52 protein-coding genes and 3 pseudogenes (2 of these 55 running past the window's edge) are annotated in these 56,390 nt (G+C 63.5%); 20 read left to right on the forward strand and 35 right to left on the reverse strand.

The features are described 5' to 3' along the window. From ACFJIU_RS18420 to ACFJIU_RS18430, 3 genes are all read left to right on the forward strand, one after another. Positions 1–284: the 3' end of an MBL fold metallo-hydrolase gene (locus ACFJIU_RS18420; RefSeq protein WP_379062286.1), read on the forward strand. The gene continues 472 nt to the left of window position 1, outside the view; 284 of the gene's 756 nt are visible here — the last part of the coding sequence; the start codon falls outside the window, past its left edge; the stop codon is at positions 282–284. A 291-nt stretch (positions 285–575) separates the two neighbouring features. Continuing rightward, complete coding sequence (locus tag ACFJIU_RS18425) at positions 576–1,964, forward strand: pyridoxal-phosphate dependent enzyme (protein ID WP_379073154.1); 1,389 nt, start codon at positions 576–578, stop codon at positions 1,962–1,964. After that, on the forward strand, positions 1,961–3,130 hold the full coding sequence (locus ACFJIU_RS18430) for a trans-sulfuration enzyme family protein (protein WP_379062288.1): 1,170 nt from the start codon (positions 1,961–1,963) through the stop codon (positions 3,128–3,130). The genes ACFJIU_RS18425 and ACFJIU_RS18430 overlap by 4 nt, the downstream gene beginning before the upstream one ends. A 57-nt stretch (positions 3,131–3,187) precedes the next feature. Here the strand turns inward: ACFJIU_RS18430 and ACFJIU_RS18435 are convergent, their stop codons facing one another. From ACFJIU_RS18435 to ccoN, 14 genes and pseudogenes are all read right to left on the reverse strand, one after another. Next, positions 3,188–3,661, reverse strand: coding sequence for a GNAT family N-acetyltransferase (locus tag ACFJIU_RS18435; protein WP_379062290.1), 474 nt, complete (start codon positions 3,659–3,661; stop codon positions 3,188–3,190). A 33-nt stretch (positions 3,662–3,694) separates the two neighbouring features. After that, entirely contained in the window at positions 3,695–4,774 is a 1,080-nt protein-coding gene (locus ACFJIU_RS18440) for an amino acid ABC transporter permease (RefSeq protein WP_379062292.1), read from the reverse strand. Continuing rightward, entirely contained in the window at positions 4,771–5,961 is a 1,191-nt protein-coding gene (locus tag ACFJIU_RS18445) for an amino acid ABC transporter permease (protein WP_379062294.1), read from the reverse strand. The genes ACFJIU_RS18440 and ACFJIU_RS18445 overlap by 4 nt, the downstream gene beginning before the upstream one ends. Positions 5,962–5,972: 11 nt before the next feature. Next, positions 5,973–7,006 (reverse strand): annotated as a pseudogene (locus ACFJIU_RS18450) (amino acid ABC transporter substrate-binding protein). A 247-nt stretch (positions 7,007–7,253) separates the two neighbouring features. Continuing rightward, positions 7,254–8,279 (reverse strand): isopenicillin N synthase family dioxygenase, encoded by a 1,026-nt coding sequence (locus ACFJIU_RS18455; protein ID WP_379062296.1) that lies wholly within the window; start codon positions 8,277–8,279, stop codon positions 7,254–7,256. A gap of 86 nt (positions 8,280–8,365) precedes the next feature. Then, positions 8,366–9,409: an isopenicillin N synthase family dioxygenase gene (locus tag ACFJIU_RS18460; protein WP_379062298.1), complete on the reverse strand. Its 1,044-nt coding sequence runs from the start codon at positions 9,407–9,409 to the stop codon at positions 8,366–8,368. A 197-nt stretch (positions 9,410–9,606) separates the two neighbouring features. Next, entirely contained in the window at positions 9,607–9,762 is a 156-nt protein-coding gene (gene ccoS / locus ACFJIU_RS18465; RefSeq protein WP_379062300.1) for a cbb3-type cytochrome oxidase assembly protein CcoS, read from the reverse strand. Further along, positions 9,759–12,020, reverse strand: coding sequence for a heavy metal translocating P-type ATPase (locus tag ACFJIU_RS18470; RefSeq protein WP_379062302.1), 2,262 nt, complete (start codon positions 12,018–12,020; stop codon positions 9,759–9,761). The genes ccoS and ACFJIU_RS18470 overlap by 4 nt, the downstream gene beginning before the upstream one ends. Further along, entirely contained in the window at positions 12,017–12,514 is a 498-nt protein-coding gene (locus ACFJIU_RS18475) for a FixH family protein (RefSeq protein WP_379062304.1), read from the reverse strand. The genes ACFJIU_RS18470 and ACFJIU_RS18475 overlap by 4 nt, the downstream gene beginning before the upstream one ends. Continuing rightward, on the reverse strand, positions 12,511–14,070 hold the full coding sequence (gene ccoG, locus ACFJIU_RS18480; protein WP_379062306.1) for a cytochrome c oxidase accessory protein CcoG: 1,560 nt from the start codon (positions 14,068–14,070) through the stop codon (positions 12,511–12,513). The genes ACFJIU_RS18475 and ccoG overlap by 4 nt, the downstream gene beginning before the upstream one ends. Before the next feature lie 144 nt (positions 14,071–14,214). After that, positions 14,215–15,078: a cytochrome-c oxidase, cbb3-type subunit III gene (gene ccoP / locus ACFJIU_RS18485; protein ID WP_379062308.1), complete on the reverse strand. Its 864-nt coding sequence runs from the start codon at positions 15,076–15,078 to the stop codon at positions 14,215–14,217. Next, complete coding sequence (locus ACFJIU_RS18490) at positions 15,075–15,233, reverse strand: cbb3-type cytochrome c oxidase subunit 3 (protein WP_379062310.1); 159 nt, start codon at positions 15,231–15,233, stop codon at positions 15,075–15,077. The genes ccoP and ACFJIU_RS18490 overlap by 4 nt, the downstream gene beginning before the upstream one ends. Positions 15,234–15,245: 12 nt before the next feature. Next, on the reverse strand, positions 15,246–15,977 hold the full coding sequence (gene ccoO, locus ACFJIU_RS18495; RefSeq protein WP_379062312.1) for a cytochrome-c oxidase, cbb3-type subunit II: 732 nt from the start codon (positions 15,975–15,977) through the stop codon (positions 15,246–15,248). Positions 15,978–15,987: 10 nt separating this feature from the next. Next, entirely contained in the window at positions 15,988–17,598 is a 1,611-nt protein-coding gene (gene ccoN / locus ACFJIU_RS18500; RefSeq protein ID WP_379062314.1) for a cytochrome-c oxidase, cbb3-type subunit I, read from the reverse strand. An 89-nt stretch (positions 17,599–17,687) separates the two neighbouring features. Here ccoN and ACFJIU_RS18505 point away from each other — a divergent pair, with 89 nt between their 5' ends. Further along, positions 17,688–18,269 (forward strand): hemerythrin domain-containing protein, encoded by a 582-nt coding sequence (locus ACFJIU_RS18505; RefSeq protein ID WP_379062316.1) that lies wholly within the window; start codon positions 17,688–17,690, stop codon positions 18,267–18,269. 11 nt (positions 18,270–18,280) lie between these two features. Here ACFJIU_RS18505 and ACFJIU_RS18510 read toward each other — a convergent pair whose 3' ends face one another. After that, the gene (locus tag ACFJIU_RS18510; RefSeq protein ID WP_379062318.1) at positions 18,281–19,009 is read right to left on the reverse strand and encodes a Crp/Fnr family transcriptional regulator; all 729 of its coding nucleotides are present in this window, start codon (positions 19,007–19,009) and stop codon (positions 18,281–18,283) included. Positions 19,010–19,173: 164 nt separating this feature from the next. Between ACFJIU_RS18510 and hemN the strand changes: the two genes are divergently transcribed. The 3 genes from hemN to uppP all read left to right on the forward strand — a co-directional run bounded on the left by hemN (position 19,174) and on the right by uppP (position 22,105). Continuing rightward, positions 19,174–20,520 carry an oxygen-independent coproporphyrinogen III oxidase gene (gene hemN / locus ACFJIU_RS18515; protein ID WP_379073155.1) on the forward strand — a complete coding sequence of 449 codons (1,347 nt, stop codon included), beginning with the start codon at positions 19,174–19,176 and terminating at the stop codon, positions 20,518–20,520. 67 nt (positions 20,521–20,587) lie between these two features. Further along, a complete protein-coding gene (locus ACFJIU_RS18520) occupies positions 20,588–21,115 on the forward strand; it encodes a DedA family protein (RefSeq protein ID WP_379062320.1) in 528 nt (175 codons plus the stop codon). 117 nt (positions 21,116–21,232) lie between these two features. Continuing rightward, a complete protein-coding gene (uppP, locus tag ACFJIU_RS18525) occupies positions 21,233–22,105 on the forward strand; it encodes an undecaprenyl-diphosphatase UppP (RefSeq protein WP_379062322.1) in 873 nt (290 codons plus the stop codon). 15 nt (positions 22,106–22,120) lie between these two features. Here uppP and ACFJIU_RS18530 read toward each other — a convergent pair whose 3' ends face one another. From ACFJIU_RS18530 to ACFJIU_RS18550, 5 genes are all read right to left on the reverse strand, one after another. After that, positions 22,121–23,431: an AAA-associated domain-containing protein gene (locus ACFJIU_RS18530; protein WP_379062324.1), complete on the reverse strand. Its 1,311-nt coding sequence runs from the start codon at positions 23,429–23,431 to the stop codon at positions 22,121–22,123. A 23-nt stretch (positions 23,432–23,454) separates the two neighbouring features. Next, positions 23,455–25,194 (reverse strand): ABC transporter permease, encoded by a 1,740-nt coding sequence (locus tag ACFJIU_RS18535; RefSeq protein ID WP_379062326.1) that lies wholly within the window; start codon positions 25,192–25,194, stop codon positions 23,455–23,457. A 196-nt stretch (positions 25,195–25,390) separates the two neighbouring features. Next, positions 25,391–26,260 carry a carbohydrate ABC transporter permease gene (locus ACFJIU_RS18540; protein ID WP_379062328.1) on the reverse strand — a complete coding sequence of 290 codons (870 nt, stop codon included), beginning with the start codon at positions 26,258–26,260 and terminating at the stop codon, positions 25,391–25,393. Then, positions 26,257–27,147, reverse strand: coding sequence for a carbohydrate ABC transporter permease (locus tag ACFJIU_RS18545; protein ID WP_379062330.1), 891 nt, complete (start codon positions 27,145–27,147; stop codon positions 26,257–26,259). The genes ACFJIU_RS18540 and ACFJIU_RS18545 overlap by 4 nt, the downstream gene beginning before the upstream one ends. A gap of 43 nt (positions 27,148–27,190) precedes the next feature. Continuing rightward, the gene (locus ACFJIU_RS18550) at positions 27,191–28,483 is read right to left on the reverse strand and encodes an ABC transporter substrate-binding protein (RefSeq protein WP_379062332.1); all 1,293 of its coding nucleotides are present in this window, start codon (positions 28,481–28,483) and stop codon (positions 27,191–27,193) included. Between the two features lie 375 nt (positions 28,484–28,858). On the opposite strand from ACFJIU_RS18550, the gene ACFJIU_RS18555 reads away from it, so the two are divergent. Genes ACFJIU_RS18555 through ACFJIU_RS18565 form a run of 3 tightly spaced genes read left to right on the forward strand, consistent with a single transcriptional unit; the run spans position 28,859 to position 31,313 of the window. Then, positions 28,859–29,734 (forward strand): ROK family protein, encoded by an 876-nt coding sequence (locus tag ACFJIU_RS18555; RefSeq protein WP_379062334.1) that lies wholly within the window; start codon positions 28,859–28,861, stop codon positions 29,732–29,734. Then, a complete protein-coding gene (locus ACFJIU_RS18560; protein WP_379062336.1) occupies positions 29,731–30,501 on the forward strand; it encodes a GntR family transcriptional regulator in 771 nt (256 codons plus the stop codon). The genes ACFJIU_RS18555 and ACFJIU_RS18560 overlap by 4 nt, the downstream gene beginning before the upstream one ends. A gap of 20 nt (positions 30,502–30,521) precedes the next feature. Next, entirely contained in the window at positions 30,522–31,313 is a 792-nt protein-coding gene (locus ACFJIU_RS18565) for a sugar isomerase domain-containing protein (RefSeq protein ID WP_379062338.1), read from the forward strand. A 42-nt stretch (positions 31,314–31,355) separates the two neighbouring features. On the opposite strand, the gene ACFJIU_RS18570 is transcribed toward ACFJIU_RS18565, so the two are convergent. Next, positions 31,356–32,516 (reverse strand): M20 aminoacylase family protein, encoded by a 1,161-nt coding sequence (locus ACFJIU_RS18570; RefSeq protein WP_379062340.1) that lies wholly within the window; start codon positions 32,514–32,516, stop codon positions 31,356–31,358. After that, positions 32,513–33,718, reverse strand: coding sequence for a diaminopropionate ammonia-lyase (locus ACFJIU_RS18575; RefSeq protein ID WP_379062342.1), 1,206 nt, complete (start codon positions 33,716–33,718; stop codon positions 32,513–32,515). The genes ACFJIU_RS18570 and ACFJIU_RS18575 overlap by 4 nt, the downstream gene beginning before the upstream one ends. A gap of 100 nt (positions 33,719–33,818) precedes the next feature. Between ACFJIU_RS18575 and ACFJIU_RS18580 the strand changes: the two genes are divergently transcribed. The 4 genes and pseudogenes from ACFJIU_RS18580 to ACFJIU_RS18595 all read left to right on the forward strand — a co-directional run bounded on the left by ACFJIU_RS18580 (position 33,819) and on the right by ACFJIU_RS18595 (position 36,999). Then, positions 33,819–34,313: an Lrp/AsnC family transcriptional regulator gene (locus ACFJIU_RS18580; protein ID WP_379062344.1), complete on the forward strand. Its 495-nt coding sequence runs from the start codon at positions 33,819–33,821 to the stop codon at positions 34,311–34,313. A gap of 194 nt (positions 34,314–34,507) precedes the next feature. Further along, a pseudogene (gene exbB, locus ACFJIU_RS18585) lies at positions 34,508–35,610 on the forward strand (tonB-system energizer ExbB). Between the two features lie 10 nt (positions 35,611–35,620). Then, positions 35,621–36,076 (forward strand): TonB system transport protein ExbD, encoded by a 456-nt coding sequence (gene exbD / locus ACFJIU_RS18590; protein ID WP_379062346.1) that lies wholly within the window; start codon positions 35,621–35,623, stop codon positions 36,074–36,076. Next, positions 36,073–36,999, forward strand: coding sequence for an energy transducer TonB (locus ACFJIU_RS18595; protein WP_379062348.1), 927 nt, complete (start codon positions 36,073–36,075; stop codon positions 36,997–36,999). Before exbD ends, ACFJIU_RS18595 begins: the two co-directional genes overlap by 4 nt. Positions 37,000–37,101: 102 nt before the next feature. Here ACFJIU_RS18595 and ACFJIU_RS18600 read toward each other — a convergent pair whose 3' ends face one another. Beyond that, complete coding sequence (locus tag ACFJIU_RS18600) at positions 37,102–38,313, reverse strand: MFS transporter (protein ID WP_379062350.1); 1,212 nt, start codon at positions 38,311–38,313, stop codon at positions 37,102–37,104. A gap of 74 nt (positions 38,314–38,387) precedes the next feature. Here ACFJIU_RS18600 and ACFJIU_RS18605 point away from each other — a divergent pair, with 74 nt between their 5' ends. After that, complete coding sequence (locus tag ACFJIU_RS18605) at positions 38,388–39,383, forward strand: AraC family transcriptional regulator (protein ID WP_379062352.1); 996 nt, start codon at positions 38,388–38,390, stop codon at positions 39,381–39,383. A 28-nt stretch (positions 39,384–39,411) separates the two neighbouring features. Here ACFJIU_RS18605 and ACFJIU_RS18610 read toward each other — a convergent pair whose 3' ends face one another. Further along, on the reverse strand, positions 39,412–40,434 hold the full coding sequence (locus ACFJIU_RS18610) for a sugar-binding transcriptional regulator (RefSeq protein ID WP_379062354.1): 1,023 nt from the start codon (positions 40,432–40,434) through the stop codon (positions 39,412–39,414). Between the two features lie 149 nt (positions 40,435–40,583). Between ACFJIU_RS18610 and ACFJIU_RS18615 the strand changes: the two genes are divergently transcribed. Beyond that, positions 40,584–41,378 (forward strand): hypothetical protein, encoded by a 795-nt coding sequence (locus tag ACFJIU_RS18615; RefSeq protein ID WP_379062356.1) that lies wholly within the window; start codon positions 40,584–40,586, stop codon positions 41,376–41,378. A gap of 39 nt (positions 41,379–41,417) precedes the next feature. Here ACFJIU_RS18615 and ptsP read toward each other — a convergent pair whose 3' ends face one another. The 5 genes from ptsP to ACFJIU_RS18640 form a co-directional block, all read right to left on the reverse strand. Then, complete coding sequence (gene ptsP, locus ACFJIU_RS18620; protein WP_379062358.1) at positions 41,418–43,388, reverse strand: phosphoenolpyruvate--protein phosphotransferase; 1,971 nt, start codon at positions 43,386–43,388, stop codon at positions 41,418–41,420. A 98-nt stretch (positions 43,389–43,486) separates the two neighbouring features. Next, complete coding sequence (locus tag ACFJIU_RS18625) at positions 43,487–43,867, reverse strand: PTS glucitol/sorbitol transporter subunit IIA (RefSeq protein WP_326895529.1); 381 nt, start codon at positions 43,865–43,867, stop codon at positions 43,487–43,489. 25 nt (positions 43,868–43,892) lie between these two features. Then, complete coding sequence (locus ACFJIU_RS18630) at positions 43,893–44,900, reverse strand: PTS glucitol/sorbitol transporter subunit IIB (RefSeq protein ID WP_379062360.1); 1,008 nt, start codon at positions 44,898–44,900, stop codon at positions 43,893–43,895. Positions 44,901–44,915: 15 nt separating this feature from the next. Then, positions 44,916–45,677, reverse strand: coding sequence for a PTS glucitol/sorbitol transporter subunit IIC (locus ACFJIU_RS18635; protein ID WP_101937913.1), 762 nt, complete (start codon positions 45,675–45,677; stop codon positions 44,916–44,918). Positions 45,678–45,831: 154 nt separating this feature from the next. Then, positions 45,832–46,269, reverse strand: a complete 438-nt coding sequence (locus ACFJIU_RS18640) for a transcriptional regulator GutM (RefSeq protein WP_379062362.1) — start codon at positions 46,267–46,269, stop codon at positions 45,832–45,834. A gap of 282 nt (positions 46,270–46,551) precedes the next feature. Here ACFJIU_RS18640 and ACFJIU_RS18645 point away from each other — a divergent pair. Together ACFJIU_RS18645 and ACFJIU_RS18650 are read left to right on the forward strand one after the other, a co-directional pair. Further along, positions 46,552–47,192 (forward strand): annotated as a pseudogene (locus ACFJIU_RS18645) (hypothetical protein). A gap of 70 nt (positions 47,193–47,262) precedes the next feature. Continuing rightward, positions 47,263–47,937, forward strand: a complete 675-nt coding sequence (locus tag ACFJIU_RS18650) for an HAD family hydrolase (RefSeq protein WP_379062364.1) — start codon at positions 47,263–47,265, stop codon at positions 47,935–47,937. 131 nt (positions 47,938–48,068) lie between these two features. Here ACFJIU_RS18650 and ACFJIU_RS18655 read toward each other — a convergent pair whose 3' ends face one another. The 6 genes from ACFJIU_RS18655 to ACFJIU_RS18680 all read right to left on the reverse strand — a co-directional run bounded on the left by ACFJIU_RS18655 (position 48,069) and on the right by ACFJIU_RS18680 (position 54,528). Next, positions 48,069–48,407 (reverse strand): hypothetical protein, encoded by a 339-nt coding sequence (locus ACFJIU_RS18655; protein WP_379062366.1) that lies wholly within the window; start codon positions 48,405–48,407, stop codon positions 48,069–48,071. Positions 48,408–48,556: 149 nt separating this feature from the next. Next, positions 48,557–49,906 (reverse strand): pyruvate dehydrogenase complex dihydrolipoamide acetyltransferase, encoded by a 1,350-nt coding sequence (locus tag ACFJIU_RS18660; RefSeq protein WP_379062368.1) that lies wholly within the window; start codon positions 49,904–49,906, stop codon positions 48,557–48,559. 2 nt (positions 49,907–49,908) lie between these two features. Further along, positions 49,909–50,907 (reverse strand): alpha-ketoacid dehydrogenase subunit beta, encoded by a 999-nt coding sequence (locus ACFJIU_RS18665; RefSeq protein WP_379073156.1) that lies wholly within the window; start codon positions 50,905–50,907, stop codon positions 49,909–49,911. Next, a complete protein-coding gene (locus ACFJIU_RS18670) occupies positions 50,907–51,941 on the reverse strand; it encodes a thiamine pyrophosphate-dependent dehydrogenase E1 component subunit alpha (RefSeq protein ID WP_379062370.1) in 1,035 nt (344 codons plus the stop codon). Before ACFJIU_RS18670 ends, ACFJIU_RS18665 begins: the two co-directional genes overlap by 1 nt. A gap of 12 nt (positions 51,942–51,953) precedes the next feature. Beyond that, the gene (locus ACFJIU_RS18675) at positions 51,954–53,273 is read right to left on the reverse strand and encodes an NAD(P)H-dependent oxidoreductase (protein ID WP_379062372.1); all 1,320 of its coding nucleotides are present in this window, start codon (positions 53,271–53,273) and stop codon (positions 51,954–51,956) included. 223 nt (positions 53,274–53,496) lie between these two features. Then, positions 53,497–54,528: a P1 family peptidase gene (locus ACFJIU_RS18680; protein WP_379073157.1), complete on the reverse strand. Its 1,032-nt coding sequence runs from the start codon at positions 54,526–54,528 to the stop codon at positions 53,497–53,499. A 264-nt stretch (positions 54,529–54,792) separates the two neighbouring features. Between ACFJIU_RS18680 and ACFJIU_RS18685 the strand changes: the two genes are divergently transcribed. Both ACFJIU_RS18685 and ACFJIU_RS18690 read left to right on the forward strand, forming a co-directional pair. Continuing rightward, positions 54,793–55,824 (forward strand): substrate-binding domain-containing protein, encoded by a 1,032-nt coding sequence (locus ACFJIU_RS18685; protein ID WP_379062374.1) that lies wholly within the window; start codon positions 54,793–54,795, stop codon positions 55,822–55,824. A 78-nt stretch (positions 55,825–55,902) separates the two neighbouring features. Then, positions 55,903–56,390 carry the start of a sugar ABC transporter ATP-binding protein gene (locus tag ACFJIU_RS18690; protein WP_379062376.1) on the forward strand. Its footprint extends 1,054 nt past the window's final position, so 488 of the gene's 1,542 nt are visible here — the first part of the coding sequence; it begins with the start codon at positions 55,903–55,905; its stop codon lies off the right edge, out of view.

Consider the following 56,390-nt stretch of genomic DNA (forward strand, 5'->3'; position numbering starts at 1 on the left):
CGCCGGTTGCCGAGACGATCGCGGCGACAAGGCCTGACATCATCATCACCCATTCCTGCGGCGCACGCTGGGATGGCGAATTGATCGTCATGGACGACAAGCAGACCGTGGAGGTGGCCCGCTCGGCACCGCAGGCCAAGGTGATTGCCGTGCACATGGAAGCGCTCGACCATGCTACGGTCGACCGGGCTACCCTGCGCAGCACGGCGCAAGCTGCCGGCATAGGCGCCGAGCGCCTGCTCATCCCTGCGGATGGCGAAACGGTGCGCATCGACAAGGTCTAACGCCGCAGCATCCGTCCAAGCGCAAGGGACTCGCCAACCGCGTTTGAAGCGCCATATTGTTCGCACGCCGTCGGCGAAAACCATTCTCATGCAGGGGATGGTTACGCAGTCAGAGGGCAACAATTCCGGAGAACTGAAACGACATTCTACTGATCGTCAATCAAAGGAAATTCTTTCCTTCGACAAGAGGCGCTCGCTTCTGCGATCAGGACGCATGCTGGCAGCAATCCGGCAACCTCGTCAGAAAGCGTTGCGATGAGCACGAAAGCTGAAACAGAACCTGGTGGCGCGATGAAGCGGCTGCAGCCGCCCGTCGCCTCGGTACTCGACCTGATCGGCGAGACGCCGGTCGTGGAGCTGAAGAAGTTCGATACCGGCAAATGCCGGCTGTTCATCAAGCTGGAGAGCCAGAACCCCGGCGGGTCGATCAAGGATCGCATCGCCCGCTCGATGATCGACCAGGCCGAGCGGGACGGCCGCCTGCGACCCGGCGGCGTCATCGTCGAGGCGACCGCCGGCAACACCGGGCTTGGGCTGGCGCAGGTCGGCATCCCGCGCGGCTACCGCATCATCCTGATCGTGCCCGACAAGATGTCGCGCGAGAAGGTGCAGCACCTGCGGGCGCTCGGCGCCGAGGTGCGTCTGACCCGCTCCGATGTCGGCAAGGGCCATCCCGAGTATTATCAGGACATGGCCGAGAAGCTGGCCGCCGAAATCCCGGGAGCCTTCTACGCCAACCAGTTCTCCAACCCGGCCAATCCGCTGGCGCATGAAACCACGACAGGCCCGGAGATCTGGCAGCAGCTCGACGGCAACGTCGATGCGGTGGTGGTCGGCGTCGGCTCCGGCGGTACCCTGTCGGGCCTTGGCCGCTTCTTCGCCGGCGTCTCGCCCAAGACCGAAATGGTGCTGGCCGATCCGGTCGGCTCGGTGCTGGCACCGCTGGTCAAGACCGGCGAGATGATCGAGGCCGGCAGTTGGACCGTGGAAGGCATCGGCGAGGATTTCGTGCCGCCGAACTGCGACCTTTCACTGGTCAAGAAAGCCTATTCGGTCTCCGACCGGCACTCGATGCTGGCCGTGCGGGACCTGCTTTCGAAGGAAGGCATCCTGGCCGGCTCATCCTCCGGCACGCTTCTGTCGGCGGCGCTGCGCTATTGCCGCGAACAGAAAGTGCCAAAACGGGTCGTCACCTTCGTTTGCGACAGCGGCAACAAATATCTCTCCAAGGTGTTCGATGATTTCTGGCTGGCCGAACAGGGGCTTGCCGAACGCGAACAGCATGGCGATCTTTCCGACCTCGTCGCCCGCTCGCATCGCGAAGGCGGTACGGTGTTCGTGGGGCCGGATGACACGTTGCTCACCGCCTATGGTCGCATGCGGCGCGGCGACGTCTCGCAATTGCCTGTGCTGGAAGACGGCAGGCTGGTCGGCATCATCGACGAAGGCGACATCCTAGGCAACGTCGACGGTCCCTATGACGGCCGCTGGCAGCGTTTCGACCAGCCTGTGCGCACGGCCATGACCGCCGACCTCCACACGCTGCAGGCCAACCAGACGCTGGACGCGCTGCTGCCCGTCTTCGACCGCAACGAAGTCGCCATCGTCTTCGACGGTGACGAATTCGTCGGCCTCATCACCCGTATCGATCTCATCAACCACCTGAGGCGCAACCGATGACCATCCAGGGCAAGAACAGGCTCGCTTTCTCGACCCGCACCATCCATGGCGGGCAGAGCCATGACCCGACCACCGGCGCCGTCATGGTGCCGATCTACGCGACCTCGACCTATGCACAGCAGTCACCTGGCGTGCACAAGGGTTTCGAATACGCCCGCAGCCAGAACCCGACCCGCTTCGCCTTTGAGCGCGCGGTCGCGGATCTGGAAAGCGGTTCGGCCGCCTTTGCCTATGCATCGGGCCTGGCAGCGATTGCCAACATCCTCGAGACGCTCGATGCGGGTGCCCATATCGTCGCGACCGACGATATCTATGGCGGCACGTTCCGCCTGCTCGAACGCGTGCGTAAGCGCTCAGCCGGCCTGCAGGTGAGTTTTGCCGATTTCACCGATCTTGCCGCCGTCGAGGCTGCGATCCGGCCGGAAACCAAGCTGTTGTGGGTGGAGACGCCGACGAATCCGCTGCTGCGCCTTGTCGATCTCGCCGCCGTTTCCGCGCTGGCCCGTCGCAAGGGGCTGATCACGGTCGCCGACAACACGTTCTGCAGTCCCTACATCCAGCGGCCGCTGGAACTCGGCATCGACATCGTCGTGCATTCGGTGACGAAATATCTCAACGGCCATTCCGACATGGTCGGCGGCGTGGTGGTGGTGGGCGACAATGCCGAACTGCGTGACCAGTTCAAATTCCTGCAGAACGCGGTTGGCGCCATTTCCGGGCCGTTCGACTCGTTCCTGGCACTGCGTGGCCTGAAAACGCTGGCGCTGCGCATGGAACGCCACTCCGCGAACGGCCTTGCGATCGCGCGCTGGCTGGAGGCGCGATCAGATGTGCGCCGCGCCCTCTATCCCGGCCTGGAAAGCCATCCACAGCACAAGCTCGCCAAGACGCAGATGGATGCCTTCGGCGGCATGATCACGGTAGAGCTCGATCGCGACCTGGCCGGCACCAAGCGCTTCCTGGAGCACACGCGCCTGTTCGCGCTGGCCGAAAGCCTGGGCGGTGTCGAAAGCCTGATCGAACATCCGGCGCTGATGACGCACGCATCCATTCCGGCGGAAAAGCGCGCAGCCATCGGCATCTCGGATTCGCTGGTACGCCTCTCCGCCGGCATCGAGGATGCCGACGACCTGATCGCCGACCTGGCACAGGCACTGGCGGCTTAAGCGGAACGCCCTTCCATGGCACTCCCCTTCTCCCCGTGGGAGAAGGTGGCCGAGCCCTCAATATCCCAGTTCCCTGCGCAGCCAGATGACCCGGCTTTGCCAGGGAGCTGCTTCGCTGATGCCTTCATAGGCACGCAGGGCGGCGACGTTGTCTTCGGGCACGAGCCAGCGCAGGTGCACCCAGTTTCGTTCGCGGCCGATCTCCGTGAGGTGCGAGATCAGCGCCTTGGCGAGGCCGTGGCCACGGGCGCCGGGTGACACGTAGAGGTCGTCCAGTTGCCCTGCCCTTTCACCGGAAATGGCCTCGGACAGATCGAAGAACAGGGCAAAACCGACAAGCGCAACGCCGTTCCAAGCACCGACAAGGCCGACCGACGGATCATCGAAGAGACGCAGCACAGTGTCCGGCTTCGGCTCACGTACGGTCCCGCCCATGGCCGCGGCATAGTCGGCCATCAGTTCCGCGAGGGCTGACGTGTCATGCCGCTCCAGCGGCGTGATCTCGATGGCGTTGCCGGACCCTGATGGCATGACGATCTCCTGCGAGACATCATCGCTTCCGCCTCAATGGTGTGGCGCCCTCAGCCGTGTCTCCAGCCAGCGGCTATAGCGCGAGCCCCCGAAGCAGAACAGGAAATAGATGACGCCTGCGACCAGATAGGCCTCGTCATAGAAACCCAGCCATTTCGGATCAGTGGTCGAAGCCCTGGCGGCATTGAGCAGATCGAAGATGCCGATAACGGCGAGCAGCGAGGTGGCAAGCAGGAAGCCGATGGCCAGGTTGACCATGCCTGGAATGACCTGGCGCAGCGCTTGCGGCAGCACGATCAATTGCATGGTGCGCCAATAGCCGAGGCCGAGCGCCTTGGCCGCCTCTTCCTGGCCGGTTGGGATTGTCTGCAACCCTCCACGCACCACTTCGGCGACATAGGCCGACCAGAACAGGGTGACCATGAGGATGGCCCGCACCGTCTTGTCGACGAACTGGCCGCCGGGAATGGCCATCGGCAGGATCAGCATAGCGACGTAGAGGATCGCCACCATCGGCGTGCCGCGCATCAGTTCAATGAACAGCACCGCCAGCGTACGCAGGCCGCCCATCTTCGAACGTCGCGCCAGCGCCAAAAGAACCGCCAGCGGAATGGAAAGCCCGAAGCAGACCGACCAGACCAGCAGCGTCACCGGCAGTCCGCCCCACTGGTTGGACGGCACCGGCGATCCGGTCAGCGTGCCGGTGAGCAATGCCCAGCAGAGACCGATGACCAGCAGCCATGCGACCAGAAGTTCATGCCGCCAGAAGCGCGGTTGGGCAGTGACGACGAGCAGACCGAGCAGAAGCAGGAGTGCCGCGGTTGGCCGCCATTGCAGGTCCTGCGGGTAGAAGGCGAACAGGATGAAGCGCAGCTTGGCCGCCACGAAGGCCCAGCAGGCGCCGGATGCCGCCGCGCAGTCCTGCGCCGTGCCGCTCCAGGTGGCGTCGAGCACCAGCCATCGCGCGAGCGGCGGCAGCAGCCAGACGAGGAAGGCCAGCGTGAGTGCGGTCAACGCCGTGTTCAGCCTGGTGCCGAACAGGCCGCTCCACAGCGGTTTCCAATCGAAGGAGCGGCGCATCAGCGGCAGGGAAGCAATATCGACAAGGCTCATCGCGGCACGTCTCCGCGCAGGGCGACCCTGCGATTGTAGACATTCATCAGCGCCGACACCGAAAGGTTCAGGACAAGATAGATGCCGATCAGGATCGCCAGCGCCTCGAAGGACTGGCCGGTGGTGTTGGCCGTGGTGTTGATGATGGAAACGAGATCCGGATAGCCAATGGCGACCGCCAGGCTGGAATCCTTGGTCAGGTCGAGATAGCTTGAGGTGATCAGCGGCGTGATCACGCGCAGGGCCTGCGGCAGCACGACCAGCCGCATGATCTGACCCGGATGCAATCCAAGCGCCCGCGCCGCTTCCCATTGACCGCGCGAGACCGACTGGATGCCGGCGCGCACGATCTCGGCGATCGCCGCCGAGAACTTGACCGTGAGGCCAGCGAGCAGCGCTGCGAATTCCGGCGTGAGGCTATAACCGCCGCGAATGTTGAAACCACCGAGGACCGGCATGTCCAGAGCCAGCGTAGCGCCTGTGGCAGGGAACGCTGCTGTGGCGGCGGCCAAAAGGATGAGTGTTGCGACTATGCCATTGCCGAACCTCAGACGGCGGCGACGGTACGCGGTGTAGAGATAGAGGCCGTAGGACAAGGCTATGACCGCCAGAAGAAGCACGGTCCGGCTCGAAAAACCGTCGATGACGATGCCCGGCACGAAGACACCGCGGTTGGACAGGAACAGGGCATCGAAGGCGGACAGCGCCTGTCGGGGCGGTGGAAAGGATTTGGCCAGCGCTATCCAGAAGAACAGCTGCAACAGCAACGGCGTGTTGCGGATCAGTTCCACATACCAGCGCACGAGTGTCGCCAGGAGCAGATTGCCGGACAGGCCGGCAACACCAAGAGCCACGCCCAGTATGGTCGCGAGTACACAGCCGAGCACGGCCACTTTCACAGTGTTGATGAGCCCGGCGAGGATTGCCCAGACATAAAGATCGCCAGCTTTGAAAGCGATGACGCTCTCGCCGATCTCGAAATTGGCCGACCGTTCGAGAAAGCCGAAACCGGGCGTCACGCCAATGCGCCGCATGGTGTCGGCAACATTGGCGCCCAGCAGCCAGAACAGGGCGACGACCGCGACGAAGACAGCCAGCTGGATGACGGGCCGGGGCCCCCACCAGCCGACCAGCCGGCTCAGCACGCCGGGCCGATCACGGCCCGGCACGATTTCGGTCGTCGTCATGGTTCAACGGCTCAACGGAAGGGCGGCGAATAAAGCAAACCGCCGTTCGACCACAGATTGTTGTAACCGCGCTCCCAGCCGAGCGGCTTCAGGTTGCGGTCGAAGATCTCGCCGTAGTTGCCCACCGTCTTGATGATGTTGTAGGCCCATTTCGGGTCGAGATTGGTCGCTTGCGCCAGCGAAGGATCGACGCCGAGGAAACGCTGGATCGCCGGATCTTCCGATTTCAGGAATTCATCGACATTCTTCGAGGTGATGCCCCATTCCTCGGCCTGGATGGTGACGTTGACGGTCCAGTTGACCAGTTCCTGCCAGCGATCGTCGCCGCCGGCGATGGCGGGAGCCAGCGGTTCCTTGGACAGACGCTCGGCAGGATGACGTAGTCATCCGGCTTCTTGAGCTGGGTGCGCTTGCCGACGAGATCGGAACTGTCCTGCGTGATGGCATCGACGCGGCCGGTTTCCAGCGCGTTGATGAACTCACCGGTTTCCTCGATCGTCACCGGCGTGAATTTCTTTCCGGTCTTGCGGAAGAAGTCGGCGATGTTCAGCTCGCCGGTGGTGCCACTCTGCACGCCGATGGTGGCACCATCGAGCTCGGCCGCCTTGGTCACGCCGAGGTCCTTGCGGACCAGGATGCCCTGCCCGTCATAGAATACGGTCGGACCGAAGTGGAAACCGAGCTGCAGGGCACGGGCGATGGTCACCGTCACGCCCGACAGCAGGATGTCGAACTCACCGGCCTGAAGCGCCGGCAGGCGCTGCTGCGGCGAGGAGTTGGTGAATTCGACCTTGTCCGGCGTGCCGAACACGGTGATGGAGAGTGCCTTGCCGTAGTCGACGAAGAAGCCCTTCCACTGGCCGTCGTCTCCCGGCGCGAAAAAGCCCGGCGTGGTGCCGACACCGACCTTGATTGCGCCGCGCTGCTTGATCTTGTCCAGCGTCGGACCGGCATCGGCCACGCTTGAAAACGCGGTCGCGGCCACGACCAGCGACGCCGCCACCGCACGGCGCCACAGGCCGCCGGGTTGCGATAAAAATGTCATCTCGATAACTCCTGATCTGTAACAGGCCGACCCGAAACGATCGCGCTCAGCCCCCTTTCGCCGACCCTGACAAACGGTAACTCCATAAAATTTGTAGACTAAGGAACGGCAATCCAAAATTGCGCCGCTCCGGGAAGCGCTTTGCCGAAAAAAGGCAGCTTTGGAGGTGGAAGCAGACGCTCGCCTGTCGCTTCAAAAAAACGGCCGGGTCTGAACCCGGCCGAGCAGAGAGGAGACGAAGAAAGCTTCAAGCCGCGACGGAGGCGAAGCCGCTTTCGATGAGGTCGGCATAGTGTCGCCTGGCAACATCCGGATGCGAACGCAGCCGGCTTTTCAGCACATTGGTGCCGACATTGCGGAACAACGGGTTCTCGGGATCGCTCGCCGGGCCACGTGCCTCCTCGGCCAGGTTGGGCGGCAGGTCAAGCAGCGGGATGGAAGCGTCCAGCCGCGCGCTGAAGAAGAACGGGACCGAGAGGCGTTCAACGCCGGCAGGCGGCGTGACGACGCGATGCACCGTGGCACGCAGATAACCGTTGGAAGCCAGTTCGAGCAATTCGCCGATGTTGACGACCAGCGTGCCCGGGATCGGATCGACCGGCACCCAGCGTTCGTCATATTCGACCTGCAGGCCTTCATTGTGATCCTGCAACAGCAAGGTCAGGAAGCCGCCATCCTTGTGCGCGCCGACGCCCTGCTCGCTGCCGGTATGGTCACGGCCGGGATAGCGCACGATCTTCATGCGGTGGTTGGGCTCGCCGGCATAGATGGCATCGAAAGCGTCTTCCGGTTGTTCCAACGACAACGCGAAAGCCTTCAGCAGACGGATCGCCACTTCGGTCACCTGCGCCTGCCAGGAGAGCAGAACCGGCTTCAGATCCGGATAGAGCCTGGGCCACTGGTTCGGCCCCTGCAGCCGTGTCCAGGCGGCGACACCCGACTTCTGCACGATCGGCTCGCGCTCGACGCCGATATCGAGCTGTTCGCGCCAGTCAGCCTTGCCGCGAGTCAGTTCGCCGCCGGTGCGGGTATAGCCACGGAACTGTGGCGAGTTGACCATGGCGATCTTGAGCTTCTCGTCCTCCGGCAATTCGAAGAAACGCCTGGCCGAAGCGAGCACGCCTTCAATCTCGCTGACCGCGATGCCGTGGCCGGCCAGATAGAAGAACCCGACATCGCGGGCCGCGGATCTCAAGTCCGCCAGGAAGGTGCGCCGCTCGGACGCGCCCTGTTCCAGGCGGCTGAGATCGAGCACGGGTACAATTCTGGTCATCTTCAGGATTCCTCCGGTCTGTCCGTGTTGCCCCACCCCCAAAATCTCGTTCGGCCGTATCAGCTCCTGTTGTCCTCGTCTGGCACTCAGGCGGCCGGTGCGACCTCGGCACGCGCCTGCGCGGCGACAAGATCCGCGTGGTGCCGTGCGGCGACGTCCGGATGCGAGCGCAGCCGGCTCTTCAGCGTGTTCTGACCCGAATTGCGGAACAGCGGGTTCTGCGGATCACGCGTGATGCCGCCCGCTTGGGCCTTGAGATGCGAAGGCAGGTCGAGCAGCGGCACCTCGGCGTCGAACGGGGCGCCGAGGAAGAAGGCGACCGACAGACGATCGGTACCGGACGGTGGCGTCACGACGCGATGCACGGTCGCCTTCAGATAGCCATCAGTGACCAATTCCAGCAGTTCGCCGATGTTGACGACAAAAGCACCCTGGCGAGGCTCTGCCTCGATCCAGCGGCCATCCTCGATCTCGACTTCCAGCCCCTTCTGCTTTTCCTGGAGCAGCAAAGTGAGGAAGCCGCTGTCCTTGTGTGCGCCGACGCCCTGCTCGCTCTCGGTGGCGTCGCGGCCGGGATAGCGAATGATCTTGATGAGATGGTTGGGCTGGCCGCCATAGATGGTCTCGAACACATCGCGATCCTGCTCCAGCGCCACAGCGAAGGCCTTGAGCAGACGCGTTGCCAGCCTTGTCAGTTCGGACTGCCATTCGAGCAGGATCGGTTTCAATTCCGGCAGCGCATCGGGCCACTGGTTCGGCCCCTGCAGCCGGGTCCAGGCTGGCTGATCCTTGCCGAATGGAACGGCCGCTGCTTCGGAACCGATATCGATCTGCTCTCGCCAGTCGCGCTGCCCCTTGGTGAGTTCCTGGCCAATGCGGTTGTAGCCGCGGAAATGCGGCGAGTTGACCATTTCGATCTCGAGCTTGTCGGCTTCGGGCAGCGCAAAGAAGCGGCGCGAGGATGCCAGCACATCATCGATCAGGCTTTGCGGAATGCCATGGCCGGAGAGGTAGAAGAAGCCGACATCGCGCGAAGCGCGCTTCAACTGGCTGAGGAACGCGGTTGGATCGGTTTCAAACAGGGAGAAATCCAGAACCGGAATGGATTGGATGGCGTTCGTCTTGCTCACGTTCAGGCCCTCTTGGCAGGTCCCTAAGCGTGGCAACGGCACGGGCAAAATCAAAGAAACGTCCGACCCTTTGACACCGAAAGACGAAAAATCCCACGCGCCAAGGTGTTCAATTGGCGCGATTTTTTGCTAAACCCACAAAATCCGCAAGCGAACCCGGCCGCGGTTGGGTGGCGGCCCCGAAGCAGCAAGCCCTGCTAGCTCCGGTCGGCACGCTCCTCGTCGATGAGGATACGCTCGGCGCTACCATCGAGATCCTCATACTGTCCGCTACGCAGCGCCCACAGGAATGCGATGAGCCCAGCCCCGCCAAGGAACAGCGCCACCGGGATGAGGACGACGAGATTGCTCATTGTGCCGGCCTCCCGATCAACCTGGCCTGGGCAATGCGCGGCTCCTTCTCGGCAACCGAACGGCCTCCGGCCAGCCGCATGGCATTGGCGATGACGATGATCGACGACAGCGACATGGCAATCGCTGCGATCAGCGGCGTGACATAGCCGAAGATGGCGATGGGCACCGCGACAAAATTGTAGGCGATGGCAAAGGCAAGGTTCTGCCGGATCAGTCGGCCTGCCTTGCGGGAGATGTCCAGCGCGAAGGGGATCACGGTGAGGCTCTCGCGCAGGAAGACGAAGTCGGCGGCATTGCGGCCAATGTCGGCTGCGGTCGCCGGCGCCATCGAGACATATGCGGCGGCCAGGGCGGGCGCATCATTCAAGCCATCGCCGACCATCAGGACCTTGCGGCCATTGGCGGCAAATGCTGCGATGCGTGCCACCTTTTCGTCCGGCAGCATTCCGGAACGATAGGTATCGATGCCGGCCCGTCCGGCGACTATTCTTGCATTGGCATCGTGGTCACCGGTGAGCATCTCAACGGTAAGGCCTTGCGCTGCAAGCTTCGCCACGGTTTCGGCCGCGCCGGCGCGCAACCTGTCCTCGCAGACAAAATCGGCGCGCAGGACACCGTCGCATGTCAGAACGGTGCCGGTCGCATCGCCACTATCCCCGAGCGCCCATTGCGCCCGGCCAAGGCGCCAGACGGCACCGTTCATCGACGCTTCGAGTCCGAAGCCGGGCACTTCGCCAACCGTATCTGGAAGGTCGCGCTGGAGCGATGTGCCTTGATTGGCTTCCGTGATGGCGCGGGCAACAGGATGCCTGGAATGCGCGGCCAGTTGCGCGGCGACAACCATGTCGCTGGAGGCGATCTGGTCGCTGTTCACCAGTCTGAGTGCGCCGAGCGTCAAGGTGCCGGTCTTGTCGAAAACGATCGTGTCGATGCCGGCGAGCCGTTCCATGGCCGCCCCGTCCTTGACCATCACGCCCTGCTCGAACAGGCGGCGTGCGGCCACCACCTGCACGATCGGCACGGCCAGGCCGAGGGCGCAGGGGCAGGTGATGATCAGTACGGCAATGGCGATTGTGATCGCCCGATGCCAGTCGCCCGAAACGAACAGCCAGCCAAAGAAGGTGAACAGCGCCGTGAGGTGCACCACGGGCGCATAGAGCGCTGACGCTCTGTCAGCAATGCGGCGGTAGAGCGCGCGGCCACCCTCGGCGGCTTCCATCAGGCGCACCATCTCGGCCAGGAAGGAATCCTTCGCGGCCGCGGTGGCCTCCAGCGTCAGTGCACCGGTGAGGTTCAGTGTACCGGCTTGTAGCATTGCGCCTTTTTCGACCGCTTCCGGCTGGCTTTCGCCGCTAACCAGAGACCGGTCGACTTCTGAGACCCCGTTCATGACCAGCGCATCGACCGGCACGCGCTCACCGGCTGCAATGAGGATTGCGTCGCCCTCGGCAATCTCCTCGACCGGCACATAGCTCAACGTACCGTCGGCAGCGATGACGGTGGCGCCGCGTGCGGCCAACCGCCTCAGGCCGCTGACAGCGGTGCGTGCCTTCTCGCGCATGACATGGTCGAGCGTGCGGCCGATCAGCAGGAAGAACAGCAGCGAGACCGACGCGTCGAAATAGGCGTGCGGGCCATGGTTGATCGTCTCGTAGAGGCTGAGGCCATAGGCCAGTGTGATGCCGACGGCGATCGGCACGTCCATGTTCATGCGGCCATGGCTCAGCGCGTTCCAGGCCGAGCGGAAGTAGATGCGCCCGGCAAAGACGAGTGCGGGGATGGCGATCAGCGCCGACACCCAGTGGAACAGGTCGCGCGTGGCGTCCGTCGCACCGGACCAGACCGAGACAGACAACAGCATGATGTTGGTTGCGGCGAAACCGGCTATGGCGACGGCGCGGATCAGTTCGGCCAGCACCGGGTCCTTGCCGCTGTCGTTTTCGCGATCGAACAGGTGCGCCTCGTAACCAAGCCCGGACAACGTCGCGACCAGTGGCGGAAGTTCCCCTTCGTGCAACCGCACCGCGACGCGCTTGGTCGAGAGATTCACGCGCGCGCCAGCCACGCCCGGCAATTTCTGCAGGGCAGTCTCGATGGTGCGGATACAGGCGGCACAACGCACGCCCGGGAGGGCGAAGTCGACCTGCGCCAGGCCGCCGCCGAGCGAACGGCAGGCCAGCCTGATCTCATCGGCGGATGGAGCGCCAGAGCGGTCCAGTTCGAGCGCAGCTTCGACACCCGAGGCGCAGCAGCTCATTGGATCGCTCCGTCGCGGACGAAGACGCGTTGTACCTGGCGGTAAGGCAAGGCACGTCCGACCTCGGCGTCCACCTCCACGATCCAGGCACCATCGCGCACGGATTGCCGCGCGCCAAAGGCTCCGCCCGGTTCTGGTGTGAGTTCGATCGTGCGGTCCTCGGCGTCGGAGGCAGGATGGCGGAATGCCACCTTCACGCTGGTAGGCAGAACCGGTTTGCCAGCAGCGTCAAGCAACGCGTAGCGGATCACCCCATCAGCAACCGTCAGCCTGCCTTGCCAATGCAGTGCCGCCTGCGCGCGTCCCGCCTCCGCCTTCCTGTTGAACTGCTGGCTGGCGACATAGCTGTTCTGCACCACAAGACCCGTCCAGCTCGACCGCGCCAGGGTGGCCATCGTCATGTTGACGGCGATGATGATTCCGAAAAACGTGAGGGTGATGATCAGCATGTGACGGCCGGTGAATTCACCGTTGGAGCGACGGCGTGTGTTCATCTCGATGCCTCCGGGGCAATGAAATTGGCATCATAGCTGACAGTCTCGGCGCCCCCAGCGTCCTTGGCGACGAAGCGGAAGGCCGTGCTGCCCGGTCGCACCAGATCGCGCGGCTGCCGCACATAGATCTTGACCGATTTCAGCCGATCCGGCTCGACCTCGACGGCGAGTGTTTCGCCTTCCATCTGCTCTGTGCCGACTGCGTTCATGGCACCCCCTTGCAATCCCTCCAGCGTGATCCGGATGGTGCGCGGTTCGGGGATCATGTTGAGCAGCTTGACGGTGTAGCCATTGCGGATGGCGCCGTCCGAAAGCACCACGAATTGCGGGTTGCGATCATGCAGGACGTTGAGCTGCAACCGTTCGCGCGTCAGCAAGGCATAGAGCATGGCAAGACCGATCAGCGCCCACACGGCGGTGTAGATAAAAGTACGCAGCCTGAAGATCTTGCCGAGGTGGAACTGGGCGACCGTGTCGGAGAGGCGCCCTCCCGGCTGCCTGACCAGGGCCGGTTCGATGGCGTGCACGCCATTACCTGTCGCGAGCGCCATATTGGCGTTGTAATCGTTCAGCGTCGCATAGGCGATCAGGCCACGTTCCTTGCCTATCTTGTCCATGACGCCGTCGCAGGCGTCGATGCAAAGCGCGCAGGTGATGCATTCGAGCTGCTGGCCGTCGCGGATATCGATGCCCATCGGACAGACGGCGACACAGGCGTTGCAATCGACGCAATCGCCGATGGTTTCGCCGGCAGCCAGCGCCCTCTTGGCGTGGCGCGAGCGCGGCTCGCCACGCCAGTCATTGTAGGTGACGGTGAGCGAATTCTCGTCGAGCATCGCCGCCTGGATGCGCGGCCACGGGCACATGTAGGTGCAGACCTGCTCGCGCATCAGCCCGCCGAAAATGTAGGTCGTGGCGGTCAGCACAGCGATGGTGATGTAGGCAATGGCCGCTGCCTGCCCGGTCAGCACCTCGCCAAGCAGCGTCGGCGCATCGGCAAAATAGAAGATCCAGGCGCCGCCGGTCGCAACAGCGATGAGCAGCCAGATCGTGTGCTTGGCGCCGCGCTTCGCGATCTTGCCAGCCGACCACGGAGCACCGTCCAGCTTGATGCGGGCATTGCGGTCGCCCTCTACGGCGCGCTCGACCACCAGGAAGAGGTCGACCCAGACGGTCTGCGGACAGGCATAGCCGCACCAGGCGCGCCCGACCGTCGAGGTGATCAGGAATAGGCCGATGCCGGCCATCACCAGCAGGCCCGCGACGAAGAAGAACTCCTGCGGCCAGATCTCGATGAAGAAGAAATAGAAGCGGCGGTTGGCGAGATCGACCAGCACCGCCTGGTCGGGCGCATAAGGGCCGCGATCCCAGCGCAGCCACGGCGTCAGGTAGTAGATGCCCAGCGTAATCGCCATGACGATCCACTTGAAGCGGCGGAACTGGCCTGCGGCACGCTTGGGAAAGATCTTCTTGCGCGCAGCATAAAGAGGCTGACGGACCTTGGCGGAATTGACCGCCTCCGCTTCCAGCCGTTCGACCTCTTCGACATCAAGCATTATGCATTTCCCACACTTCTCTCCTTGCATGCGCCTGTCAGCGCGGCATCGCCTTGACCGAGATCAAGCGTTCAATGTGCAGTCGGGACCCGCCTCTCGGCGGGTCCCGTCGCTGAGCCCCAGGGGAACAGATTTAGGCGGACCCTATTCCCCTCCCCCCAGCGAATGCACATAGACGGCCAATTTCTTGACCTTGACGTCGCCGAGACGTGCGCCCCAAGCCGGCATGACGCCGTTTTTCGGTGTCCTTACCTGCTGGGCGATCGCTCGCTCGCCTGAACCGTAGAGCCAGATCGCATCAGTCAGATCGGGTGCGCCAAGTTCGCGATTGCCCTTGGCATTGGCGCCATGGCAGGCGGCGCAGTTGTCGACAAAGACCTTGGCACCGGGCTCCACTTTCGCGGGGTCGCTGACGGGTCCCGACAGGCTCGCTACATAGGCGCTGACATCGCTGATCTGGCCAGCGTTGAGCATCTCCGCGAAAGCCGGCATCTCGGAGGTGCGGGTATCCGCATCATCGGCAAAGCGGATACCGTGCGTGACTGTCTTATAGATCTGGTCGGCTGAACCGCCCCACAGCCATTCGTCGTCGTTCAGATTCGGGAAACCGGGAGACCCTTGCGCGCCCGAACCATGGCATTGCACACAGTTCACGCGAAAGGTCGCCGCTCCCGCAGCAGTCGCAAAGTCGCGCAGGCTGCCGTCGGCCTCGATCTCATCCACCGATTTCGCCTTGATCGCAGCGATGTATTTTTCCTGGGCGGCGCTGGCGGCGGCCAGATCCTGCTTGACCTCGCCGCGGCTCGAATAGGCGAGCACGCCTTTGGTCGCGGATGTCAGGAGCGGCCAGGCCGGATAGGCGACGGTGTAGCCGATCGCCCAGATGACCGTGGCGTAGAACGTCCACAGCCACCAACGCGGCATCGGGTTGTCGAGTTCGCGGATGCCGTCCCACTCGTGGCCGGTGGTCGAAACGCCGGAAACCTCGTCGATGTGTTTTTCGGTCATGGCTTGTCGTCCTCGAACGGGATCCTGGCTGCGGCGTCGGCGTGCTTCTTGCTACCGGGGCGAAGAGTGAAGAACACCACGCAGACAAAGAAGATGGTCATGCCGAGAAGACCCCAACTGTCAGCGAAATGGCGCATGGCCGTGTAGGTTTCCATCTCCCACCTCCCTCAGCGATAGCCAGCGGCTTCGTCGTAGGTCGAGAAATCGACCAATGTACCGAGCATCTGCAGATAGGCGACCAACGCATCCATCTCGGTCACCTGCTGCGGATTGCCGTCGAAGTCGCCTGTCTTGGCTTTCGGATAGCGCTTCGAAAGAGCGGAAGTGTCGGCATTCGGATTGGCCTGGGCGACAAGATCGGCTTCCGCGTTGTCGATCATCTCCTGCGTGTAGGGGACCCCGACATCGACATTGGCGACGAGTTGCGTGGAGAAACCCTTCGGCGACAGCGGCGCGTCCTTCAGGAAGGCGTAGCGCGGCATGATCGATTCCGGCACCACCGAGCGCGGGTCGCTGAGATGCTGGACGTGCCATTCATTGGAATAGCGGTCGCCGACGCGGGCAAGGTCGGGGCCGGTACGCTTCGACCCCCACTGGAAGGGATGGTCGTACATGGACTCCGCCGCCAGGCTGTAGTGGCCGTAACGCTCGACCTCGTCGCGGAAAGGCCGGATCATCTGGCTGTGGCAGAGATAGCAGCCTTCGCGGATGTAGATGTTGCGACCTGCCAGCTCGAGCGGCGAGTAGGGTCGCATGCCTTCCACCTTCTCGATGGTGTTCTCGAGATAAAACAGCGGCGCGATCTCGACGATGCCGCCTATGGTCACGACCAGGAACGAGCCGACGAGCAGCAGCGTCGCGTTGCGCTCGATGAGCGCGTGTTTGTCCATCAAAGCCATGTGAGAACTCCTATGCGGCCGGCTGCAGGGCGGGCGTCGTGCCGGTGGTCGGCACTTCCTCGCGCTGGCGACCGCGGATGGTCATGAAGATGTTCCAGGCCATGACCACCACGCCCGAGAGGTAGAGCGCACCGCCGAAAGCGCGCATCACGTAGTAGGGATGCATGGCGGCGACGGACTCGGCGAAGGAATAGACCAGGAAGCCCTGCTCGTCGTATTCGCGCCACATCAGGCCCTGCATGATGCCCGACACCCACATGGAGGCCGCGTAGATGACGATGCCGAGCGTCGCCAGCCAGAAGTGCCAGTTGACCATGCGCACCGAATAGAGGCGCTCGCGGTTCCACAAGCGCGGCACCATGAAATAGACCGCCCCGAAGGAGATCAGGCCGTTCCAGCCGAGAGCGCCTGAATGCACATGGCCGATGGTCCAGTCGGTGTAATGGGACAGCGAGTTGACGGCCTTGATCGACATCATCGGCCCTTCGAAGGTGGCCATGCCGTAGAACGCCACCGCCGTCACCATCATGCGCACGATCGGGTCGGTGCGCAGCTTGTCCCAGGCGCCGGAGAGCGTCATCAGCCCGTTGATCATGCCGCCCCAGGAAGGCATCCACAGCATGATCGAGAACACCATGCCCAGCGTCTGCGCCCAGTCGGGCAGCGCGGTGTAGTGCAGGTGATGCGGCCCAGCCCAGATGTACATGAAGATCAGGGACCAGAAGTGGATGATCGACAGCCGGTAGGAATAGACCGGCCGGTTCACCTGCTTGGGAATGAAATAATACATCATGCCGAGGAAGCCCGCGGTGAGGAAGAAGCCGACGGCGTTGTGGCCGTACCACCACTGCGTCAGCGCATCCTGCACGCCGGAGAAAAGCGAATAGCTCTTCGACCCGAGGAACGAGGCCGGCACCGCCAGGTTGTTGACCACGTGCAGCATCGCGATGGTCACGATGAAGGACAGATAGAACCAGTTGGCGACGTAGATGTGTGGTTCCTTGCGCTTCAGGATCGTGCCGAGGAAGACGGCCAGATAGGCGACCCAGACGACGGTGAGGAACAGATCGACATACCATTCCGGCTCGGCGTATTCGCGGCTCTGGGTGATGCCGAGCAGATAACCGGTGGCCGCCATGACGATGAAGAGCTGGTAGCCCCAGAACACGTACCAGGCGAGATTGCCGCCGAAGAGGCGCGCACGGCAGGTGCGCTGCACGACATAGAAGGAGGTCGCGATCAGCGCGTTGCCGCCGAAGGCGAAGATGACCGCCGAGGTGTGCAATGGCCGCATGCGGCCGAAATTGAACCAGGGCTCCAGGTTGAGATCCGGAAAGGCCAACTGCAGCGCGATGACGACGCCGACCAGCAGCCCGACCAGCGCCCAGAACACGGTCGCAATGGCACCGTAGCGGATGGGTCCGTCCATGTATGCGGACTGATCGACAGGCTGCTCCGGCTCGAAGCTGACATTGCGCAGGAGCACGATGGTGCCGATGGCCAGCACGGCGAACAGCACCCACATATGCGCTCGGAACGGAGCGTCGGCGGCGAAGCCGGCGCCGAGCAGCGCCAGGAATGTCGCCAGGCTCATCCAGGCAATTTCGGCTCCATATCTCATCGAGCGATCCCTCGGCTTGTCCAGCATCGAGACCACATCCCCATGCGGTCTTTCCTGCCCCCGTTTCGGACAAAGCGAGGGCGTCCGCCTTGATCCAGGTCAAAGCCCTGCAGAGCCTGACAGGTCAGTCTTGCGGTTGGAAAAGGCGGGGAGGATCGTTTGTGCGGCGTGAATGGCTTGTAAGAACCGTGACGGCTCGTCAGTCACTCAAACATCGGGCAGTGGTGCTTGAACGAACGCATCCGAAACATCCGGCGCTGGTCATTCAGCGTGTGCACGACGACAAGCTCGCACTGTGCATGGCGCTGGAGAAAATTGCAGACGCTTTGCCCAACGATGTGTGCCGGGCTGAATGCCTGCACATTGCCAGCCTGCTGCTCCCACTGCTGCGCAAGGCGCATGCTTACGAGGAAGACGTGATTTTCCCTGCCTTCGCTGTCGCGGGAACAGAGGTGAATCCCAGCGTGACAATCCGGCGCCTGCGCGCCGAGCATGTCGAAGACGAGAGCTTCGCTGACGAAGTGACGGAAATTCTGCTGGCCGTGGGACACGGCGAACCCGTCGGCAATGCCGAAGCCCTGGGCTTCATGCTGCGGGGATTGTTCGAGACATTGAGGCGTCACATCGCCTTCGAGCGCGAGCACGTATTGCCAGCCATCGTTGGAAACTAACCTGCCAGCTTTCAGTGTCCGGCCCGGGCTTCCAGCCGTTCCCGCCTGGCGACGGTCACATGGCGGTTGTTCTCGATGCTGATGACGCCGTCGGCACGCAGCTTGGTGAACTGCCGCGAGACCGTCTCGATGGTGAGCCCGAGGAAATCGGCGATGTCGGCGCGCGTCAGCGGCAGGTCGAACGTCACCTTTTCCTCGCCTTCGTCCAGTGTCGGGTCGATGTGGTTGGCGATCAGCAGCAGGAAGCTCGCGACCTTCTCCGCAGCGGTCTTGCGGCCCAGCGTCAGCATCCAGTCGCGCGCCTCGTCGAGCTCCTTCAGCGTCTGGCGCAGCAGCCGGTTTTCCAACTCAGGACTCTGCTTCATCATCCGCTCGATGGCGGCCTTCGGAAAACTGCACAGCGACACATTGGTCGCGGCCTCGGCATTGACGGCGCTTTCAGTCTTGAACGGACGGCCGAGGAAATCCGGGGCGAATTGCAGGCCGACGATCTGCTGGCGGCCATCGGACAGGGTCTTGGTCAGTTTGACGACGCCGGCCAGCACGTTGGAGTAATGATCCACCGTCTCCATGTCGCCGACCAGTTCCGCACCCGGTTCGACGGTCTGCTTGGACGAAGCCCTGGCGAGCGTCACCAGTTGGTCGGAGTCGAGTGCGCCGCAGACACCGCGGTGGCGTGCCTCGCATGCCTGGCAGAGAATCGGAATCCCTGCGGTATGAACGTCCTGTCGCAGGTTCATGCCAATCGCGCCCCCGCGTTGCTTAACCTCTTTCTTCTAGCTCTTCTTACCCGATAAATCCCGCGTCAGTTTGTCTCCGATGTGAATTGACATGGATCAAGCAGGAGAATTGATGTCTGACACATGATCAGCGCCAACAGAAATCGATGATTTCGAAGGCCGCCATGCAGGATATCTTTCTCGACCGTTATTCGACCCCGGTGCCTCGCTATACCAGCTACCCGACGGCACCGCATTTCCACCAGGGCGTCACGGCGCAGACCTATCGCGACTGGCTGACGGCACTGCCTGCCGGCAGCACGCTGTCTCTCTATGCCCACATTCCCTATTGCGACCGGCTGTGCTGGTTCTGCGCCTGTCACACGAAACAGACGCTCTCCTATGCGCCGGTCCGGCGCTATGTCGATGCCTTGCGGCGAGAGATCAGGACGGTCGGCGCCCTGCTCGACGGTCAGTGCGAAGTCGGCGCACTGCACTTCGGCGGCGGCTCGCCGACGCTGCTCAGTCCACAGGACATGATCCTGGTCGACACGGCGCTGCGGAAGGCATTCCAGTTCCATCCCGACGTGGAAATCAGCGTCGAAATAGATCCCAGCGACATGGACGACGCACGTTTCGATGCCCTGGCTGCGATCGGCATGACCCGGGCCAGCCTCGGTGTGCAGGACTTCGACGAAACCGTGCAGCGGGCGATCAACCGCGAGCAGAGTTTCGAACAGACCCGCTGGGTGGTCGAGAGCGTCAGGGCGCGCGACGTCTCTTCGGTCAATCTCGATGTGCTTTACGGCCTGCCGAATCAGACGGTTACAACGGTCGCTCGCACTGCCGAACAGGTGCTTTCGTTGCGTCCCGACCGCATCGCGCTGTTCGGCTATGCGCATGTGCCGTGGTTCAAGAAACACCAGAAACTGATCGATGAAGCCGCCCTGCCCGACGCCGCTGAACGCCTCGCCCAATCGCAGCTGGCGGCGGAGATGATAACCGGCGCCGGCTATGTGGCGATCGGACTGGACCATTTTGCGTGGCCGGACGATGGCATGGCACGAGCGCTGGAGGATGGCTCGCTCAAGCGCAATTTCCAAGGCTATACCGTGGATGGCGCCGATGCCCTGATCGGGCTGGGTGCTTCCTCGATCGGCCGGCTTCCGCAAGGCTATGTCCAGAACATGCCGGCGACCGGCGAGTACCAGAAGCTGGTCGAGAAAGGTGAGCTGGCGACGGTGCGCGGCATCGCCCTGACGCAGCAGGATCGCGCCCGCGGCTGGGTGATCGAGCGGCTGATGTGCGACTACGCTTTCTCGCGCGCCGACCTCCTGGCGTTGTTCGGCGAGGACGCAAAGCCCATCCTCCGCGACGCGCACATCCTCGCCAGTGATCCCGCGAGCGGGTTCGTCGCCTATGGCGGCGATTTCAGCATTGACGAGCAGGCCAAGCCTTTCGTGCGCTCGATCGCGGCGCATTTCGACAGCTATCTTGCGACCGGCACCGCCCGCCACTCGGCGGCAGTGTGACAACCTGATCCAGCGCGCTGGTCGGAAACCGGTTTCGAAAGCCGCCGACATCGTCTAGGGCCAGAGCATGGATTTTCAGGCACTGACCCAAACCGCCGTCGATTTTGTCCGGGCCAACCAGGGATGGGGTTTCCTCGTCGTCATGGCGCTGGCCTTCGGCGAATCCCTCGCCTTCATCTCATTGCTGGTGCCGGCCACCGTCATCCTGCTCGGCATCGGCTTCCTGGTCGGTGAGAGCGGGATCTCGTTCTGGCCACTGTGGGCGGCAGCGGCGATCGGCGCCTTCTTCGGCGACTGGCTCTCGTTCTGGATCGGGCAGAAACTGAAGCATGACGTGGTGCGCTACTGGCCATTGTCGCGCAACCCGGGCCTGCTCGAGCGTGGCCATCGCTTCTTCGAACGCTGGGGTACGCTTGGCGTGTTCATCGGCCGCTTCTCCGGACCGCTTCGCGCCGTAATGCCGCTTGTGGCCGGAATCTGCGAGATGTCGCCGGTCGCGTTCCAGTTCGCCAATGTAACATCGGCGATGCTCTGGGCAGCCGGCATCCTTGCACCCGGCGCATTCGGCCTCAAATGGCTGCAGGAGTGGATTTGACGTTCCGTCATCACGCAAAGTTCATCGCGGCGTGACTTAATCCCGCCAGCCTGCCTGGCGACAAAGTCGGGACGGCCGCGATGATCTGCGACCGTGGGGACGTGGAGAGGGACCATCATGGCGAACGCATGTTCGGAAGGCGTTGATATCGGCTTTGCGACGCTGGGCTACGCAAAGGTCGCGGTGCTCGGCGTGGTACAGGGCATCACCGAATTGCTGCCGATCTCATCGACGGCGCATATGCGCATCGTGCCGGCGCTGCTCGGCTGGCAGGATCCCGGCTCCGCCTTCTCCGCGGCCATGCAGCTCGCGGCACTGGCGGCTGTGGTCAGCTATTTCTGGCGCGACGTGACCGGCCTCGCCGGCGGCACGGTAACGGCGCTGCGTACCGGCAATTATGCCAGCCCGACCTGGCGCCTGGCCGTCGGCATCGTGCTGGCAACCATTCCCATCGTGATCGGTGGCCTGTTGCTGTCGCCGCTGCTCAACCGCTGCGACTCGCCGCTGCGCGGCATCGTGGTGATAGGTTGCTCGATGGTGATATTGGCCGTGCTGCTCGGCATCGCCGAGTATGTTGCCAGGCATCGCCGGACAGTTGAGGAGATGCGGCTGCGCGATGCGCTAGTCGTCGGGGTCGCCCAGGTGGGTGCGCTGATCCCCGGCATCTCGCGATCCGGTTCGACGCTGACGGCGGCGCTGTTCCGGGATCTCAAGCGCGAGGAGGCCGCACGTTTCTCCTTCCTGATCGGCATTCCGGCGATCGCACTTGCAGGCCTGCACGAGATCTGGGTGCTGCACAAAGCGCACATCCCGACCGAGGCCTGGCATGTGCTGCTCTTCGGTCTCGTCATCGCCAGCCTTTCGGCCTTCGCGGCGATCTGGGGGCTGATGCGTTTCCTGGAGCGGTTCTCGACCTGGCCGTTCGTCTTCTACCGCGCTGCCATCGGCATCCTGCTGCTGATCGGCGCGGCCGTGGGCTGGCTGGCATGATCCAGGCAGTGTTGCCTATTGCGGGTTTTCCAGGCTGAACAGTTCGCTGTGCTCGTCATAGGCGAAGAGCTCGGCGTAGCGCGCCCAGGAAATCACCGTCTTCAGCGTTTCGTCGGCATAGTCCTCGGTCATGTAGTCTTCGAGCTCGTTGCGGAAGCGCGCCACGGGCGCGACGTGAGCGGGCCGTTCATCGAGCACCCTGCGGATCAGGCCGATCAGCGGCACATAGGCCGAGATGTGCTCGGCGAACAGCCGCTTGCGTTCGTCCGTTTCCATATGGGCGAAACGCTTGCCGGCATCCGTCAGCTCGATGTCGCCTTCGCTGAGCTGGGCCAGGCGCAACAGCTGCAGCGTCTCGCCGAGATGGAAGATCTCGTCGGCCTCCATCTGCAAGGCACCCGCCAGCACCGGCAGGTCAGCGCGCCCGTCATAAGGCGCTGCCGCCAGCGCCTCGATCAGGCCGGCGAGCACATTGGTGGAGACATGGGTCAGCACCATGCCGATGCCGGCGCCCGGAATGCCTTCCTTCGAAGGCAGTCGCGGTTCGGCGCGCTGCGTCATGATCGCGTAGATCGAATCGACCAGCTGCCGAAAGACGGGGTCGAGGCGGTTGCGCGGGTGCGGCAGATCGACCTTCAGTTCGCGGGCGACACGGCCGGGGTTCGAGGAAAACACGAGGATGCGGTCGCACATCAGCACCGCCTCCTCGATGTTGTGGGTGACGATCAGCACGGACTTGATCGGCAGGCGGCCTTCCACCCACAGATCGATCATGTCGGTGCGCAGCGTTTCGGCTGTCAGAACGTCGAGCGCCGAAAACGGCTCGTCCATCAACAGCAGGTCTGGATGCACCACCAGCGCGCGCGCGAAGCCGACACGCTGGCGCATGCCGCCGGACAGTTCCTTGGGAAAGGCGTTCTCGAAGCCGTCGAGGCCGATCAGGTCGATGGCTGCAAGCGCGCGCGAACGGCGCTCGGCGCGATCGATGCCCTGAGCCTCCAGGCCAAGCTCGACGTTCTGCAGAACGGTGAGCCAGGGAAACAGCGCAAAGGACTGGAACACCATGGCGACACCCGAGGGCGGGCCCTGGATTTCCGAGCCTCTGCACTCGGCCACACCGGACGATGGTGCGACGAGACCAGCAATGATGCGCAGCAGCGTCGACTTGCCCGAGCCTGAGCGGCCGAGCAGACCGACCAGTTCGCCCTCGCGAATGGTCAGGTCGACATTTTCCAGCACCGTCACGTCCTTGCCGCTGCCCTTGGGAAAGGATCGCGAGACCTGGCGGATATCGATGAGCGGCTTCCTGGCGACTTGATCGAGCATTGCAGGGCTCCTGGTGGAATGGTTCACGCAAGACGCAGCCGGCGCTCGCCAAAGGCATAGAGCGGGCGCCAGACCAGACGGTTGAAGAGCGTGACGAACAGGCACATGACGACGATACCGAGCACGACGCGCGGGAAATCGCCGGTGGACGTGGCCTTGGAAATGTAGGCGCCGAGGCCTCGCGCCGTGAGCTGCTCGTTGCCCCAGCTTGCCACCTCGGCAACGATCGAGGCATTCCACGAACCGCCCGACGCGGTGATCGCACCGGTGACGTAGTATGGGAAAATCCCGGGCAGGATCACCTTGAACCACCAACGCCAGCCCGCGATGTGGAAGCTGCGCGCCGCTTCCTTGAGGTCGCTGGGGAAGGCCGAAGCGCCAGCGATGACATTGAACAGGATGTACCACTGCGTGCCCAGGATCATCAGCGGGCTAAGCCAGATGTTCGGGTTGAGATCGTAGTGCGCGATCAGCACCACGAACACCGGAAAGGCGATGTTGGCCGGGAAAGCGGCCAGGAACTGCACCAGCGGCTGCACCTTCTCGGCAAGCTTCGGGCGCAGGCCGATCCAGACCCCCACCGGCACCCACAACAACGTCGCCAGCGCCATCAGCACGATGACACGCGCCAGCGTGATGAAGGCGTCGGCAAGCACGGTGGCGACGTCGAGCCAGCCGACATTGGTTTTGAGATAACCGATGCTGACATAGGCGCCATAGGCGGCGCCAAGCGCAATGAGGCCTATCCAGAGCCCGTCCGCAAGCCGTGAGCGCGCCGCGCCGCTTGCACGCTCGCCGGTCCCGAAAGCCGGCATAGCAGGCAGGCGCAAGGTCCACACCGTGCGCGCCAGCCAGGCGAGCGGCGTGACGAGGACACGCACGAGGCGCGAACGGCGGAGCAGGTCCAGCATCCAGGACTGCGGCGCGTCCGCCGAGGCCGTTGTCTCGAAGCGGAACTTGTCGGCCCAGGCGACCAGCGGGCGAAACAGCAACTGGTCATAGAGGATGATGACAACCAGCATGGTGATCACCGCATAGACGATCGCCGCGATGTTCTGCTGCTGGATGGCCAGCGCCACATAGGAGCCGACGCCCGGCAAGGTCACGGTGGTGTTGCCGACGGTGATCGCCTCCGACGCGACCACGAAGAACCAGCCGCCCGACATCGACATCATGGCGTTCCAGAGCAGGCCCGGCATGGCGAAAGGCACGTCGAGGCGCCAGAAACGCTGCCAGCCGGTGAGATGAAAGCTGCGGGTGGCCTCCACCAGGTCGGCCGGCGCATTGCGCATCGACTGGTACATGGAAAAGGTCATGTTCCAGGCCTGGCTGGTGAAGATGGCGAACACCGATGCCAGCTCGGCGCCCAGCACCGAACCTGGGAACAGATTGAGGAAGAAGGTGACGGTGAAGGTGAGGAAGCCGAGGATCGGTACCGACTGCAGGATGTCCAGCATCGGCACCAGCACCATCTCGGCACGCCGGCTTTTCGCCGCGGCGGCGGCATAGATGAAGGTGAAGACCGTGGACAGCACGATCGCCAGCAGCATGCGCAGCGTGGTGCGCAGCGCGTAAACCGGCAGATTGGCAGGATCGAGCGAAAGCGGGCTCGCGTCGAGCGTCGACAGCGGCTCGGTGGTGACTTCCGCGCCATAGGCGATCAGCACGATGGCGCCGACCACCAGAAGCAGCGCCATGATGTCCCACGCGCTCGGCAGCACCGAGCGCCGGATGGCCAGCGGAACGTATTTCTGGACCGGCATGACGCACCCCCGTCAGGAAGGGGAAATGGATGATTGTGGACGAAGGCTCCGTCTCATCGACGCAGCTTTCGCGCAAGTCCTATTTTCAGGCGTGTGTCGGCATTGTGACGGCGGATTCCGGCCGAGGCTGAAAAGCGAACACAAAACCGTGAACAGCTCAAAAAAGCGAAGCGCAAGCAGGCGGTTGGCGGGACTATCAGCCCTTGACCGCCGAACTCACGATCGAGTCGACGAAGAAGCGCTGCAGGAAGACGAACAGGATCAGCGGCGGCAAGACGGCAAGTGTGGCGCCAGCCATGACCAGCCCGGTGTTCATGGCACCGCGATTGTAGCTCAGCAAACGGCTGAGACTGATGACGATTGGATAGCTGTCGGCGTTGCCTTGCAGCACGGTGAGCGGCCACAGATAGCTGTTCCAGTGATAGACGAAGGCAAACAGGGCCAGCGCCGCGATGGCCGGCGCGACGGTCGGCGCGACGATCTTGAACAGGATGAGCAGTTCCGAGGCGCCATCCATGCGGGCGGCATCGATCAGGTCGTCCGGCACCCCAGCGATGAACTGGCGCATCAGGAAGATGCCGAACGCATTGGCCAGGTTCGGCACGATGATGCCGGCCAGGCTGGCATTGAGCCCAAGTGAGCCGACCATGCGATAGAGCGGGATGAGCGTGACGATCGGTGGCAGGAACATGGTCGCGAGCAGCGCTGAAAACAGCAGCGTGCGGCCAGGAAAACTGTATTTGGCGAAGGCGTAGCCGGCCATCATGGAGGTGACGAGGATGCCGGCCGTGGTGATGGTGGCAATGACAAGCGAATTCCACATCGAACGGCCGACATTGACCACGCCCGCCACCTTCTCATAGGCATCGAGCGTCGGCGTGCGTGGAATCCACACCGGCGGCACCTGCATGGTCTCGGCCGTCGTCTTCAGGCTGGACAGCACCATCCACAGCAGCGGGAATGCGGAAGCAACCGCCACCAGCAGCAGCAGCGTGGCGAGCAGCGCCTTGCGTCCGGCGGGGCGATTGCGCGGCAAGATACTCGACGATCCGGCCGGCGTGCTCATTCGTCGTCCTTCCGGTTCATGAAGGCAAACAGCGCGCAGACCACGACAATGAGGGAAAGCATCAGCATCACCGCCATCGCCGAGCCCAGCCCGCCCTGGGCGCGCTCGATGCCGACACGGCGGATATGGTAGGTCAGCACATTGGTGGAACCGACCGGACCGCCCTGCGTGATCAGGGCCACCGGTTCGAATACCTGCACGGCGTTGATGATGGCGATGACGGCGCTGAACAGCAGGGTGCGGCGCAAGAGCGGCAGCGTGATGAAGCGGAACTGTTCACCGCGATTGGCGCCGTCAAGCGTCGCCGCTTCGTAGAGGCTGCCGGGAATCTGGGTCAGGCCGGCAATGGCAAGCACGGTGAAGTAGCCGACCTGCTGCCAGACATTCAACAGCACGATCGAGACAAGCGCCGAGCGCGGCGAAGACAGCCAGGGCTGCGGGCCGATGCCGACAAGACCGAGCATCTGGTTGAACGGGCCTTCGCTCGGCGAATAGAGCTTCGACCACACCAGCGCCACCGCGATCATCGGCACCATATAGGTCGAAAAGAGAACGGTCCTGAGCAGCGTGCCGCCACCAACATCACGCTGATGGACCAGCAGGCCGAACAGGACCGAGAGCGGCAGGATGATGGCGACCGACAGGGCGGTATAGATCGCCGTGTTGACCAAAGCGCCCTTGAAATCGCGGCCGACGGATGTCGACCCGAAGATATCCTGGAAATTGGCCGTTCCGACGAAGCGGGCTTCAGCAAACGGCGTCTGCGTCGACCAGTCGTTGAACGACAGCCAGACCGTCAAAAGCATCGGCAGCAGGACGAAGACACCGATCAGCGTCACGGCGGGCGAAAGCATGATGCCCGCCGAAGCGCGATAGCCATTGGTCATCGATAGCCTTCCGAAAGCCGGTATAAGTCAGAACAGGCTGCCACTACTTGGCAGCGCGCTCCAGAATGGAAATCGCGTCGGCCTGCGCCTTCGCCTGTGCCTCCCTGGCGGAAATCTGGCCAAACTGCAGCGCTTCCAGTGTCTGCTGCAGCGACTCCGAGAACTCCTGTCCGCCCGGAACGACGGGGAACGGTCTGGCGTCGGCGAGGACGCTGACATAGCCGGCGAGGAATTCCGTGCCGAGCTTGTCCTTGTGCGCCTCGATGTCGGAGCTGCGCGACGGCAGGATGCCCATCGACATCAGGATGTCGGACATAGCCGAGGCACCGTTCTGGCCAGATTTCGCACCGTTCAGCCAGGCCAGGAAATCCCAGGCGGCCTTCTGCTCGGCCTCGCCGGCCTTGGCGTTGACCACGGTCATCCAGGAATAGGAAATCGAATGCGGCTTGTCGCCGCCCGGCCCGACAGGGATCGGCGCTGTGGCGATATTGGCGAACTTGTCGCCCATGCCGGTCTTCAGCGCGCTTTCCCACCAGTTGGCCATGATGATCATGCCGGTCTTGCCCGATACGAAATTGTCGAGGAACGGGCCGGTGGTGTTGGCGTCGGCGGTGGCCATCGACGGATCGCTGGAACCGTCCTTGATCAGGCCCTCATAGAATTCGAACGTCTCGCCTGCCTGCTTGCTGTCCAGCACCGGCTTGCCGTCGGCGACGAGTTCGCCACCATTGGAGACCAGCAGCGAGGCGAAAGGATGAACCACACCCGCCGCCCAGGAATTGATCATGCCGAAACCCTGCTGGCCGGCATCCTTCTTCGTCAGTTTCTTCGCGGCCTCGCGGAATTCGTCCCAGGTCTTCGGTGCTGCTGCAATGCCTGCCTGCTTGAACAGGTCCTTGTTGTAGTTCAACGCATAGACGTCGATCTCATTCGGGATGCCGTAGAGCGCACCGTCGACCGAGGCGGCGCTGACGACGCCGGCCGGCCAGGCGCCCTTGACCTCGGCAGCCACCGCTTCCGGCGCCGGCGCAACCAGCTTGTCGCGCGCCAGTTCCGGCAGCCACAGATCGTAGATGCCGCCGATGGTCGCGCCGTCGGAACCGCCGCTCTGCGAGCGCAACGTGGTCAAAAGATCGCCGAACGGCACCGCACGCACCGTGACCGTCACATCAGGGTGGGTCTTGGAATATTCCTTCGCCGCATTCTCCAGCAGCGCAACGGTCTCGGGCGACCAATGGGTCAGGTAGGAGATGTTCACCGCCTCGGCCCAGGCCGAACCGGGCAGAAACGCCAGCCCCGTCGCCAAAACCAGTTTCGAAGTCCAGGCCAAAGACATTCACTCCCTCCCATTGTCCGTCAAGGCAGGCATGACGTTATGACAACTTAAAGCGACAGCGCAAGCGATAACTTGCCTTCGACTACCTCTCGGCAGCCCATTCGGCTCGCAAAATCGACCAGATTCCGAGCATTTCTCTAGCAAAATCAGTTTTCCTTGACCAAATCTTGCGGGCACTCCTCGCATAGTCCGAAAAAATCCGATGTGGGTTGTCTTGCGATTTCGCTTATGTCGTTATAATGAATTTGAGCCTTCGAGGAAAACCGTGCAGGCCGGAAACGGCGGAGTGCGAGAGATCGCAAGACACATGCTTTCAATTCACCGTCACAGCTGGGCCGGAATGTTGGCACCAACGGCCGCGAGGCACCGCAAGCCATGACGCGCGTCCTGGCCATCGACCTTGGCGGCACCAATCTGCGCGCGGGCATGCATAGCGGCGACATTGCGGCTCTGCAGATGCTGACGCATGAGGCCGCACCTTCGACATTGGAAGATTTTCGGGCTCGTCTCGGCGCGCTTGTCGATGAGGCCGGCGAGATCACTGCAATCGGCCTTGCGATGCCAGGCCTCGTCGAAGGCACGGCCTGTCGCTGGATACCCAATCTCCCCTATCTCGACGGGCAGGACCTGCAGAAACTGTTCCCTGACCTCACGGTCGCGGTCGGCAATGACGCGCAGATCGCCATGCTGGCGGAGGCCGTCGAAGGTGGCGCCCGATCGCTGAGCGATGCGCTGCTGCTTGCCATCGGTACCGGCATCGGTTCGGCCGTTCTGGCCGGCGGGCGCATCGTCGCCGGGGCGCAAGGCGGTGCCTGCTCCTTCGGCTGGGCCTGCGCCGACACCAGCGATATCGGCGAAGACCGCAGCGGCTGGCTCGAACGTTCAGCTTCGGGCCGCGCGCTGGATATCGCAGCGCAGGAACTGAGCCTGGAAAACGGCGCCGCCCTGATCGCCGAGGCGCGTTCGGGCAATGGCGATGCGATGGCCGCACTTGGAACACCTATGCGAAGCCTCGGCACGGCCCTGGCCGGCGCGGTCGCCCTGCTCAACCCGCAGGCAGTCCTGATTTCCGGCGGCATCGCGGATGCGCTCGATGTGATGAAGCCGCCATTGCTCGCCGCACTGCAGCGCCATTTGCCGCCACACCTTCGCCAGATCAACATCAGGCCCGGCGTCTTCGGGTCGCGCGCCGGCCTTGTCGGTGCAGCGCTAGCAGGCGCCGCCGGAGCAGGATGGAGGCAGATACGATGACCGAAGCCAGCTTTCCGCAACCCGATCGCCGTCGCCCCGAACCGCTGTGGTTCCAGGTCGAGCAAGCGATCCGCGCCATCATCAAGAGCGGCGAGTGGGCAACGGGGGACCAGATCCCGGCCGAGGATCGGCTATGCGCCATGTTCGGGGTCAGTCGCATCACGCTGCGCCACGCCTTGCGCAACCTGGAAGAAACCGGGCTGCTGCGCCGCGAGCACGGGCGCGGCACCTTCGTGCGCTCGACCACGCTGGTCGCCGGCACGCGCGAACTGACCAGCTTCACCCAGGAGATGGGCAATATCGGCGTCGTCGCCGGATCGCGGCTGCTGGATTGCAGCCTGACCACGGCGGATGCGGCCGCGGCCGCGGCGCTTGAGATCGATGAAGGCGACCCGGTGGTGCGCATCAGGCGGCTCAGGCTCGGCAACAACGAGCCGATCGGTATCCAGACGGCGCAGCTTGCAGGTGCACGCGTGCCAGGCTTCCTCGATTCCGGGCTGCTGCAGGGCTCGCTCTACGAAGCACTGGAGCGCCGCTACGGTATCGTGGCGATGGAAGCGCGCGAGAGTTACCGCGTCGGCACGGTGCCGGTCGCAGACGCCGATCTGCTCGGACTGGCCGCCGGCACGCCCGCCTTCATCGTCGAACGCGTGAGCATCGACGAGCGTGGTCCCTTCGAATTCACCGTCTCGGTCATGCGCGGCGACCGGTACGAGATCCGCTCGACGCTGCGCGCCGGCCGCGTTGCCCCCAACACCCGAAGCTGACACCAAGCAGGAGTATCCAAGTGTCCGATTTCTATATTCCCCGCCTCGCCGCCCTCATCGAGAAGGCGTCGAAGGAAAATGCCGAAGGCTTCGAGCAGGCGGCGAGCCGCTTTGCCGACTCCCTGCAAAATGGCGGGCTCATCCACCTCTACGGTTCCGGCCACTCCGTGCTGCCCTGCCAGGAAGTTTTTCCACGCTACGGTTCCTACGTCGGCTTCAACCCGCTGACAGACCCGCGCGTGATGTGGAACAACGTACTTGGCGCCGGTGGCGTGCGCGAACTGCTCTGGCTGGAGCGCACGGAAAAATATGCCGAGAAATTCCTCGACCACCAGCCGCTCAACAAGGGCGACTCGATCATCATCTTCGGCCACAGCGGCCGCAACGCCTCGGGCATCGACACCGCGATCTATGCCAAGAAGCGCGGCATCTTCGTGGTGGCGATCACCTCGAAAAACAATCTCGACAAGCCAGCCACGCATTCCTCCGGCATGAGGCTCGCCGATGCAGCAGACCTGGTGATCGACACCTGCTCGCCGATCGAGGACGCCATCGTGCCGGTGGAGGGCTGGAGCCGCCCGGTTTCCGGCTCGTCGACGGTGCTGGCCATGATCATGGCGCATGAGCTGATCGCCCGCACGGCCGACCAGCTGTCGAAGCGCGGCGTCGAGCTGCCGGTCTTCGCCTCGCCGACGATCGCGGGCGTGACGCTGCACGACACCGACGTGATCTACGGCGTCTATCGCGAACGCATGCTGGAAGCGCAGAAGAAACATCTGCCGACTTTCCAGGCCACCATGCGCGGCGAGTGACCGGATAAAAAGGCCGGCCTCGCCGGCCTTTTCCTTTTCGGGCTATTGCCGTTCAGGCAAACGGCGCCGGGTGATGGCGACGTGAAAGCCGGTCCCGTGCAGCAGAGCCGCATCGTTGAAGTCGAAGGTCGGATTGTGCAGCGGCGCCGAGTTCTCGCCATTGCCGACGAAGACGAAACAACCCGGGACATGGTCGAGGAACCTGGCGAAGTCTTCCGAGCCGGTCATCGGCTCTTTTGCGGTTGCGATCGCCGCCGGCTTGAAGACCGTCGCCGCGGCGGCAAAAGCCTCCTCGACCAGCGCGGCATCATTCACCAACGGCACGAATTCGCGCGTGTAGATGATTTCTGCACCGACATTGTGGGCGAGTGCCGTGCCCTCGGCGATGATGCGCATCTGCCGCTCGATCTCGGCGCTGACCTCGGGACGGAAGCTGCGGGCATCGCCGAGAATCCGGGCAAGGCCGGGCAACGCATTGCGCGTGCCGTCGGTGATCAGCTCGGTCACCGAGACGACGCCGATATCGGTCGGGCTGAGGCGTCGCGACACGATCGTCTGCAGGTTGGTGACGAGCGCGCAGGCGGCGACCAGCACCTCATTGCCCCAATGCGGCCGGGCTGCATGGCCACCGACACCCTTGAGCACGATCTCGAAATTGTCCTCGGCCGACATGAACGAGCCAACGCGTGTTTCGAAGTGACCGACCGGCAGCCCCGGCATGTTGTGCAGGCCGTAGATCTCCCCGAACGGAAAGCGCGACATCAGGCCGTCATCCAGCATGGCGAGCGCGCCTCTGCCCCACTCTTCCGCTGGCTGGAAGATGAAACGAACGGTGCCGTCGAAACCGCCCTCCTCCGCCAGTCGTCTGGCCGCGCCGAGCAGCATGGTGGTATGGCCGTCGTGGCCACAGGCATGCATGACGCCCTGGTTCTGCGACCGGTAGTCGGCGCTTCCCTGCTCGGTAATGCGCAGAGCGTCCATATCGGCGCGCAGCGCAATGGCACGGTTGCTCGAGCCGCGTCTCAGCGTGCCGACAACTCCGGTGCCACCAACGCCTTCGGTGACATCGTCGAGACCGAATTCGCGCAGCTTCGCGGCAACGAAGGCGGCGGTGCGCTTTTCCTCGAAGCCAAATTCCGGATGTGCGTGCAGGTCTCGCCGCCACGCCGTCATCTCACGTTCCAGCAAAGCCGTTTCGATCATGCGGGCATTACCTCATTGGTGCCGACGACAGCCGGATCTGCGCCGACCAGCAATTCGTAGAGGCCGGGATCGGTTGCGCCTTCGGTATTGACCAGAAGGATGCGGGAGGAGGCGTCGAGCTTCAGTGCCGCCTTCAACTCGGGCTCGGCCAGCGCCCGGGTCAGCCCGGCGAGGCCGACACAGCCGCTTTCGCCGGAGACGATCGCCGGGTCATGACCCGCGGGCAAGGCCAGGCGCCTCATAGCTGCAATGGCGTCGTCTTCCTCCACCGTCATGAAGGCGTCGGCGAGACGCGACAGCACGCGCCAGGCAACCAGCGAGGGCTCATAACATTCCAGCATCGCCATCACGGTCGGCTCGCCGTGCTCGATCCTGGTCACGCGACCGGTACGGGCGGTCTCCAGGATGCAGGCCGCGCGGGCCGGCTCGACCACCACGAAAGTCGGGCAGTCACTTGCAAGCGTCTCGGCGAAGTGCCCCGCCAGCGCCGCGGCGATGCCGCCAACGCCGGCCTGCACGAAGACATGGGTCGGCGGCCTGTCGAGCTGGCTCAAAGCCTCATGGGCTATGGCCGTATAGCCCTGCATCACAAGGCCGGGGATGCGTTCATAGCCAGGCCATGACGTATCCGACACGATCGACCAGCCTTCGCGCTCCGCGACACGCGCGGCCTCTGCCACGGTCTCATCATAGGTGCCGCGGACCCGGATCATCTCGGCGCCGAAGCGGGCGATCGCAGCGACCCGTTCGTCGCTGACACCGCCATGCACGAAGATAACGGATCGTGCACCGACAAGCTGCGCACCCTGCGCGACGGAGCGGCCATGATTGCCGTCGGTGGCGCAGGCAAAGGTCATTTTGGCGGCAACGGCGCGCACGCTGGGCCGATCGAGATCGGCAAAGTCGACATCACATTCGAAATGGCGGGCGGCTTCTTCCAGCACAAGCCGGATCACCGCATAGGCGCCGCCGAGCGCCTTGAAACTGCCGAGACCGAGACGCTGCCCCTCGTCCTTCACATGGATCGATCCGACACCCAATACGTCCGCCAACCTGGGCAAGGCCACGAGCGGCGTGGCAGCAGCACTCCCCCTGAACGCCAGGAAGCGCCCCACCTCGTGCGCGCCGGCGGCGCCAAGTACCCGGGCATCGGCCGGAAGCAGGGGCTTATTATGGTCCGGGTGGGTGTTGATCAGGAACATCTGCACCTCTTTCGCGTCATCAGCGAAGATGTATTGCATCGCAGGCGCAAATTGCGCTGTATTCCGCCACGATCCGCGCAAGTTTGTTTCACGAGGCAGCATGGTGGCGAAACCGGCAATCGAACTCGACAGTTTCGACCTGGCGATCCTCGCCATCCTGCAGAAGGACAACACCACGCCGCAGCGGCTGGTCGGCGAAGCGGTCAACCTGTCGGCCCCTGCCGTACAGCGGCGTATCCGGCGTCTCGAAGAGGCTGGCGTGATCGCGGCCAATGTCGCCATCGTCGATCCCGCCAAGGTCGGACAGGCCATCACCATCTTCGTGGAGGTGGAGGTGGTCAGCGAGACCGCCGAACTGCTCGACCTCGCCAAGCGCGAGTTCTCCGCCACGCCGGAAGTGCAGCAGTGCTACTATGTGACCGGCGAAGCGGATTTCATCCTGATCATCGTCGTGGGCACCATGGCCGACTACGAAGCGCTGACGCGGCGGCTGTTTTTCTCCAACAACAACGTCAAGAAATTCCGGACCTTTGTCGCAATGGACCGCGTCAAGGTCGGCCTAACGGTGCCGTTGACGGAGCCCGCAAGGGCGTAGACCGAGACCATTGCCCCTGCCGCGCAAAATTGCCTGGGTAAAAGATACGCAAAGTGAAGCTGCAAATTCTTGATAATCATACTCAACAATGTTAGGTCGCTCTCGCTCGTATGAGCCGAGACCTGAGTGGATCATCACCAAACCGCCGGATCGTCTCGGCTCCGTAAAGTGGAGACGAGACCTTGCAAGACGATATGCGCCTCAGCGTCGCGAACCAGACAGACCGGAAGAGCACATTCGGCCAGGCCGCCCGCATTGTTGCCGTTGCCGGCCTGATAGCGATCAACGTCGCCCCCGCGCTGGCTCAACAAACGGCGCCAGTCGAAAGCAGCGCACCACTTGCGGCACCTGCCGGCGAAGGCGTGGCGCCGGCAGCGCCAAACACGAATTCAGCGCAAGGCGCGACGCCGGCTCCCGCAGTCCAGCCCGCTCCGGCAACTCAGCCCGCACCCGCGATGTCGGCACAACCGGCGCCAACCGAAATCGCCCCGGCGCCTGGCGCCCCGAATTCTGCAGAAGCACTATCGATCGCCAAGGCGACCCTGCCGCACAACCTGTCCCCCTGGGCATGTTCATGAGCGCGGACTGGGTGGTGAAGGGCGTCATGATCGGCCTCGCCTTCGCCTCGCTGGTCACATGGACCGTGTGGCTGGCCAAATCGCTGGAGATCGCCGGCTCCAAGGCACGCCTTGCCAAGGCCTTGCGCGGCATCACAGGCGCGCGCCGGCTCGATGACGCGACTCAGGCGCTCGGCAAGGGTGCCGGCATCGGTGCCGTGCTGGTACGGGCGGCCGCCGAAGAGCTGGAAATGTCGCGCCAGGACGATGGCGGCTACGATGCCGCCGGCGTGAAGGAACGCGTGGAATCGCGCCTGATGCGCATCCAGGCGCAGGCAGGCCGACGGCTCAGCCGCGGCACGGGCGTGCTGGCCACGATCGGCTCGACCGCTCCCTTCGTCGGCCTCTTCGGCACGGTGTGGGGCATCATGAACTCCTTCATCGGCATTTCGGAAGCGCAGACCACCAACCTTGCCGTCGTCGCGCCCGGCATCGCCGAAGCGCTGCTCGCTACCGCCGTCGGCCTGATCGCCGCCATTCCGGCCGTGGTCATCTACAACGTCTTCGCGCGCTCCATCACCGGATATCGCCAGGGGCTGGCGGACGCCGCCGCCGGCGTGCAACGCCTGGTCAGTCGCGACCTCGATCGTGTTTCTTCGGTTCACGCCACAGTGCGTTCGCATGCCGCCGCAACCGCCAGACCCGCGAATGGCCATCAGGCACCCGCGGTAGCCGTCTAGGAGAAGCGCTATGGCCGGCGGCATCAAGCAGTCGTTCGACGACGACGATATGCAGGAGAACCACGAGATCAACGTGACGCCGTTCATCGACGTCATGCTGGTCCTGCTCATCATCTTCATGGTCGCCGCACCGCTGGCAACCGTCGACATCAATGTCGACCTGCCTGCTTCCACGGCAACGCCCGCACCCAAGCCTGACGAGCCGCTCTATGTCACGCTGAAGGACGACCTCAGCCTGGCAATCGGTCAGCAGACGGTGGACCGAAACACCTTTCAGCAGCAGTTGGACACGATCGCCAAGGGCGACAAGCAGAAGCGCATCTTCCTGCGTGCCGACCGTGTCGTCGCCTATGGCGATCTGATGGAGGTGATGAACCTGATGCGCGGCGCGGGCTACCTGAAGGTCGCGCTGGTCGGACTGGAAACGGTTCCGACGACAACGCCTGCCGCCGGAGCAGCGCAGTGACAGCCGCCGCGGCACAAGGCGGCCTGTTCGGCGGCTTCAGCCGCCGCGAACTGACGCTGTGGTCGAGCGCCGCTCTCATCGTTGCGTCGATTCATACTGGTGGCGGCTGGTATCTGTACAGTGGGGGATCGGAAAGCACACCGCCACCTGCGGCCCCGCCCGCCATCATGCTCGACCTGCCACCGATGGTCATCAATGCCGAGACACCGCCGATTGACAGCGCGGATATCGTCGACAACGAAGCTTCCTTGAGACCGCAAGAAATCACGGAAGAGATCAAACCTATCGAGGAAGAGGTCGAGAAGCCTGTCGAAGAGGTGACGGAACCGGAGCCGGAGATGGAGGCGCCGAAGCCTGAAGTCGCCGAGGACGTGGTTCCGGACCTCGTCGAAGCCCCTCTGCCCGAAGTCGCGATGGCTATTCCCGAACCACGTCCCGAGACTGAAAAGCCGAAACCGGTGGTGAAGCCGGTTGAGAAGAAGAAGCCGCTCGAAAAGAAGAAGCCAGAGCCGGTCAAGGAAGCCAAGACCGAAAAACCCGAGAAAGTCGAAAAGAAGAAGCCGGTCAATTCGCTCGCCCAACAGAAAGCCGCCCGGGACGGTACCAACATCCCGAAGGCAGGTGGAAGCAGCGGCACCACGGGCAGTTCAGTCACGCCATCGCAGTGGACCAGCAAAGTTGGCGCACATATCCTGCGCTACAGGCGTTCAGTAAGCTTGGGCCGGCGTGGGGGCGGCGATGCCACGGTACGGTTCACCTTCGATTCCAGTGGCACAATCCTGTCTGTCGCCCTTACCCGATCTTCGGGTGACAAGGCTCTCGACGATGCGGCCGTCACGATGATCCGACGGGCATCGCCGATTCCCACGCCACCACCTTCGGTTACAACCCGGTTCCTCGTTCTTCCAGTCGGCTCACGCTGACGGATTGGCATCTCCCCGAAAATGAGACGGCGCGGATCCGGATCCGCGCCGATTTCGTTTTCAGACCTGTTCTAAACGGTAAAATCGAATCCCACTGCGACCTCAAGCTTTTTCGGTCTTCGGTCCGAGCAGGAAAGCCGTCACCGCGGCCAGCAGCGTCGCGATGCCTGCATAGGCAAAAGCGCTCGAAACACCGATGTGGTCGACCAGCAGGCCGCCAACAACGGCACCTGTCGCAATCGCCACCTGGAAGGCGGTGACCATGAGGCCGCCGGCGCTTTCAGCCTGATCGGGCGCTGCGCGCAGCATCCAGGTCTGCACCGAAACCGGTATGGCGCCAAAGGCGAAACCCCAGGCTGTGACGGCGATGGCCGAGGTCAGCGGCGAGGCGCCGAAGACAAGCAGGACCAGCGTCGAGATCGCGATCAGCAACGGCGACAGGCCAGCGGCGAGCTTCAGGCTGCGCTCCACCACGAAGCCGCCGACGAGATTGCCGATGAAACCGCCAATGCCGAAGGCAAGCAGCACCAGCGAGATGTTTTCGACACTCAGCAGCGGAACCTGCTCAAGGAAAGCGCGGACATAAGTGAAGCCTGCAAAATGACCCGATGCGATGAACAGGATGAAGAGCAGGCCGACAGCGATGGCCGGGCGCCGGGCGACATCCGCCAGGGTGCGCAGGCTGGCGACGCTGGATGGCGGCAGGCTGGGAAGCGTGGCGACCTGCGCCAGCAGCGTGACCGCGCCGACAATGGCGGCAATCAGGAAAGCCGTGCGCCAGCCCCAGATGTCACCGACATAGGCGCCGACCGGTGCGGCACAGACGGTAGCCACCGAAACGCCGCCGAGAATGATCGACATCGCCCGCGGCAGCAGTCGCACCGGTACCAGGCGCATGGTCATGGCGCCCGACATCGCCCAGAAGCCGCCAAGCGCGACACCAAGCACCACGCGCGCCGCCAAAAGCATGCCGAGCGAGGACGCGAAGGCCGCGATGAGGCTCGATACGATGAGCAGGAAGGTCAGGACCCACATCAGGATCTTGCGGTCGAGGCGGCGGGTGATGATCGCCATGGTGGGCGCTGCGATGGCGCCGACTATCGCGGTGGCTGTCACCGCCTGGCCGGCAGCGCCTTCGCTGACGCCGAGGTCCTGCGCCATCGGCGTAAGCAGGCTGGCCGGGAGGAATTCAGCTGTCACGAGCCCGAAGACGCCAAGCGCCAGCGAGACGACGGCACCCCAGGCCGGCTCGGCGCGCTCCTCGGCGGAAGACAGTACGGGCGCGTCCAGCGCCGCTGTCGCGGGGTCGGTCATTGTCAGTCTCCGAATTGGTTGCAGTGCAACAAATGGAGGTGACCGCGTGGAGTTTCCATGTTAGAAACACCATTATGCTTGATCATTCGTCCAAAAATTCACCACCATCGATCTCTCCGACCGGAGATCCGCTGACCGACATCCTGCGCGGCCTGCGCCTCGACGGCGTGCAATACGGCCGCTGCGAGATGAAGGAGCCGTGGGGACTGGAGTTCCCGGCACAGGATGCCGCCCGCTTCTATTTCGTCGGCCAGAAGGCATGCTGGATGCGCTTGCCCAATGGCGACTGGTTCGAGATGAAAGCCGGCGATGCAGTTCTGGTGCCGCGTGGCGCCCCGCATGCACTGGCAAGCTCGCCCGACGTGCCGACCACGCAATTCAGGGGCTATGAAGTCACCGAAGTCTGCAAGAACGTCTACTGCATGAAGACGGAGGCACAGACGGAAAATTGCGTGCCGGGCACGCTTCTGTTCTGCGGCACCATGTATTTCAACCTCGACAGCCTGCACCCTCTGCTCGGCATGATGCCGGATGTGATGCGCACGCATGGTCTTGAGGAGTATGAGCCAAGCATCCCGCATCTGCTGGAAGCGATGGCGCGCGAGATCAAGATGGAACGGGTCGGTTCCGCCGGCATCGTCGCCCGGCTGGCGGACGTACTTGCCGCCTCGATCATCCGCTCGTGGGTCGAGCGCGGCTGCGGCGACTCGAAGGGCTGGATCGCGGCGGTACGTGACCGCGAGCTCGGCAAGGTGCTGGCGGCAATCCATCTCGAACCGAACCGCGACTGGAGCGTCGAGACGCTGGCACGCAGCATGGGCGCCTCGCGCTCGGGCTTTGCGGAACGCTTCGCATCAACCGTCGGCGAGACGCCGGCCAGATACGTCACCCAGGTACGCATGCACCAGGCCAGGCAATGGCTGACGCATGACCGGCTGAAGATCGCGGTCGTCGCCAATCGGCTCGGCTATGAATCGGAAGCCGCCTTCAGCCGTGCCTTCAAGCGTGTGATCGGCGCGCCGCCGAGCCACTTCCGCGGCGAGGACCACATCGAGGTTCCGAATATCTGAAATCAGCGAGCGGCCACGCCGCCCGCCCTCAGCCTGCAGCTTTCCCCTGCGCTTCCAGCATGCGCCGCGCGCTTTCCTCGTCGGTGATCAGCACGGTCGGCTTGACGAGATGCATGGCGCCAAGCAGCGCCTCGATCTTTTCCTGCCCACCCGAGGTGAGGATGCGCAACGGCGCCCGGCGCAGGCGATCGACTTCCACCGACATGACGCGATCGTTCACCGGATGGTCTACGAGATCGCCGCTGCGGTTGAAGAAATGGAACAGAAGGTCGCCGACAGCGCCACGCGCCAGCAGTGCTTCACGCTCGGCTTCCTTCAGGAAGCCGCCACGATAGAAGGTCGTCGCCGAGGCAATGCCGCCGATCGACAAAAGCACGGCATCCAGCGCATCGGCCATCTCGAAAATCTCTTCGAGGCCACAACGCTCCACCAGCGCGACCTTGGTCTCGACACTGTCGACCACTGCGGGCGCCGGAATGAGATAGCCGTCGCCCTGGAAGACCTGAGCGAAGCGCCAGGCGAACTCGGCCGGATTGTAGCGCCGCGCGACGCCGACGCCGCCAAGCAGCGAGATCACCTTGAAGTCGCTGAGCGACTTGGCGCCGATGAAGGGCAAGGTCGAGAACAGCGTGCGGCCCCAGCCGACGCCGACACGCATGCCTGAACGCATCGATTCCGAAAGATAGGCGCCTGTCTTGGCGGCAATACCGGGGATCGGGTCGGAATCCGCGCTGGAGAGCGGCGCGACGAGTGCCTGTTCCAGGCCGAAGGTCCTTTCCAGGGCCCGCTCCAGCCGCACGATTTCGGACAACTCGCTTTCGATGGCGATCTTGACCTCGTTGCGGGCGCGCGCCTCGGCAAGCATCCTGACGACGGTGACGCGGCCGACACCAAGCACGTCGGCGATCTCGTTCTGGGTCATCTGTTCGATGAAATACATCCAGGCGGCGCGGATGCGCAGGCGATCGGCCTTGCTTTCGGCCGCCACAGCCCCGTTCTCGCCGGTTCCGCCCTCCGCTGTCCCCGCCTGCCGCTGCGGCTTTCTTGCCACTGCATCCCTCCCTGTAAGCACTGCGACCGAACCGTTCCCGATTCGTCATATGGCCACTATCGTCTTTTGACCGGTCCTGCACGATATAAACAATTGGCTGACACGGCCATGCCGCCTATACCCGGCTGATAGGAAGCAGAGAAAAGACGATGCTGCGTGAAATCTCCGAAGAGGTCCGCGTCAACCTGAAGGACCGTTTGCGCGACGTGCGCCACGTCATCCGCCGGCACCGGCACGACAGCCCTGCCCAGCAGGCACGGCTAGGCGACGAAGCTCGTCCAACGTTTCCGATCCGCGAGATCGAGGGCCTGCTCGGTCATGCCGCAAGCGCCTTCGACGACATGATGTCGGTGGCTGAAACGCTGGTGCCACGTGAGCGCAGCGGCCGCATGAGCGGACTGACGCCAAAGCCGCTTGGTGTCTATTTCGCATCCGGCGATGCGGCGCTGGCCGGCGAACGCGCGTTCCGGCGTGATATGTATGCGCTGGCAAAGGCCGTTCTTGCCGAGAGGAAGGCAGACGGCGTGCGGGTGCGAGAGGCGAACTTCACCGCCGTGCACGCAGCCGTCGAGCGGCAGCATGCAGAGCTCTTCAAGAGACTGTCCCATGAGAGCGACTGGGCGGGGCGCGTCGCATTGGTCGCGGCGCTGAGCGCGGCACTGGTGGTGGAATTCCTCAACCATGACCCGTTGCGACAGGGCGAGACAGCGACAACCGCCGTTCGCTCCGGTCGCACATTCGCGATTTCCTGCCTGGCACCTGTCGCGCTTGCGGTCGGCCTTGCCAGCGTCGACACCAGCTCGAAACCCGAGCCAGACCTGCTTGAGATCGCCTTGCTCGCCACTGACGCCAGGCTCGACCGCATCCTGACGGCCTGCGACGGCAACGATCCACTCGATGAGCTGACGACGGTGTTTGCAACGCTGCTGGCGCACCTGCTGTAACACTGGAGCGTCCTCCCGGGTGCTCCAGTGCCCGGCGGCCTACGCCTGCGACAGCTCGACAATGCGCTTCTTGGCGCGCGAGATCGAGGCCGGGCTCATTGACAGCTCGGTCAGTCCCATGCGCAGGAATTCCGCAATGAGATCCGGACGGGCCGCCGCCTCACCGCACATGCCAACCATGATGCCTGCCTCGACGCCAGCCTTCGCCGTCATCTCGATCGCCGCCATCACCGCCGGATTGGCGACGTCGTTCAGTGCAGCCACCGTCGGATTGAGGCGGTCGGCAGCCATGACGTATTGAGTGAGGTCATTGGTGCCGATCGAAAAGAAGGAAACCTCCTTCGCCAGCAACGGGGCGATCAGAACGGCCGCCGGCGTCTCGATCATCACACCGAGCTGGAAATGGGCGAATTGTATGCCGTCGCGCTGCAATTCGGCCGCGCATTCGTCGACAAGTGCCCTGGCACGCCGCACTTCGGCAATATCCGACACCATCGGCAGCATCACCTTGACGTTGCCGTGCACCGCTGCACGCAGCAGCGCCTTCAGCTGTGGCTTGAAGATATCAGGCCGGTCGAGACACATGCGGATGCCACGCCAGCCAAGGAACGGATTTTCCTCTTCCGGGAATTCGATGCCGGCCACCGGCTTGTCGCCACCGATATCGAGCGTGCGCACGATGACCGGATGAGGCGCAAACGCTCGCGCCAATGCCGCATAGGTCTCCGCCTGCATGTCTTCCGAAGGCAGGTGCATGTGACGCATGAAAAGGAGCTCGGTGCGGAACAGGCCGACGCCCATGGCGCCCGCAGCCTGTGCGGCCTCGATCTCTTCGAGCGAACCGATGTTGGCGGCCACTTCGATGACCGTGCCATCGGCGCGCTTGGGCGTCACCTCCTTGAACACGTCGAGCGCGTGCCGTTCCCTGACGGCTTCCTCGATGCGGCGGGTATAGTCGGCCTTCACGTCGGCGGCCGGGTCGGCAACGACCAGGCCGCCGTTGCCGTCGAGAGCGACTTCCTTTGCATCGCGCAGTTCCATCACACGGGCACCGAGGCCCAGCACCGCGGGAATGCCATGCGAACGCGCAATGATGGCGATGTGGGAGGTCGCGCCGCCATGGCCGCAGACGATGCCGCCGATGCGTTTCAACGGTGCGCGCGACAGGTCCCATGCGCCGATATCCTCTGCGATCAGGATGGCGCCCTGCGGGATATCTTCCAGGCTGATATCGTCCTGGCCGAGCAAGGCGAGGCAGATCTGGCGGCCGACGGCCTGGACGTCGTCGGCGCGGGCATTGAGATATGGGTCTTCGACCGAACCGAACTCGGCGGCGAGCCTGGTGGCGGTGGCGATGACTGCGGCGACGGCATCGGTGCCGGTGCGGATCATCGCTTCGGCCTCACCGATCAACGTGTCGTCGGCAGCAAGGTCACGCAAGGCAGCGACGATGCCACGATCGCCGCCGGCCAGGCTATCACTGGCCAGCGCCTTGTCCATGCGTGCCTGGACGGCAGCGACGGCATGCCCGAAACGCACGATCTCGGCCTCGGCTTCTTCGGCGGTCAACGTGCGTGCCTGCGGGCGGATTTCCGGCGGGAAATGCGCGAAGGCCGGACCGACGGCGACGCCTTCGCTGGCGGCAATACCACGCAGGCCGCCCGACGCTGTTGTCTCCGGTGCAGGGACGACAGGCTTGGCGATCTCACCGTTGAGTTCCCTGTGCTCACCGGCGGCATCGTCTTCCTCGAGCCCGGCGCGCGGATTCTCCAGATAGCCGATCAACGCCTCGACCGCTTCGGCTGCGTCGGCGCCATTGGCACGCACGGTGACTTCCTGGTTCTCCTTGACGCCCAGAAGCATCAGCTTGACCGAACTCTTGGCGCTCACCGCCTTGCCTGCCTTCACGATCTCGACTTCCGACTCGAAGCTCTTGGCGAGCCGCACGAAGCGGGTCGCGGGGCGGGCGTGCAAACCTTCATGCACTCTGACAATGGTCGAGCGTTCCATACGGGCAATCCTATCAGATATTCCGGCCGATCCCGGAAGGGGCGCAGTCGAAGAGAAAAGCGCCATGGCCTTGCGCAAGGGCCGCGGCGCCAGGGATTTCAGGCGGCGATGGTGATCAGTGCGTCCTGCCTGAGGGCCTGGACGAGGTCACCTGTGTCGACGGTGCTGGCACAGATTTCGCCAGGCCGCTCCGCTTCCGTCGCCCCGTTGAACGAGATGACGACATGGCCGATCTCGCGCACCTTGCTCCACGCTGTGGAGCCGATTGCGGTGATCGTTGCCGACACCGCGCCGATGGCGATCGACGCGCCGACCTGCGGCGCGCCGTCGCTGGGGCCCTGTACGGCCTTGTGCATCACCGAAACCTCGGCGAGCTCCGGCGGCGAGCCATCCGCGAACAGGATGACCACGCCGCCCTCGGCGAGATCCGCCACTTCGGGTCCAACTGCGGTTACCCGCGTTTCCAACAGAACCGTCATGATGCGGCGAATCTCCTTCTTGTCGTTACAGGACCAGCAGACTGACTACCCATGCGAGAAGCACGGACACGGGACCCATGATCTGGCGGCTGATGAGCACCGCCGGCACACCGATCTCGATCGTCTTGGGCTTGGCTTCGCCAAGCGCCAGACCGACCGGGACGAAGTCGCAGCCGACCTGGGTGTTGTAGGCAAACAGCGCCGGCAGCGCCATGGCCGGCGAAATGGTGCCGTTGGCGATCTGCGGACCGATGATGGCGACACCGATGACCTGGGCGATGACCGCGCCCGGCCCGAGGATGGGCGAGAGGAACGGCAGGCCGCAGATCGCCGAGATGATCAGCAGGCCGACGATGTTGTTGGCCAGCGGACCCATCGGCTGCGCCAGCACGTCGCCGATCCCGGTGTAGAGGATGAGGCCGATCAGCATGGTCACGAAGGCCATGAAGGGCAGCACGTTGCGGATCACCTGGTCGATGGTTCGGCGGCCGGCGTTGAAGAAGATGCCGACGACACGACCCATGACGCGGCCGATCGAGGAGATCAGCCCGATCATGCCACCTTCACTCGGCAGCGGCTGGGCAGCCGCCGAGGGCGAATTGCTGTTGCTTGAACTCATTGCCGCTGCCCCCCCCGCAGTGGTTGCCGCTTCGGAGCCATCGGCCATGACGATGTTGGCCGGCTTGACGCCCGAAACATAGATGTCTTCCAGGATGAACTGGGCGAGAGGCCCGGACTGACCGACCGGCGTGACGTTGACGGTCGGGATGCGCTTGCGCGGATAGACGCCGCAACGCGCTGTGCCGCCGCAATCGACGACGACGACGGCCATCTCGCTTTCGATGGGCGGCGATTTGAAGCCATCGACGGCTTCAGCCCCCGTCATTTCGGCGATCTGCTGGGCGATCGGATGGATGCCACCGCCGGTGACGGAGACGACCTTGCTGCGCTGCGCGGTCGGCTCGATGACGAGCGGGCCGCCCCAGCCCCCGGAGCCCTTGGAGATTTTTACGGCCTTGTAGGTCTTTGCCATGATGTTTCCCGCCCCTTACAGCTCGACGCCCTGGCGGCGTGCCATGATGGCGGTGATGCGCTCGGTCAGCATGCCCTTGAGCAGGATGACGACGAGACCGACGATGGCGTACCAGATCGCCACCTTGATGTGGTAGCCGGCAACGACCACGCCCTTCTTCTCCAGTTCGAGCAGCGCGACCAGCACGCCGCCCCAGACGAAATATTCGCCGGGATTGATGTGCGGGAAGAGGCCAAGCGGCGGATGCACGTAGGATACTGCCGCGTCGTAGAAGGCGGGCTTGTGCTTTTCTTCGAGGAAGGAGCCGAAGGTGTAGGCCATCGGGTTGGTGAGGAAGAAGACGGCAAGCAGCGGCAGCACCGTATAGCGGGTGAGCGCGATGCGGCCGGCGCCACGGGCAAGGCCATGCACGCGTTCCTCGCCGACCAGTTCGGTGATGGCGTAGAATGCCGTCATCAGCACCACCAGTGTCGGGATGATGCCAGTCACGAAGCCGGCGAAGACCTCGCCGCCTTTCTGGAAGATGCCGATGAAATATTTACCGATGGCGGTGAGCCAGCCGAGCTGCTCTTCCTTGGCGACTTCGTTCAGCTTCTCCTTGAACTGTTCGACGGTGATGGGGCCGCTGTCGGCCTGCGCCAGAACGACAAGATTGTCGCTGGCATGAGAAACGGCAAGCTTGCCGTGCAAGGCAGCATCCTGGACCACCGCACCTGCTGCATGCAGGTGCTGGACGGCCATGTCGGCGTGCTGCGCCAACAATGAAATTACAGACATATCTCCTCCTTGGACCGTCCGCCGTCTGTCCCCTACGGCGGCAGCATTCGTTACGGAGCGTTTCCGTTTTTCACGGAAATGCGGAAACGCTCCAACTCTTTGTTTCTACGCAATTCCGGGCGCAAAACCGCTGCGCACTTTTGCTGGAATTGCTCTATGCGCTGACTGTCTTCAAGCCGGTCAGACCCGGCTTCTTTCCCGGCTCCAGCCGTGCCCGGTCGATCTGTTCGATCGCTCGCTTCACGGCCTCGGCCACACCGGGTTCCCCCTCCCCCATGATCGCAGGATTGGACCGGATACGATCGAGGGCGACGCCCTCGAATTCTTCAAACCGCCTGAACTTGGCGAACACCGAACGGCCGCTCATCACGAGCAGGCGGCGCACGACGAGATCAGGCGTCACCACCACCAGGACGATGATGCCCTTGGCAAAGCGGCCGCGATGATTGCCGGCACCGACGAAGCCGTCGGCGTATTTGTTGGTGATGCCTTTGAAGACGTCGGAATAGTGCCGCATCTGCAGCCAGACGCCTAGGGACTGCAGCCCCCAGACGAGCGCGAGCGCGAGCAGTGCCCACTGCCAGATTGCCATAAGGATATCTCCTCCCAAGCCCCTGGTCCCGCCATGACTTCATGACAGTACCAAGACGAAAGTTAGAGAACATTTGTTTTCTTGGATGTCAATATGTATGATTTTCAGATGGAACCCGGAAACGACTGATCCACCACATTTGGCGGCACAGCGCGTGTGATTGTGGTTCCAGGAAAGGTGCGCAGCGGTTTTCCGCCCGGAATTGCGTAGAACAAAAATTGGAGCGTTTCCGCGTTCCCGTGAAAACGGAAACGCTCTAAAGTCAGCGTCAAAGGACGTGCGATGGACCTGCGATTCAAAGACGAACTGGCGCTTATGCCGGATCTTGGCCACCAGCTGCGTCGACTGCGCTGGTTCAGGGCGACATTCCGCGCGAGCGCGCGGTCCGTGGAGGCGACCTATGGCCTACGGTTCGACATCGACGAAACGCGGCTGACCAGGGCCTTCCTCGACTGGATCGAGATCATGGAAGCGCAGAAGCGTTTTGCCGAGGTCAACCGCGCCGATTTCATCATCTTCGCCGCCGGTCTCGTGCTGCGCGAACTGATCCGCCAGGAGCCGGCCAAGGCGATCGGCAACGGGCCACGCCCGGACCTGCCGCCCGCCGATGCGGGCATGGCCGAAATCGTGCAATTCTGGCCGGAGGGTTTTCTCTACACCAACTACTGCGTATCGGCGATCGCTGCCGTATACGAACAGGAATCGGCCAGGCGCCGACCATCGACCAGTGCGCCGACGACCTGCGCACCTGGTGGTCGTACCGTGAGAACGTCACCGAGATGCCGGCCTATGCGGTGGCGTTCCTCGATCGCTTCCTCGGCGCGGAGCCGAACTGGATCGTGCCCGACAGTGCACAGTCGAGGCGGGCCATGCAGACCGCGCTTGAAACGACCGACAAGCGGAAAGTTGGGCATCGGACCTGACCGCCTCCTTGAACATTCGTCTTTTTGCCGATAGCGATGTGCCGAAATTATCGCTTACTCGGGGCAAGGCGTGGCGGCACAACAGTTGATTATCTTCGATTGCGACGGCGTTCTGGTGGACAGCGAACCGCTGGCCGCGGAGGCCTATGAGCGCGTCTACGAAAAACATGGCATGAGCGGCGTCGGTGCCGACATCATCGCCCAATGCGTCGGCATGAAGCAGGCCGACATCATCATCCGGATCAAGGAGCTGACAGGCCATCACCTGCAACCGGAACAGGAAGACGACCTGTGGACAGTGACCCGCGACCTGTTCAGCGAAAAACTCAATCCGACCACCGGTATTGGTTCATTTCTGCGCACGCTGGAAGCAGGCCGCTGCGTCGCCTCGTCATCGTCGCTGCAACGCATCCACCACAGCCTCGACGTCACCGGACTCGCGCCGCATTTCGGCGACGCGATCTTCTCTTCCTCCATGGTGAAGCGTGGTAAACCGGCTCCGGACATCTTCCTCTATGCCGCCGAGAAGATGGGCGCAGATCCCTCGAACTGCGTGGTGATCGAGGACTCGCCTTTCGGCGTCGAAGGCGCCGTTGCCGCCGGCATGACGGCGATCGGCTACACGGGCGGTGGCCATACCTATGCCGGCCATGGCGAGCGGCTGAAGGCCAAGGGCGCGCACGCTGCCTGCGCGAACTGGCGAGAGATATCCGACAGGCTGAGCGGGCTCGGCTTCCGGCTCTAGAGCATTTTGTAGCCAAATGGAATCACTTGGCGAAAAAAAATGCCACTAAAACAACAACTTAGAGCGTTTCCGCGTTTCCGTGAAAAACGGAAACGCTCTAAGGATCGATCCCACGCCGATACTCGGGCCGGCTAGATATCTGGCGCGTTGCCGATAACCTTCTTGAGTTCGATGGCCCAGGCGCGGCCCTCGTCGCCGCCCCACAACAGCCACGCCACATAACCGGCGGAGGGGTTGTCTTCATTGCCGAAGTTCCTGGCGCGCTTGTCCACTTCATGGCGAGCGAAGAAACTCACCATGCGCCGGATGGTCGAGGGCTGCAGCGCCCGGCGCTCGACCAGTTCGCGGGCACGGCCGACGCCGATCTCGGTGCCGCCACGTCCGAACCTTTCGCGCAGGCGCAAACCTTTGGCGGCATTGTCTGCGGCAATCTGCGGGGGAACGAGCGAGATTTCAGGCGGATTGGTCACGGCATATCCTGGCGTGTGATGTTCAGGCCGGATAACGCGATTCCCGGCCGGTCCGCCATGCAGGACCGAGCACGTTGCGATGCCCGTGGAACGGGCCTAGTCTATCGCCGCCTCCCCGAAGGGAGACGGCGCCCCCGCCAGGAGGAATTCTAGACCAGCATGGTCATCGGGTTTTCGATGATGCGCTTGAAGGCGCCGAGCAGTTCGGCTCCCAGCGCACCGTCGACGGCGCGGTGGTCGGTCGACAGTGTCACCGACATCACGGTGGCGATCCTGATCTCGCCGCCCTTCACCACAGCACGTTCCTCGCCCGCACCAACCGCCAGGATCGTCGCATGCGGCGGGTTGATGACGGCGGCGAAGTCCTTGATGCCGAACATGCCCAGGTTCGACACCGCAGTGGTGCCGCCCTGATACTCTTCCGGCTTCAGCTTGCGGTCGCGCGCACGCCTGGCCAGGTCCTTCATCTCGTTGGAGATCACCGACAGCGTCTTCTGGTCGGCCTTCCTGACGATCGGCGTGATCAGCCCGCCCGGGATCGACACCGCCACGCCGACATCGGCATGCTTGTGCTTGACCATGGCCGTATCCGTCCACGACGCATTGGCATCCGGCACGGCAACCAGCGCCTGTGCCATCGCCTTGATGATCATGTCGTTGACCGAAAGCTTGTAGGCCGGGGCATCGCCCTTTTCGGTCTTCTTCATCGGCGCGGCCGCATTGAGCTCGGAGCGCAGCTTGAGCAGCGCGTCCAGCTCGCAGTCGAGGGTGAGGTAGAAATGCGGGATGGTCGACTTCGCCTCGACCAGACGCCGGGCGATGGTCTTCCTCATATTGTCGTGCGGGACGAGGTCGTAGGAGCCCTGTTCGAACAGCTTGAGCACCGCGTCGTCCGACATCGGCTTGACCGCAGGCGTGGCGGCCGACGGAGCAGCAGCGGCTGGCGCTGCGGCGGATGCGGCTTTCGCCACGCCACCACCGGCAATCGCCGCCTCGACATCCGCCTTCACCACGCGGCCATGCGGGCCGGAACCGGTGATGCCTGCCAGGTCGAGCCCCGCTTCGCGTGCCAGGCGGCGCGCCAGCGGCGTGGCGCGGACCGCGCCGGCCGGCGCAGGCGTCTCCTGCACGGCGAGCGCGGTCTGCGCGGCCTTGTCCTGGGAGGAGGACATCGGTGTTTCAATCTTGCCGTTCGCGACGGGCTGCGGCTCGATGGGTGCCGGTACAGGCGCGGCGGGCGCAGTCGTGCCGACATCCTCGCCTTCGGCATAGATCCAGGCCACCGGCGCGCCGACAGGGATGTCGACGCCTTCCTTGCCGGTGATGTTGCGCAGCGTGCCGGAAGCCGGTGCGTCAATCTCCATCGCCGCCTTGTCGGTCTCGATCTCAAACAGGACATCGCCCTGCTTGACGCTGGCGCCTTCTTCGAAGAACCAGCGCGAGATCTGCCCTGTCGCCATGTCCATGTCGACCTTGGGAAGGATGACTTCGACCGGCATCGTCAGCGCTTCCCCTTGGCGAGGTCGCGCGCAGCCGCGATGATATCAGGCACCTGCGGCACCGTTGCCTTTTCGAGATCCGGATTGTACGGGATCGGGACTTCGGCGCCGCCCAGGCGCACGATCGGCGCATCGAGATAGTCGAAGGCGTCGCTTTCGGCGACGGCAGCGCTGACTTCCGCGCCGATGCCCAGCGTCTTCACCGCTTCGTAGACGCAGAGCAGCCGCGAGGTCTTCTTGACGCTGTCGATGATGGTCTGCTTGTCCATCGGACGGACGGTGCGCAGGTCGATGACCTCGATGTCGATGTCTTCGGCCTGCAGTGCGGCGGCCGCCTCAAGCGCCTTGTGCACCATGATCGATGTGGCGACGATGGTGAGGTCGCGACCCTGGCGGCGGACGTCCGCCTTGCCGATCGGCACGGTATAGTGGCCTTCCGGCACCGGGCCCTTCATCTTGTAGAGCAGCTTGTGCTCGAAGATCATGACGGGGTCCGGATCGGCGACGGCCGCCAGCAGCATGCCCTTTACATCATGTGGGGTCGCCGGCTGGATCACCTTCAGGCCGGGCACATGGCCGAGCCATGCTTCCAGGCTCTGGCTGTGCTGCGCGGCGGCACCAGTGCCGGAACCGGCCGGGAACCGCATGACCACCGGAACCGAAACCTCGCCGCCCAGCATGAAGCGCATCTTGGCGGCCTGGTTGACGATCTGCTCCATGGCAAGCGTGGCGAAATCGGAGAACTGGAATTCGAAGATCGGACGCAGGCCGGTCAGGGCCGCACCGACGGCAACGCCGGCACCGCCCAGTTCCGAGATCGGCGTATCCATGACGCGCTCGGAGCCGAAACGCTCGACAAGATCGCCAGTGACCTGGAAGGCGCCGCCATATACGCCGATATCCTCGCCCATCAGGAAGACGCGCTCATCCTGCTCCATGGCGATCGCCATGGCTTCCTGGATGGCCTGGGCATAACTCAGTTCACGCACTGCGACGTCCATCACGCAACCTCCGTATAGACGTAATTCTCAAGGTCGCGGATTTCCGGGCTCGGGCTGTCCTTGGCGAACTCGATGCCCGCGGCAATCTCTTTTTTCACGGCTTCACGCACCGCCTCGATGCCGGCGTCGTCGATGATGCCGAACTCCTTCAGCTCGGCCTCGAACAGCGCGATCGGATCGCGGTTGGCCATCCAGTCCTCGATCTCTTCCTTGGTGCGATAACGGTTGCGATCGCTCTTGGAATGGCCGCGATAGCGGTAGGTCTTGGATTCGATCAGCGTCGGGCCTTCACCGGCGCGAGCTCTCTCGACAGCCGCGTCGGCAGCCTCGGCCACTTCGGAGAAATTGTTGCCGTCGACGATGACGCCCGGCATCGCATAGGCGCTGGCGCGGTCGGCGATGTTCTTCACTGCCGTCGAACGCTCGGTCGATGTCGACATGCCGTAGCCGTTGTTCTCGCACACGAAGATCACTGGCAGTTTCCACACGGCTGCCATGTTGAGCGCCTCGTGGAAAGCGCCCTCATTGTTGGCACCATCGCCGAAGAAGGAGACCGCGACCTTGCCGGTCTTGAGCTTCTTGGCGGCAAGGGCTGCACCGACCGCGATCGGGATGCCGCCGGCGACGATGCCGTTGGCGCCGAGATTGCCCTTGGTGACGTCGGCGATGTGCATGGAGCCGCCACGGCCCTTGCAGTAGCCGGTGGTCTTGCCGAAGAACTCGGCGAACATGCGCTTCACATCGGCACCCTTGGCGATGCAGTGCCCATGGCCGCGATGGGTGGAGGTGATCTGGTCCTGGTCGGTGAGCGGCATGCAGATGCCCATGGCGCTGGCTTCCTGGCCGATGGACAGGTGCATTGTGCCGTGGATCAGGCCGCGCATGTAGGCGTCTTCCGCACCTTCCTCGAAGCGGCGGATCAAGTACATCTTGTGCAGCACGTCGCGCAGCTGCTCAGCCGTGTATTTGCGGAAGGCAAATGGCAGGTTGGGTTGTGCCGCGTCACTGTTCGCGGCTTTCCTGGCGGTGGCCATGATGATGCTTCCTCAGTTGCCGTAGACGAGCTTGTCCTGCCGGGCACGCAGCTCGGCGATCTTGGAGCCTGGCGCCGGAGCGGCGTTGGCATAGGTGATCAGGTCGCCCTTCTTGATCGGCGCGGTCACAGAACCGCCCTGCAGCAGACCGCAGGGGATGGCCCTGGCGGCGCGCGCTTCGGGCGCGGTCATGATCCAGGCGCGGTAGCAATATTCGCCGATGGCATCGAGCTTGTCGCCCGGCTGCATGTCCTTCTTGGCGACGGCACAGACCTCGGCGACTGGCTTGGCCAGCGGCACCATGTCGGCCTTGCCGTAGAGCACGACGCGGGCGCAGGTCAGCGGCACCTCGAGCGAGGTCAGGTGATAGGGCCGATGGAAGGTGAAATACGGGCCCTTGCCCATCTTCAGGTCTTCCATGCGCTCCGAGACGCGCGGATGCGACATGTCGGCGACGACGAACACGCCAGGCGCGACGCCCTTGCCGATTGAGTAGTCGACGACGCCGACCCTGGAGAGGACGCCGCCGTCCTTTTCCGGGACCAGCACCTTGTTGAGTTCGCCCAGCGTTGCGGCCGGTCCATGCATGCCGGCCTTATCGGGCACGAGGCCGGTGGCATTGGCGATCGCCGCCATCTCGACCATGGTCTTGGAGCCGTCGACGAACTCGACCAGCATGCGCACATTCATGTGACGGCGCGCCGCTTCTTCCTCATAGGCGGGAGGCGTGGCGTCGATGTTGAGCGGATTGTTCTTGCCCTTGCCGGCGGCGACGATGGGGTGGCCCATGGCCGAGACGAATTCGATCAGCTCCATGCAGGAGGACGGCTCGTCGCCGGCACCGAGCGAATAGGTGACGCCGAGACGATCGGCTTCGCTTTTCAGATAAGCACCGATGGTGACGTCGGCCTCGACATTCATCATGACGAGGTGCTTGCCGTGCTCCATGGCGCGCAGGCCGATCTCGGCGCCGACGGCCGGAACGCCCGTTGCATCGATGACGACGTCGATCAGGTCGTTGTTGATGATGAGGTCGGCATCGTTGGTGACGGCAACCTTGCCGGCTTCCATGGCCTCTGTCATGGCCGAAGCGTTCGAGACTTCCTTCGAATGGCCGCCTTCCTGGAAGGCGATGTCGACGGCCTTGTGAGCATTGGGAATGTTCAATTCGGAGATCGCGCCGATCTCGATGCCGGACATGTGGGCGACGCGCGTGACGATGTCGGTGCCCATCTCACCCGAACCGATCAGGCCGATGCGGATCGGCTTTCCGGACTTGCCGCGCTCCTCGAGATCACGGGCAAGGCCCGTCAACGCAATATTGGAAGCCATAGCAGTCACTCCTCCCACATGCAGGCTGTTCTGATGCCTGACGGGTATTGAACATATGTATTTCTGTCAAGACTAATGTCCATAAACATCGGTGACGTCAGTGGGTTTGTGGACATCCAATCCAGAAGCGCACGAAAGCACCCCGCGGTGTTCGCCCGCGAGGGTTGCATCGTCGTTCACGACACGGCGAGAAGAGGCTTCTCCCTGCCTGAGAGAAGAAGGCTCAGGCGTTGGCTCGCAGCCAATCGGCCAGAGATGGCCGGCGCGCACCGTCCCTGCCTTCGAAAACAGGCGAGGCCAGCATGGAATTCAACACCGCTTCCTGGGTTGCGTCGGCGACAGCCTGGAAAAGCAAGTCGATGCGCGACTCGTTCAAGACCTGAATCGAGACAAGACCGCGCTTTTCATCATGGTCGACCGGATCGGCGGTCGAGAAAGCTATGGCGATATCGCCGCTGCCATGGCCCCAGAACGCGCCAAGCCTGGCGATACCGGCGCCGGCGCGACGGGCGACACGTTTCAGCTGCCGGTGCTCGAGCGGGATGTCGGTGGCCAGCACAATGATCACCGAGCCGCTTTCCGGCTCGCTCGCCCGGCGCGGGTCGGGACGGCGACCCTCCGGCAGGATGAGGTCGCCGGCGCGGCCGAAATTGGAAAGCACAAGCGCGCCGAGATGATGATCGCGACCGTCGAGCCTGACGCGGCGCGACGCGGTGCCGATGCCACCCTTGAAGCCGAAGCAGGTCATGCCGGTGCCGGCACCAACGCTACCCTGCTCGACCGGCCCTTCCCCGGCGGCTTCGATGGCGGCCAGCGCGTGCTCCTCGCCAATCGCCAGCGCCTGGATGTCGTTGAGCGGACCGTCATTGCACTCGGCGACGACGGGATTGACGGTGCCGGTGCGGCGGCCGATGTCGGGGTTCTGGCGGATCGCTTCCCGGACCAGGGCGGTGGCGCAGGTGCCGACGGACAGCGTGTTGGTCAAAAGCAACGGCGTCTCGAGGGTGCCGAGTTCGTCGAGCTGCACCAGCCCGACGGCCTTGCCGAAGCCGTTGATGACTTCGGATGCCGCCCTCACCTTGCTGCGGAAAAGATTGCCGCCATGCGGCAGGATGGCAGTGACCCCGGTGTTGATATCGCCATCGCGCAGCGTGACATGGCCGACGCGGACGCCGGCGACATCGGTGATGGCGTTCAGCACACCCACAGGCAGCGAGCCGCAGGCCAAACCGAAATCCCTGATACTGGCGGTCATCATCACTCCTTGCCGCAGCCACGAAGGCATGGCCAGTTGCCAGAACCGGCCCGATTTGCGCAAGTCACGAGACGTTCATTTTCCGTCGAATGGCCGATTGATCTGAAATATATTTCAGTATATGAATTTTATTGACAGTATCGTCGCATGCTGCAATGATCCTGCTGCTGGCTTCGGGAGGAAGTCCGGCTGCAATCAATCCATGAAACGGTGCAAAAGCGCCGCGACGGTTCTTGAGGAATGGCTTCGGCCAAGGGAGGAAACTTGCGCAAATTTCTGAGCACGCTCGCCATGGCGGCAGCGGCGTCGACCTTCATGAGTTCGACTCCGGCGCTTGCTGAAACCGCCAACCCGTTCAAATGCCAGCCCGGCGAAAAATACGTCATGAACGTCATGGTCTCGGGCGTCGAATACTGGTTCCCGGTCTATGAAATGTTCAAGCAGGCCGGCCAGCAGTTCGGCTGCGAGACCGCCTATACCGGCACGCCGGAATACGACGTGAACAAGCAGATCGCCAGCTTCGACCAGGCGCTCGCCCAGAAGCCGGCCGGCATCCTGGTTCACCCGATGAATTCCGATCCGTTCATCGAGCCGATCAACCGCGCCATCGAACAGGGCACGGCGGTCGTGACCTTCGCGGCCGACTCGCCGAATTCCAAACGCGTCTCCTACATCACCTCCGACAACGTCGCCGAAGGCACCTACGCCGCCGACGCCGTCGCTGAATCGATGGGCGGCAAAGGCGAATATGCCGTGCTGGAGAACCCCGGCCAGGACAATCACGACAAGCGCGTCGCCGCTTTCGTCGCCCGCATGGAAGCCAAGTGGCCTGACATGAAGCTGGTCGGCCGTGCCGCTTCCAACCAGGACCCGACCAAGGCATATCAGGCGGTGCTCAGCCTCGCGCAGGCGCATCCCGATCTCGGTGCCGTCTTCATGCCGGAAGCCAATTCGGCGATCGGCGCCGCCCAGGCGGCCAAGGAAGGCGGCGGCAAGATCAAGGTCATGCTGGCCGACGTCAACGCCAAGATCCTCGACATGATCAAGGCCGGCGAGATCTTCGGTTCGGTCAACCCCAACCAGGGCATGCAGGGCTACATGGGCTTCATGCTGCTCTGGCTGGCCAAGCACCCCGAGCTGATCGACCCGATGAACGACGCCAAGCGCGCCGGCACCAATGCCATGAAGGTGCCTTTCGTCGACAACGGCTTCTCGATCGTGACCAAGGACAACGCCGACGATTTCTACTGGGACAAATATCTCAAGCGGCGTGGCACCAAGGGCATCGAAGAGTAAGCTTCGGCCCGACCACCGACTGGCCGGAAGGGACCGTCCCTTCCGGCACCTTTTCAGACCCTTTCGCAGGAGCATGGCGTGACCGACGCGCCCGTCCTTCAGATCCGCAACCTCTCCAAGGCGTTCGGCCCGGTCAAGGCACTGAGCGGCGTCGCGCTCGAACTGCGGCGCGGCGAGGTGCACGCGCTGTGCGGCGAGAACGGCGCCGGCAAGTCGACGCTGATGAACATGATCGGCGGCGTGCTGCAGCCCGATGAAGGCGAGATCCTGATCGACGGCCAGCCGGTTGCGATCGCATCGCCAGCAGCGGCACAGAAGCTCGGCATTGCGCTGGTGCACCAGGAGATCGCGCTCTGCCAGGACGCGACGGTTGCTGAAAACATCTGCATGGCAGCAATCAACGCCCGCCGCGCGCCGCTGATGAATTACGGCGAAGTCTATGCCCAAGCCGAAAAGGCGATGAACCAGCTCGCGCCCATTCCGGTGCGCACCAAGGTCGCAGACCTTTCCATTTCCAGCCAGCAACTGGTCGAGATCGCCAAGGCGCTCACGCTCGACTGCAAGGT

It is taken from the genome of Mesorhizobium sp. UC74_2 (assembly GCF_042701485.1).
Lineage (GTDB): Bacteria > Pseudomonadota > Alphaproteobacteria > Rhizobiales > Rhizobiaceae > Mesorhizobium.

What these genes read in the sequence shown, in the direction of transcription:
- ACFJIU_RS18425 (WP_379073154.1), top strand. Translation starts at nt 576, where the DNA reads ATGAAGCGGCTGCAGCCGCCCGTCGCCTCGGTACTCGACCTGATCGGC.
- ACFJIU_RS18430 (WP_379062288.1), top strand. Translation starts at nt 1,961, where the DNA reads ATGACCATCCAGGGCAAGAACAGGCTCGCTTTCTCGACCCGCACCATC.
- ACFJIU_RS18435 (WP_379062290.1), bottom strand. Translation starts at nt 3,661, where the DNA reads ATGCCATCAGGGTCCGGCAACGCCATCGAGATCACGCCGCTGGAGCGG.
- ACFJIU_RS18440 (WP_379062292.1), bottom strand. Translation starts at nt 4,774, where the DNA reads ATGAGCCTTGTCGATATTGCTTCCCTGCCGCTGATGCGCCGCTCCTTC.
- ACFJIU_RS18445 (WP_379062294.1), bottom strand. Translation starts at nt 5,961, where the DNA reads ATGACGACGACCGAAATCGTGCCGGGCCGTGATCGGCCCGGCGTGCTG.
- ACFJIU_RS18455 (WP_379062296.1), bottom strand. Translation starts at nt 8,279, where the DNA reads ATGACCAGAATTGTACCCGTGCTCGATCTCAGCCGCCTGGAACAGGGC.
- ccoS (WP_379062300.1), bottom strand. Translation starts at nt 9,762, where the DNA reads ATGAGCAATCTCGTCGTCCTCATCCCGGTGGCGCTGTTCCTTGGCGGG.
- ACFJIU_RS18470 (WP_379062302.1), bottom strand. Translation starts at nt 12,020, where the DNA reads ATGAGCTGCTGCGCCTCGGGTGTCGAAGCTGCGCTCGAACTGGACCGC.
- ACFJIU_RS18475 (WP_379062304.1), bottom strand. Translation starts at nt 12,514, where the DNA reads ATGAACACACGCCGTCGCTCCAACGGTGAATTCACCGGCCGTCACATG.
- ccoG (WP_379062306.1), bottom strand. Translation starts at nt 14,070, where the DNA reads ATGCTTGATGTCGAAGAGGTCGAACGGCTGGAAGCGGAGGCGGTCAAT.
- ccoP (WP_379062308.1), bottom strand. Translation starts at nt 15,078, where the DNA reads ATGACCGAAAAACACATCGACGAGGTTTCCGGCGTTTCGACCACCGGC.
- ACFJIU_RS18490 (WP_379062310.1), bottom strand. Translation starts at nt 15,233, where the DNA reads ATGGAAACCTACACGGCCATGCGCCATTTCGCTGACAGTTGGGGTCTT.
- ccoO (WP_379062312.1), bottom strand. Translation starts at nt 15,977, where the DNA reads ATGGCTTTGATGGACAAACACGCGCTCATCGAGCGCAACGCGACGCTG.
- ccoN (WP_379062314.1), bottom strand. Translation starts at nt 17,598, where the DNA reads ATGAGATATGGAGCCGAAATTGCCTGGATGAGCCTGGCGACATTCCTG.
- ACFJIU_RS18510 (WP_379062318.1), bottom strand. Translation starts at nt 19,009, where the DNA reads ATGAACCTGCGACAGGACGTTCATACCGCAGGGATTCCGATTCTCTGC.
- hemN (WP_379073155.1), top strand. Translation starts at nt 19,174, where the DNA reads ATGCAGGATATCTTTCTCGACCGTTATTCGACCCCGGTGCCTCGCTAT.
- ACFJIU_RS18520 (WP_379062320.1), top strand. Translation starts at nt 20,588, where the DNA reads ATGGATTTTCAGGCACTGACCCAAACCGCCGTCGATTTTGTCCGGGCC.
- uppP (WP_379062322.1), top strand. Translation starts at nt 21,233, where the DNA reads ATGGCGAACGCATGTTCGGAAGGCGTTGATATCGGCTTTGCGACGCTG.
- ACFJIU_RS18530 (WP_379062324.1), bottom strand. Translation starts at nt 23,431, where the DNA reads ATGCTCGATCAAGTCGCCAGGAAGCCGCTCATCGATATCCGCCAGGTC.
- ACFJIU_RS18535 (WP_379062326.1), bottom strand. Translation starts at nt 25,194, where the DNA reads ATGCCGGTCCAGAAATACGTTCCGCTGGCCATCCGGCGCTCGGTGCTG.
- ACFJIU_RS18540 (WP_379062328.1), bottom strand. Translation starts at nt 26,260, where the DNA reads ATGAGCACGCCGGCCGGATCGTCGAGTATCTTGCCGCGCAATCGCCCC.
- ACFJIU_RS18545 (WP_379062330.1), bottom strand. Translation starts at nt 27,147, where the DNA reads ATGACCAATGGCTATCGCGCTTCGGCGGGCATCATGCTTTCGCCCGCC.
- ACFJIU_RS18550 (WP_379062332.1), bottom strand. Translation starts at nt 28,483, where the DNA reads ATGTCTTTGGCCTGGACTTCGAAACTGGTTTTGGCGACGGGGCTGGCG.
- ACFJIU_RS18555 (WP_379062334.1), top strand. Translation starts at nt 28,859, where the DNA reads ATGACGCGCGTCCTGGCCATCGACCTTGGCGGCACCAATCTGCGCGCG.
- ACFJIU_RS18560 (WP_379062336.1), top strand. Translation starts at nt 29,731, where the DNA reads ATGACCGAAGCCAGCTTTCCGCAACCCGATCGCCGTCGCCCCGAACCG.
- ACFJIU_RS18570 (WP_379062340.1), bottom strand. Translation starts at nt 32,516, where the DNA reads ATGATCGAAACGGCTTTGCTGGAACGTGAGATGACGGCGTGGCGGCGA.
- ACFJIU_RS18575 (WP_379062342.1), bottom strand. Translation starts at nt 33,718, where the DNA reads ATGTTCCTGATCAACACCCACCCGGACCATAATAAGCCCCTGCTTCCG.
- ACFJIU_RS18580 (WP_379062344.1), top strand. Translation starts at nt 33,819, where the DNA reads ATGGTGGCGAAACCGGCAATCGAACTCGACAGTTTCGACCTGGCGATC.
- exbD (WP_379062346.1), top strand. Translation starts at nt 35,621, where the DNA reads ATGGCCGGCGGCATCAAGCAGTCGTTCGACGACGACGATATGCAGGAG.
- ACFJIU_RS18600 (WP_379062350.1), bottom strand. Translation starts at nt 38,313, where the DNA reads ATGACCGACCCCGCGACAGCGGCGCTGGACGCGCCCGTACTGTCTTCC.
- ACFJIU_RS18605 (WP_379062352.1), top strand. Translation starts at nt 38,388, where the DNA reads ATGCTTGATCATTCGTCCAAAAATTCACCACCATCGATCTCTCCGACC.
- ACFJIU_RS18615 (WP_379062356.1), top strand. Translation starts at nt 40,584, where the DNA reads ATGCTGCGTGAAATCTCCGAAGAGGTCCGCGTCAACCTGAAGGACCGT.
- ptsP (WP_379062358.1), bottom strand. Translation starts at nt 43,388, where the DNA reads ATGGAACGCTCGACCATTGTCAGAGTGCATGAAGGTTTGCACGCCCGC.
- ACFJIU_RS18625 (WP_326895529.1), bottom strand. Translation starts at nt 43,867, where the DNA reads ATGACGGTTCTGTTGGAAACGCGGGTAACCGCAGTTGGACCCGAAGTG.
- ACFJIU_RS18630 (WP_379062360.1), bottom strand. Translation starts at nt 44,900, where the DNA reads ATGGCAAAGACCTACAAGGCCGTAAAAATCTCCAAGGGCTCCGGGGGC.
- ACFJIU_RS18635 (WP_101937913.1), bottom strand. Translation starts at nt 45,677, where the DNA reads ATGTCTGTAATTTCATTGTTGGCGCAGCACGCCGACATGGCCGTCCAG.
- ACFJIU_RS18640 (WP_379062362.1), bottom strand. Translation starts at nt 46,269, where the DNA reads ATGGCAATCTGGCAGTGGGCACTGCTCGCGCTCGCGCTCGTCTGGGGG.
- ACFJIU_RS18660 (WP_379062368.1), bottom strand. Translation starts at nt 49,906, where the DNA reads ATGCCGGTCGAAGTCATCCTTCCCAAGGTCGACATGGACATGGCGACA.
- ACFJIU_RS18665 (WP_379073156.1), bottom strand. Translation starts at nt 50,907, where the DNA reads ATGGACGTCGCAGTGCGTGAACTGAGTTATGCCCAGGCCATCCAGGAA.
- ACFJIU_RS18670 (WP_379062370.1), bottom strand. Translation starts at nt 51,941, where the DNA reads ATGGCCACCGCCAGGAAAGCCGCGAACAGTGACGCGGCACAACCCAAC.
- ACFJIU_RS18675 (WP_379062372.1), bottom strand. Translation starts at nt 53,273, where the DNA reads ATGGCTTCCAATATTGCGTTGACGGGCCTTGCCCGTGATCTCGAGGAG.
- ACFJIU_RS18680 (WP_379073157.1), bottom strand. Translation starts at nt 54,528, where the DNA reads ATGACCGCCAGTATCAGGGATTTCGGTTTGGCCTGCGGCTCGCTGCCT.